The following is a 57,671-nucleotide window of genomic DNA, read 5'->3' on the forward strand; positions in this document are numbered from 1 at the left end:
TGCCCCGCTCCGGATGGAATCCTTTGCAGGACAGGAACAGCTTGTCGACATGGTAGCTCTCCAGCGAACGCTCGGCCAGCGGTCCTACCCAGGACATGGAGCGCCGCGCCAGCGCACCGCCTGTGGAAATCACCTCGATCCTTTCTTTGGCGCTCAACTCGTGCGCGACCTTCAGAGAATTGGTCAGTACGGTGAGCGGCATATCCGGCAGACTTGCCGCCATATACCAAGCCGTCGTGCTGGCGTCGAGCACGATCCGGTCGCGGGGTTCGATCCGCTTCACCGCTTCGCGGGCAATCCGCCGCTTCTCCTCGGCCTGCATGACCTCACGTTCAAAATAAGGCGTCTCCGGCTGATGATCGCGCAGACTGACCGCCCCGCCGTGGGAGCGGAGCAGCCTGCCCGCCCCCTCCAGCCGGTCAAGATCGCGCCGGATCGTCTCCTCGGTCACCTCGCACAGTTCGCTCAGTTCCGACACCCGCATACTGCCGCGCTCGTTGACGAGCCGGATGATTTTTTCGTATCTTTCCGCCGCTAGCATGAATTCCCCTCCTAACTTGATGCCGCCTCGCGCTTAACGAACGAAGGCGGCCGGCACGCCGCCGTCGATCGTCAGCATGCTGCCGGTCGTTTTGGCCGAACGCGACGAGGCGAAAAAGGCGACGCCCTCCGCGATGTCGCGCGGATAAATGTTGACGAGCAGCGTCGTCCGTTTCCGGTAATACTCCTCCAGTTGATCCGGCTCGATGCCGTAGGCCGCGGCCCGTTCATTACGCCAGTTCGAGTTCCAGATGGCCGAGCCCTGGAGAATCGCATCGGGCAAAATCGTGTTCACCCGGATCCCCAGCTCTCCGCCTTCGGCGGCAATGCAGCGGGCCAAATGCGCCTCCAGCGCTTTTGCCGAGCTGTAAGCGGTGGCGTTTTTCCCTGCGTAAACCGAGTTCTTGGAGCCGATGAACACCATGCTTCCGCCGGTATTTTGCTCCTTCATCAGCTTGAACGCCTCGCGGGCTACGAGAAAATACCCTGTTCCCAGCACGGACATATTGAGGTTCCATTCCCGCAGCGAAGTCTCGCCGAACGGGCTGGAGGTGGCGAGCCCGGCATTGTTCACGATAATGTCTACGCCGCCGTACATCAGCGCCGTTTCGGTGTACGCCGCCGCGACCTGCTCTTCGCCGGTCACATCCATCTTTACGGCCAGCGCGCGGTTTTCGCCGTATTTTTCGTTGATCTCAGCGGCAACCTTTTGGGCGCCTTCGAGATTAAGGTCCGCCAGCACGACGTGAGCGCCTTCCGCCGTCAGCCGTCGCGCTGTTTCGCTGCCGATGCCGCCCGCCCCTCCGGTGATCAAAGCGACCTTGCGGGAGAATTCCGCTTCGGCGGGGGCCAGCGATAATTTATACAGCTCCAGCGGCCAATACTCGACTTGGTACGATTCGTTTTCGCTGAGCGAAACAAAGCTTCCGAGCGCTGTCGCTCCTTTCATCACCGCGATCGCCCGATGGTACAACGCCCCGCTGAGCTTAGCGTTGCTCCAGCTTTTGCCGGTGTTGATCATTCCGATTCCCGGAATGAGAATAACCCGCGGCGCGGCCTCGAACATGATGTCCCCTTCATTTTTATTGCGCTCAAAATAAGCCTTGTAGCTTTCCTTATAGGCGGTGATGCCCTCCGTCAATTTCGTTTTGAGGCCTGCGATGCCAAGATCGGGATCCTTAGCGTCCGGGGCCCAATCAATAAGCAGCGGGACGACTTTGGTGTGAACGAGATGATCCGGACAAGCAGCCCCGATTTGGGACAGCTGCGCGGATTCCCGTCCGCCAACAAATTCCAGCACATCTTCATCGTCGTCAAAATTTAGAATCATCGGCTTTTCGCCGCTGACCAAACCTCTGACAAGCGGCATCACCGCAGCCGCAGTATTCCGGCGCTGCACAGCGGTAAGCGCTTCCGTTTTGATCCCGCCAAATAATCCGCCCTGCTCCGCTTTGGCCCGAATCCGGGCTTCGATGTACTTTTCCGCTTCGTTGATGATGGAGATCGTCTTGGCATAACACGCTTCCTGCGTATCTCCCCAGGTGACCAGTCCGTGCTTTTCCATTAGCACCAGCTCCGCGTCGGGATTGGCCAGTACGCCTTCAGCGATCAATTTGGACAAGGTAAAACCGGGACGGATATAGGGAACCCACACAAACCGGTTGCCGTAGATTTCCCGGGCAATGTCCCGGCCGTTATCCGCGCAGCATAAGCTGATAATCGCGTCGGGATGGGTATGGTCGACATGCTTGAAGGGTAAAAAGGCATGCAGCAGCGTCTCGATCGACGCACGGGGATGTTTGGCGTCGATCATGCAGTTGGCAAGATAAGCCACCATATCTTCATCGGACATCTCCTCGCGCTCAAACAGCGGCCCAATATCCTCCAGACGCAGTCCGGTAAAATTTCCGGCTTTCATGCTGGCCAGATCGGAGCCGCTCCCCTTCACCCACATGACCTCGATTTCGCGGCCGCGGAAGTCGGTCTCGGTCGTTTTGCTTGACGTATTGCCGCCTCCCCAGTTGCATACCCTGCGGTCGGCTCCCAGCAAATTGGAGCGGTAAACCAACCCTTCAAGCTCAGACGATAATGCGGATGAAATCGATGAGTCCCATAAATTCTGTACCATGTTTTACCTCCATTTTTGATTATTCATTTTTTTCTTTATTTTTGTTTGTTTTAATTTTAATATATTTGTTTATGTTTGAGTATACGTTTTCATAAAAAAATGCAAAAAAAACCAGCCATCGCGATTGAGGCGAATATGGCTGGTTTTAGTTGTTATCCGTTTAGTAATTGGTGCTGCTTAAACCTTCTGCGGCGCGCGGCATTACCAAGCGTAAGCGCGCGGCGCTTCCCCGCCGGGACCCGGGAAAATCTCGTCCAATCTTTGCAGGGCGGCTTCGTTCAGCTTAATGTCGATGACGCGCAGCGTATTTTGGAATTGCTCCAGCGTGCGCGGACCAATGATCGGAGCGGTCATTGCCGGATGCACCAGCGTCCAAGCCAGTGCTACATTAGCTTCACTTTCGCCCAGCTCTTTGCAGAAATCCGAGAAGGCATCCAGCTGCGAACTGAACTGCTCATAACGGTTGTTATGTGCCGAACGCGAGCCGGCTTGCGGATTCTTGGCATTGCCGCCGAGCAGGCCGCCTTCGAGCGGGCTCCAGGCAACGACGCCGATGCCATGCTCTTCCGCCGCAGGCAGCACTTCCAGCTCAGGAAGGCGGCACATCAAGCTGTATTTATGCTGCTCGGACACCAGGCCCAGCACGCGCTGATTTTTCGCTTCGTATTGCGCCTTCACCAAATCCCGGCCCGCAAAATTGCTGGAGCCGACATACCCGATTTTCCCCTGGTTCAGATGAATGCGGAAAGCTTCCCACAATTCGTCCCAGGACACGTTGCGGTCAACATGATGCATTTGGTACAGCTCGATATGATCCGTCTGCAGCCGGCGCAGCGAACCTTCCAGATGACGGCGGATTTTATAAGCCGACAAGCCGCCTTCTCCGTTTGGGCCGTCCAGCGGATCGCTCATGTCTCCGTATACTTTGGTGGCGAGCACCACGTTCTCCCGGCGTCCTCCGCCTTGCGCGAACCAACGGCCGATGATTTCTTCGGTTTTCCCGGAATTTTGTCCCCAGCCGTAGATATTGGCGGTATCAAAAAAGTTGACGCCCGCATCCACCGCCGCGTCCATGATGCGGAAGGATTCCCGTTCGTCCGTGTTGACGCCGAAGTTCATCGTACCAAGGCATAATCGGCTTACCTTTAAGCCGGAGCGTCCCAAGTATGTATATTCCATTCCAAAAAACCTCCTCAAAATGGGTAATAAAAACTGTAATCTCACCGATTTCATTTTACCACGGCAGCACGCCGCCTTCCACACTCTGCAATTCCAGGTTAAAGGGGGCTTCGGTTTCACGGCCAAAACGGTCCTGTACAATATTCCAAATTCGGACTGCCGATTGTTCCGGTGTCAAAGGCGCTTCGGCATCCTGTTCCCCCCGCATGAAGGTCTGCACCCAGCCCGGATGCAGGACGAGAACTTGACCGCCCCGGCTTTTGATCCCGTTGTAAACCAGATTCGACTGCATGTTCAGCGCCGCCTTCGACATCGCATAGGCATACCAGCTATCTCTGAAGCATTGGCCGATGCTTCCCGCCTCGGAAGAAATGTTGACGATCAGCTTATGGCGGCTGTTCAGAATCAGATCGATTAACGCGTGGGTCACCCTGAGACTCCCAATCACGTTGACGTTGTATACCTCCAGCATTTGCGCAAAGTTCAGTTCGTCCAAAATTGTAGCCCGGATATCGCCCAAAATCGCCGCGTTATTGATCAGCAAATCCAGAGAATCCGTGTGTTCGCGCACCATTTGCTCCGTATGTTCCACACTCTCGTCGCGGCCGATGTCCAGTTCCGTTATTGTCAGCCTGTCGCCGTATTGCGATTTTAAGCCTGCAAGCGAATTCTCCGCCTTGCTGTATTGTCCGGCAAAAACCCGCCAGCCTTCCTCCAGCAGCCTGCGGACGAGCTCCAGGCCGATTCCGTGATCCGCGCCCGTGACCATCGCCGTTAATTCCATCCCGTCATTCTCCTTGTATCGTAGGGAGAAGCGGCCGCCTCAGGAGCAAGCGCTTCCCGTTTACTTACTATTGTAAGCGGAAACATGCTGAAGCCCAAGATAAAAAAGTGCACCGCCCCATGGGCGGCACACTTGTCGATTTTGCTTCTACTGCCTTATTTGCTGCCAAGCCTGATTACTCGACCACGACGCCTTTTTTCAAAATAACGTTGCCGTAAAGCGCCGTTTCTCCCGTCGTAACTATGGCGTAAGCTTGTTTGGCCCGCTCGTAAAAAGCAAACCGCTCCACCTCTTCGAACGGCTCGCCCGCGCTATGATAGCGGCTGACGATCGACCGGTAGGTGTCCCAAATCGGCGTTTTTACCGGATCGCCGGGCATCACGGCCATTAAGGATACCGGATGCTCCACGTAGGTGTCGAGCGGGAGCAGCGGCAGAACCGCCTGCAAAAGCTCGGGAATTCCGTGGCCGTCGCAGCGGACCAAACGCCGGGCATGGCTGGCTGCCGGGAAGTTTCCGTCGGCAAATACGATCTCGTCGGAATGCCCCATTTCCATGAGGATTTTCAGCAAATCCGGTGAAATCAGGCTTGAAATTCCTTTTAACATACAAATTCCTCCACCAATGGATTCGGGCTTGATAAATTGAACCAAAGACTGAATACGTATAACGGCAACCGTGTGAAATATTCTTTCGATCGCTGTTGTTCCCGGATTTCTTTGATTTAATAAAATTCAAATGGAGTAAAAATCCGGTCACAAAGGCGACCTCAAGCCTATGCTTCCGACGTAGCTTTCTTTCAGAAAGCTTTTAGCTTCTGCCAGAACATTTCACCCTTTTGCCAAGTTACTTTATTATTGGTTCAACTTATATAGATTTAAAATCAGTTCACAGTCAATTTCGAGAAGCCTCAAGTTGGCCGGCCCGCGGGACATGTTTCTTTACAGCGGTCAAGCCTTGACTGCCGCCGTAAGCCGAAGATAGTTCCCGTAGGCGTCCGCCCAGGCTTTCACGTTCTCGGGCTCGTAGGCGTTTACGGCAAAAGACGATTTCACCAGCTCAAGCCCTTCCTGCATATCCCGGATATGCTCGCCCGTTCTGAACTGAACGAGCAGGTTGCCAATAGCGCTCGCTTCCACCGGGCCCGCCCAAACGGAGCGTCCGATGGCGTTTGCCGTAAACTGGCACAGCAGCTCGTTTTGGATGCCGCCGCCGACCATATGCAGCCCGGTAAAAGACGTCCCGGTCAGCTCTTCGGCCTGCTCCAGCACTTGCCGGTAGCGCAGAGCGAGACTTTCCAAAATGCAGCGGGCCATTTCCCCCTCCGAGCGCGGCTCCGGTTGGCCGGTCTCCCGGCAATAGCTGCGGATTTCCTCCGGCATGTCGGCCGGATTCATGAATCTGAGATCGTCGGGGTCGATCAGCGAACGCAGCGGCTCGGCCGCTTCCGCCAACCGCACCAGCTTCGCGAAGGAAAAATCCGCTCCGCTCTGCTCCCATTTGCGCTTGCATTCCTGAAGGATCCACAGGCCCATAATGTTTTTGAGCAAGTGGTAGGAGCCGTCCACCCCGCCTTCGTTGGAGAACTGGCGCTCCATAACCTCGGGCCGCAGTAAGGGAGCCGGCATTTGCGTGCCGAGCAGCGACCAGGTGCCGCTGACGAGGTAGGCATATTCCTGGGAGGCAGCCGGTACGGCGGCGGCGGCCGATTCCGTGTCATGCGAAGCGACCGCGATCACCTTCATCGGCGGTACGCCAAGCTCCGCGCAAACGTCGTCGGTAAGCTCGCCGATGACGGCGCCGGGATGCACGGGCGTAAGCAGCAGCGAATCCGGCAATCCAAGCTCCCGCATCAAAGGCAGGTTCCAGGCATTTTTGCCGGAGTCAAACAGCTGCGTGGTTGTCACCATCGAGAACTCGCAGGCTTTTTCGCCCGTCAAAAAGTAATTCAGCAAATCGGGCGTCAGCAGCAGTGTTTCCGCGATTTCAAGCTTGGGCGAGCCCGCCTTTTTCATCGCGTACAATTGATACAGCGTATTAAACGGCATAAACTGCAGGCCGCTTTCGCGGAAAAGCCGTTCAGGGCCGATCAGCCCGGACACCTCCTCCACCATTCCTTCCGTATGATGGTCCCGGTAGTGGTAAGGGATGCCGAGCAGTTCGCCGTTCCGGTCCAGCAGGCCGAAATCGACACCCCATGTGTCGATCCCGCAGCTTTCCGGCCGGTAGCCGGCCTGGAACGCTTTGCGGATACCGGTTTTGATTTCCTGAAGAAGCATAGCCGTATCCCAGTGCAAATGCTTGCCGATCCGCACCGGTATATTGGGAAACCGGTGGATTTCCGTGATGTTCAAAATGCGAACGGCTGCGTCGCCGGAACTGACACCATGACTGATACTGTGGCCCCCTTCATGGCCGTCGCTGGAACTGTCGCCGATTACACCACCGCTTTTTGTTGCGGGCGCCTCTACAATCTCGCCAATCAATGCCCGGCCGCTGCTCGCCCCGAGGTCAAAAGCCAAAACGCAAGGAACTCGGTTCATGATGCATTCACCGCCCGATCATTTCATTTTTTGCAGCAGTTTGATGCGGTAATCTTCGCTCTCCAGCGCGGCAATTTCCGCCACTTCCTGCTCGCTGAGCGGAACCGGTTCGCCTGCGGCGCGGGCGCTCAAATAAATTTTGGCGCTCTCCTCGACCACCTGGGTCCGATAGTAAGCCTCCCGCAGATTGCGGCCCGTCGTAACCAGGCCGTGGTTGCCGAGCAGAATCGAGGTGGCTTCATTCACCTTGGCCGCCACTGCATTGGCCAGCAGATCCGTCGTTGGAATCAGATACGGAATGAAAGCCGTTCTGCCGACAAGGGCCGCTTGGTCCGGGAACATGATCGGCAGCTCGTTTTCAATCAGCGTAAAAGCGATGCAGTGCGACGGATGCGTATGAACCATCGCCCCCATGCCGGGCTTCTCGCGGTATCCGTACAGATGCATCAGCACCTCCGAGGATGGCCGAAGTCCGTTGTCGGTAATTTCTCCGGTGGGGATATCCACCTCCACCCATTGCTCCGGCTCGATATCCTCCAAGGCAAAACCGCTTGGAGACAAGTACATCTTGTCGCCTGCCCGGGCGCTGATATTTCCTCCAGGTCCCACTACCAGCCCGCTGTCCACAATTTTCCGCGCATATTTGCACAACTCTTGCCGAGTTTCCATATTTTGCATGACTCTATCTCCTTTCCGTTACGTTTATTACACATTGCCGTGGCATTGCGTTCCTTACGCCGTTATCAAAAACTTTCCGACGCTGCATTGTTTTGTTCGCTTGCCTGCAAACTCCGCCTCTATGGCTCCATGCTGTCTATCTTGTTTTTACACATTAATGTCCAAGTGTTGATCCAAGTTTATCGTGCCTCGAGCGCCTAGCCGCTAGAAGATCAGAAAGATTAAAAAAGATTGGAAGGATCAGAAGGATCGAAAAAGCTGGAAAGTCCAAGAGTTACTAAAAACTGCGAAAATACATCTTTTTCTTCGCACAACGCCGTTATGATCTGCAATTCCTGTAAAAGTACATCTTTTCACGCCTCAATAACTCGTATAGGCGTCCTTACCCGCTAAATCCCTGCACTTTTGCAGGTTTCTCGATCAATACGGCGTTTTTCACCGAAAAAACCTGTATTTTTGCAGGAATTGGACTCGGACTTTACAGCTTGGCCCGTAACCATTTGCTAATTCCGGAGCAGACACAAAAGTAGAACATCCAAAAGTTGTTCAGGCAAAAATGTTGCACATTATGCATGATTTTCACTGTGTGAGGCGGTGATAGGGCCTTTTGTTGCATAAAGTGCAACATTTGAGCAGAAATTGAGCCAACAATGGCTATTTCAGCCAATATTGCTGCACTAAATGCAACATTACCGTCTCTTCACCCGGTCTTTGCTCCAATTTGTTGCACCAACTACAACATTTCAGCAGTACCGCTTGTTTTTTGCACTTTACCTGAGCTTCCCTGCTGCAAAGCGTTCACCAACGGCTTTTGCACTGCCCACTACCATGCGAAGGTATTACGGCCGGGGATCCCCTTTGGGAGTACGCCGCCCGAATTGCGGAAGCAATTCCGGGCAGACGACGGACAACAGAGCCCTGGCCGCATTACCGAAGCATTTTACTTATACATCGCCCCAAAATTCGCGCACGCCCGGAAATCCGCGCTTTCGGCGCTTTCGGTGCCGAAGAGGCCCCAGGCGCGAGGACGGAACACTTTTTCCTTAGGCACGTTGTGCATGGCAACCGGAATGCGCAGGATCGAAGCGAGCGTGATCAAATCGGCGCCGATGTGGCCGTAGCTGATCGCGCCGTGATTCGCGCCCCAGTTGTCCATCACGTCATAGACGCTCGTGAACGCGCCGCTGCCGGTTAAAATTGGCGCAAACCAGGTCGTCGGCCAGGTTGGGTCGGTCCGTTTGTCAAGGATGTCGTGTACGTTCTCCGGCAGCTCGACCGAGTAACCTTCGGCGATTTGCAGCACCGGTCCAAGGCCCTGCACCAGGTTGAGGCGCACCATCGTCATCGGCATATTGCCCCGGGTCAAGTAGTCTGTGGAGAAGCCGCCGCCGCGGAAATACTCCAGCGAAGCCGGACGCCACTGCGTGCCTTTCAGCATTTTGCCAACCTCTTCGCCACCGATTTCCCAGTACGGCTTGATCGCCGGCTTCCCGTCTTTCGACTGCTCCCCGGTGCCGTCCAATGCAGCCGATCCCGAGTTGATCAGATGCAAAATGCCGCCCGCCGCGCTGCCTTCCAGCTTGTAGCCGGCTACACGCTCAACCGATGCCGGGCTCCAATACGTTCTGACGTCGGCAAAAATTTGCGCGGTATTGGTCAGCAAATGTCCGAACAGCATGCCAACCCCGTTCAAGCTGTCGTTTTCCGTAGCGACTATATATGGGGCGCGTCTGCCGTTCCAGTCAAACGAGGAATTGAGCAGCGTCTCCATAAAATCGCCGTTCGGGAAATGGTCCGTCCACTGCCGCTGCCCTTGAAAACCGGACGCGATCGCGTGGTGCCCCTGCGCTTCCTCTTCAAAACCAAGCTCGGCCAGACGCGGATTGCCGATCATCAGATCGCGTGCGATCAGCGTCATTTTCACGCTGGTTTCCCAGTCCCGGTCTTTGCGCGCCCGGTCCGTCTGCAGGTGAGCCGGATTGTTGTCGGGCCCTTCCTTGCAGTTTTCCTTCACCCACGCCAAAGCCAGCTCATATTCCTCCGGATCGAAAATTTCCTCTTCAATCCGGCGCGTAAACTCCGTCATATCGATATATTCGTTGCGCATGCCAAGATACTCTTGGAAAAAGCGCGCGTCCACCATCGAGCCGGCGATCCCCATCGATACGGAACCCATCGACAGGTAAGCCTGATTCCGCATCTGCGCCGCCGCGAGGCCGGCACGGGCAAAACGCAACAGCTTTTCCTGTACGTCGGCAGGAATCTCCTGGTCGCCTTCGTCTTTCACGTCTTCGCCGTAAATGCCGAAGGCCGGCAGTCCTTTTTGCGCATGCGCGGACAGTACCGCTGCCAAATAAACCGCTCCCGGACGGCCGGTGCCGTTAAAGCCCCAAACCGCCTTCGGAATGGACGGATCGGTATCCATCGTTTCCGTTCCGTAACACCAGCACGGCGTTACCGTGATCGTCAGGCCAACCTCGGCTTGCTTGAACTTTTTGGCCGCCGCTGCCGCTTCTGCCACACCGCCGATGCAAGTGTCCGCGATGATGCATTCCACCGGCTCCCCGTTCGGGTAACGCAGCTCGGCGGTCAGCAGCTCGGCCACCGACTTGGCCAAATTCATCGTTTGCTCCTCCAAGGATTCGCGAACGCCTCTTCTTCTGCCGTCAATCGTTGGACGAATGCCGATTTTCGGGAATCCGTCACGCCATCTGTAATCGTTTTCAACCATGTTTATATACCCTCCTTGAATCTTGAATTATCCTTATTGTAAAATTGGCGAGCCCGCCTTGATAACCCACTATTCTGCCATATGCCTGCAGCGATCCGCCAAAAAAGTGAACCTGTCAAAGGGAGCGGGCGGCGGTAACCGAAACCGGAGCCGTCGAATCGTAGCAGCCAAATCCGAATGCAGCCTTTTGAAGAAGCCTCTGTGCAAACCTGCGCTTTTTCACCCCCGCCAACTTGCGATATAATGAAGTCATCATCATGCCGGGAGGGGCCGCTTGTGCCGAAGATCGAAATTCCGCATAGCAAAGAAGACCGTTTTCGCTTTCAAAAGATTCCCGAGCTCCTGTATGCAGGACAAGTCGTCGACGAGTCTTTTTTCTACGCTCCGCCGCAAATTCACGATTTCTGCGAAATCATTTATATCGTCGAGGGTTCCGGGGAGTTCCAAATCGGCGGCAAAACGTACCGTCTGCATCAGGGCGACGTGGCGATTTACAATCCAGGCGTTCAACACGAGGAGCGTTCCTCCAGTCCGGACCCGTTTAGGGTCATTTACTGCGGCGTCGGCAACCTGCATATCGAAGGCGTTCCGCAGGGCATGCTGCTTCCCCCGACGGTGGAGCCGGTCATTTCCTGCGAGAAATACGCCTTCAAGGTCGAGAGCTACCTGTCCGAAATGCTGCAGGAATGCGATTCCCAAGTCCTCGGCTACGAGACGCTGGCCAGCAATTTGCTGATGTCGCTGATTACGCTCATTTACCGGATCGTCGACGTGAAGCATCAATTTCTTTCATTGAAGGGAAAGAACGAAATTACGATCCGCACCAAGGAGTTTATCGATAAAAACTATACGCAGAGCATCAGCTTAAAGGAAATCGCCGATACTCTCTACGTCAGCCAGCATTATTTGTCCCATTTGTTCAAAAAAGAGCTTGGCGATTCGCCCGTCAACTATCTGATCACCCGCCGGATTGAGGAAGCGAAGCGGCTGCTTGCCGACAGCAGGGCGCCGGTCCACGAGGTGGCCGCCTCCGTCGGATACGGAAACGAGAAATATTTCTCGATGCTTTTCAAAAAAGTAACCGGCCAAACCCCCACCGCGTACCGGGACGGGGAGAAGCGAAAAAAAGAAGCATCCCCCCGCTGACCCTTGCCTAAGGCTGCTCTTCCATAAACGGAAAGAGCAGCTTTTGATTTTCGCGGCCGTACATGTTTGCCTTGGTGACGATCACAGACCCCGTATCCACGGCAGCGTCCACGCGCCTTCCGGCGATGACCGCTTTAGCGGATTTGACGGCCAAATAGCCCATATTGAAGGGCCTTTGGACGACCGTCGCCTGCAGCAGCCCCTCCTCCAAAAACACAACTTCGCGCCTGGAGCTGTCAAAACCGACCAGCCTTACTCTCCCGCTTGCCTGCATATCGCGGATGGCCTCCGCCGCCCCGACGGCCGTCGGTTCGTTCAGCGCCACGAGTCCACGCAAGTCCGGCTCTTCCTCCAGCATTTCGCGGGCCAGATCGTAGGCTTTTTGCACGAGCGCCCCGCTGTATCGCGTCTCCATTACGGAAAATCCGGTCCGGCGTTTCAGCGTATCCCTGACTCCCCGCTCCCGCTCCAAGGCGGTTTCCGAGCCTTGCACCGTATTGATGATACCAACCGCGCCTTCTCCATCAAGCGCCTCTTCGATCATCGCTCCCGCTTTTTGCCCGGCGGCATAATTGTCCGTTCCGATGAAGCTGGCGGAAATTCCGTCCGCCGCAAGGCCCGAATCGACGGTCACCAGCTTGATTCCGGCGGCGGTCAGTTCACGGGCAGCGGGGACAAGCTCACTCCGGTCCGTTGCCGCCAATATGACGGCATCCGGTTTGGCCGACAACGCTTCGCGTAAAATAGCGGCCTGGCCCGCGATATCGCTTTCCGTCTTCGTGCCTTTGACGACAAGCTTCACACCGTACTCCTCGGCGGCAACGGCCGCGCCTTGTCCCGCCGCGACCCAAAACTCCACACTGGAATCGAGCGATTTCGGCACGTACCAGACAACAGGGGTTTTCGGTACCGTAAGCTGCCCCATATAACGAATTCCCCAAGCCGCCAAAGCCAAAAGAACCGCAGAATTAAACAGAATCAGCATTCGTTTCCCCACGGGAATCGCCCCCTTCGTCCCGCAGCTCCGGGATGATCAGCCGCACCGTCGTTCCTTCTCCCAGCTCGCTTTCGATCTTCAGGCTGTAACCCCGGCCAAAATGAAGCCGTATGCGGTGGTTTACGTTATGCAGTCCCAGCCCTCCGGATAAACCGGAACCGGAAGAAACAACGTCAAGCGCCTCCGTGGGGCGGGCCAATTTTGCCGTGAGGTCGCGCAGCTTCTCCGGGGTCATGCCCAGTCCGTCGTCGCTGACGGAAAGCTCGATCCCGCCGTCCGTCCGGCGGCCGCGAATGGCGATGTTCCCGGGTTCGCCTTTGCTGCGAATACCGTGATAAACCGCGTTTTCCACAAGCGGTTGAAGTACGATTTTAATCGTCAAGCACTCCAGAATGTCCGGATCAACCTCCACGGAGCATGTGAACTGACCGCGGTACCGGATCGATTGGATCGTGACGTAATTTTGCGCATGCGCCAGCTCGCTGCGGATGGGCACCAACTCTTCGCCGCTGCCAATGCTGGACCTCAAAAGCTTGGATAAAGCGGAGGTCATCATCACGACGTCGCCCGATTTTTCCATTTCCGCCATCCAGATAATCGAATCCAGCGTGTTGTACAAAAAATGCGGCTGAATTTGCGCCTGAAGCGCCTTAAGCTCGCTCGTTCGCTTCTGCTCCTGTTCGCGCACCAACTGGCTGATCAGCTGCTTGATGCGAGCGGCCATCAGGTTGAAAGTTCTCGCCAGCCTGCCGATTTCGTCGATGCTGGTAATGTCGACCCTGACGTCAAAATCGCCGGTCTCCATCTTTTTCATCTGCGCGCCGAGATTTTTGATCGGCTTGGTCAGCTTCAGCGACAGAAACAGGGACAGCGCCAAAGCCAAGACCAGGGAAACGCCGCCCCATAACACGGAGGTTCTCCGAATTTGCCCTTTGTTCCCGACGAGTTCTTCCGGGTCGCTAACGCCGACGATTTTCCAGCCGAAAACGGAGCTTTGGACCGTGTACATTTTTTCCTTCCCGCCGCTGTCCGCTTCGAACACCGTATCCTGCGATCTCAAAATCGCTTCGATCGGCTCCGACTTGAGGCCGGAGTACACCAATTGCTGCTGCGGATGGTACACCAGGCTGCCGTCCGGCGCGAGTATAAAAACGTACCCCTTGCTCCCCATCTGCAGCGACCGCCCAAGATCGTTGATGACGCTGTAATTCAAGTCCACCAGCAGCACACCGCTTGTTTCGCCGCCGTTTTCCGGCTTAATTTGCCTGCCGATGGATATCACCCACCGATACTCCCCGTTAAACAAATGCTGCACCCGGGAAGAGGAGGCGGTCTCCCGCCCTCCGGCGGCTTTAGCCGCTTTATACCAATCCTGGCCGATCAGCTCAGGATAGCTTTTGAGATACCCGGGGCTGCGATCCGAAACGACGGCTCCGTTGCTCCCGACGAACAAAATGGCGGCGATATCGCTCCGCGACCCGGCGATCGCCCGGAAGAAATCTCCCGTCCGAGCCGCAAGTTCCCGTCCCTCCGGATCTTTCGGATCGCTGCGGCCCATGAGCGCCTGCAAATCTCCGTTTTTTACCGCCATTTCGGAGATCCCGGTCATGTTGCCTACGTAAGTCCCGATATTGGTGTTGACCTGCTCAATGAGCTTGGACGTATAACCCGTGGAATTTTGCTTCACCGCCTCCGAGGACAGTAGAAAAGTGTTCAGCGTCAGGACAACGGTTGTGCAGAGAATCAGGCAGGCAAAAGCGACGGCGATTTCCGTGCGAATGCTCCTAAAGCGAAATCCGATCCGCTTCATCCAATTGGCTCCTTTGCGGCGGCGCGGTATTCCTTGGGTGTCGTTCCGGTCATTCTTTTGAAAATAACGCTGAAATACTGCGGGTCCGCATACCCGACCTTGCCGGCGATATCGTAGGTTTTAAGGCGGGTTATGGCGAGCAGTTCCCTGGCCTTGTCAATTCTGTGCCGCGTAACGTATTCCACGAAGGTAAGACCGGTATGCTGTTTGAAAAGAGTGCTGAAATAGCTGGGGCTGAGATACACGTGCCCGCAAACCTGGGTTAGTCCCAGCTCGGGGTCATTGTAATGTTGACGAATATAGTCGATGGCATCCTTCATTTGCGTTTCGCTGACGCCGGCCCGCCGCTCGGATAAAAAAGCGAGGACGTCGCGGCAGCGCTGGTCCAGCCAGCCGATCAGATCGCCCAGGGTTTGCATGGGAGGAATGCGCGAGAAGGGATCCTCGCCGAACAGTTCTACATCGTCAAACCCGGCCTCCGCGACCAGGTTGATGAGGACAACCAGTAAACGATGAGCTAAAGCGTAGCATCTTCTAGGGCTGGGTGCGGTGCGGCGAAGCTGTGCAAAACCTTCCTCCAGCTCCAGGGTGACGAGGTCCGACCGTCCGGTTTTGAGCGCCGGAATCAGCCTTTTCTCAAAGTCGGCGAAGCCGAACCTTCCACCGGGCTGGCCGTACTCCACATCCTTGATCGACAGCACTCTTCCGCGGCCGTGAAGAAAACGGTATTCCAGCGCCGAGGCGGCCTCCTGGAATGATTGGGGCAGCTCGCTCCGGCGCAGGCAGGGACGGCCGATGCCGATCGACACGGAGCTTTTCAGATATTTCTCCACGGCGAATTTGGCTTGCTCGGCCGCGGTTTGCGCCGACAAGTCCAGCTCATTTCCCTCGCCTGACAGCAGCAGGCCGATTTTGTCGTCGCGGGTTCGGAACACGCAGCCCCCGTGCTCTTTGGCGAAAATTTCCTCGAAGATGTTAAAAACCGAAAAACGGCGCAGTTCACGGTCGTCCATGGCAAGCGGCGATCCCCCGGCGCGCTCCGATTCTTCCGGATCGGCTACAAGCGCCACGTAATCAGGTCCCGCCAAGCGGAGCTGGAAATATTGCAGCTTGCTTTCGATTTCCTTTTCGCTCATACGAGTCGTCGCCATTTTTTCCAGGAACTTCTCGCGCAGCAGCGGGAGGCTTTCGTTCAGGCGCCGGCGCAGCAAGCTTACATCTTCCCGTTTGGACCGCTCCTCGTCCAGCTCCCGCTTCATTTGCTGCAGAAACTCCGTCAGCTCGCGAAGATTCACCGGCTTCAGCAAATAGTCATTCACCTTCAGCTTGATCGCCTGCTTGGCGTAATCAAAATGCTCGTAACCCGTGATAATGACGATACGGACCTCCCTGTAGCGGGAAACGACATTTTCCGCCAGGGCCAGCCCGTCCATAAAAGGCATGCAGATATCGGTAAGGATCACGTCGGGGCGCAGCTGATCCATCGCTTCGAGCGCATCCCGGCCATTGCCGAAATCGCCCGCCAGCTCAAAGCCGCAGGCGCTCCAATCGGTTTTTGTCTTGATGCCTTCCCTCACTTCATCTTCGTCATCCACGACGATCAATTTGTACAAACCGCTCCCCTCCTCTGTCTAAATGAAGCGAAGCGGCGCACGGACAATAGACGTTTTATTTGCAGGAGACCTGCTATCCATTGTCCGTTATAGCCGCGCCGCTCCGCCATTCTCCATTTCGACAGCGCTTACAATTTTCCTGTACTATCCCAGTTTATTCGTAGAGCAGCGGTTTAATATCATCCGCATCAATGTTTGTTTTGTCGTACCAATGGAAGCCCGTATCGATCGTCGGTTCCAGCGCTTCGCCGCGGATGGCCATGACGGCGGCTTTGACGGTCCAATAACCGATGCCGATCGGATCCTGGGTTACCGCGCCGGCCATCGTGCCGCTACGGATCGCATCCGTTTGCAGCTTGCCGGAGTCGAAGCCAACAATCGTAATCTTGCCGTTTTTCCCGAGTTCGTTCACCGCGTTCACGACACCGATCGCCGAGCCTTCGTTGGAACCGAAAATGCCTTTCAGATCGGGATGCCCTTGCATAACCGCTTTGGCCAGATCGGTGGATTTCAATTGGTCTCCGCCGCCGTACTGCACGTCGACGATTTTGATGTTCGGGTATTTCTCCTTGATCTGGTTCATAAATCCGTCGCGGCGGTCAACACCGGTGCGGCTCGTTTGGTCGTGGACGATCAGGGCGATTTCCCCTTCTCCGCCGATCAGTTCGGCCATTTTGTCCGCGGCCAGTGCGGCGGCGGCTTTATTGTCGGTGGCGGCCGTCGTTACCGGGATTTCGCTGTCGACGCCGGAGTCGAAGCCGATGACCGGGATGCCCGCGGCCTTGGCTTTTTCGAGCAGCGGCACGGCCGCCTGGCTATCCAGCGCCGCAAGGCCGATGGCGCTTGGTTTCTTGTCGAGCGCGGCCTGCAGCATCTCGATTTGCTTGTCGACCTGGGATTCGTTTTCCGGCCCTTCAAACGTAATTTCCACGCCGAATTCCTTGGCGCCTTTCTCCGCCCCCTGCTTCACCGCCTGCCAGAACTGATGCTGGAAGCCTTTGGAGATGAGCGGGATGTAAATTTTCTCGTTGTCCGTGCCCGAGCTTTCCGTATTCGCTACGTTGTCTCCGCCGGCATTTTGATTTTGATCGCTCCCGCCGTTTGCGCTATTGGAGCCGGAGTTGTTGCCGCCGCTGCTGTTATTGCCCTCCCCGCAAGCGCTCAGAGCCATCACCATCATCAGCATAAAAATCAAAGCGAGCATCCATTTGTTTTTTCTCATTTCAATCTCCCCTTCAGATTGGTATTGGTAACTCTAATTTAGAATCGAGAACTCTATTTGCATTTACGGCTCTCCGCCATCCCAACAAATGTTGCATAAAGTGCAATATTTGACCGAGCGGCCGACAGCAGCCTGTTTTGTTGCAGAAAGTGCAACATTTCATCCGTTCCGCCTGCCTGTTGCCCGAATTGTTGCATTAAGTGCAACATTCTGGCGCCGACCGGCTCAAAAATGGACTTTGGAGCGAGATTTGTTGTAAAAAGTGCAACTTTTCATCCTCACTACACGCCCATAGCCCCGAAATGTTGCATAAAGTGCAATATTTGACCGAGCGGCCGACAGCAGCCTGTTTTGTTGCAGAAAGTGCAACTTTTCATCCGTTCCGCCTGCCTGTTGCCCGAATTGTTGCATTAAGTGCAACATTCTGGCGCCGATCGGCTCACAAATGGACTTTGGAGCGAGATTTGTTGTAAAAAGGGCAACTTTTCATCCTCACTACACGCCCATAGCCCTGAAATGTTGCCTAAAGTGCAATATTTGACCGAGCGGCCGACAGCAGCCTGTTTTGTTGCAGAAAGTGCAACTTTTCATCCGTTCCGCCTGCCTGTTGCCCGAATTGTTGCATTAAGTGCAACATTCTGGCGCCGACCGGCTCAAAAATAGGCTTTGGAGCGAGATTTGTTGTAAAAAGTGCAACTTTTCATCTTCACCACCCGCCCATAGCCCTGAAATGTTGCATAATGTGCAAAATTCCCCAATTGGCGATCATGAAGAGCTCGGTGTCTTAGCAGTCATAGCTAATTTAGTTATAATGTCGCCCTTTGGTTTTGCGGTTTTGCGGTTTTGCGGTTTTGCGGTTTTGCGGTTTTGCGGTTTTGCGGTTTTGCGGTTTTGCGGTTTTGCGGTTTTGCGGTTTTGCGGTTTTGCGGTTTTGCGGTTTTGCGGTTTTGCGGTTTTGCGGTTTTGCGGTTTTGCGGTTTTGCGGTTTTGCGGTTTTGCGGTTTTGCGGTTTTGCGGTTTTGCGGTTTTGCGGTTTTGCGGTTTTGCGGTTTTGCGGTTTTGCGGTTTTGCGGTTTTGCGGTTTTGCGGTTTTGCGGTTTTGCGGTTTTGCGGTTTTGCGGTTTTGCGGTTTTGCGGTTTTGCGGTTTTGCGGTTTTGCGGTTTTGCGGTTTTGCGGTTTTGCGGTTTTGCGGTTTTGCGGTTTTGCGGTTTTGCGGTTTTGCGGTTTTGCGGTTTTGCGGTTTTGCGGTTTTGCGGTTTTGCGGTTTTGCGGTTTTGCGGTTTTGCGGTTTTGCGGTTTTGCGGTTTTGCGGTTTTGCGGTTTTGCGGTTTTGCGGTTTTGCGGTTTTGCGGTTTTGCGGTTTTGCGGTTTTGCGGTTTTGCGGTTTTGCGGTTTTGCGGTTTTGCGGTTTTGCGGTTTTGCGGTTTTGCGGTTTTGCGGTTTTGCGGTTTTGCGGTTTTGCGGTTTTGCGGTTTTGCGGTTTTGCGGTTTTGCGGTTTTGCGGTTTTGCGGTTTTGCGGTTTTGCGGTTTTGCGGTTTTGCGGTTTTGCGGTTTTGCGGTTTTGCGGTTTTGCGGTTTTGCGGTTTTGCGGTTTTGCGGTTTTGCGGTTTTGCGGTTTTGCGGTTTTGCGGTTTTGCGGTTTTGCGGTTTTGCGGTTTTGCGGTTTTGCGGTTTTGCGGTTTTGCGGTTTTGCGGTTTTGCGGTTTTGCGGTTTTGTAGACTTGCCATCTTGCGAACTTGCCGTCTTGCGAATCCCGACCTGGCGATTCACAGACCCATTTTTTACATCCTGTTGCTTTCTAACTTTTACTTTTCTAACTTTTGCTTTCCAAACTTTTGCTTTCCAAACTTTTGCTTTCCAAACTTTTGCAGCAGCAATCTGCTAATTCTGGACTTTGGACCCTCTGCGCACGCTCATCGCGCCTACTGCTTCTTGCGCCGCCGCAAAATGTCCGCGTACACCGCCAGAATAACTACTCCGCCGACGATCACCGTCTGCCACTCCTGAGGGACGGACAAAATCCGCAAGCCGTTGGTCAACACGCTCATGATGAGCGCCCCGATCACCGTGCCAAGGATCGAACCCTGTCCGCCGCTAAGCGAGGTACCGCCGATTACGACGGCCGCAATCGCTTCCAATTCGTAACCCGCGCCCAGAGAGGGCTGCGCGGAGTTGAGCCGTGAGGCCATGAGCACCCCGGCGATCCCGGCAAAAACACCAGTAATCACGTAGATGACAATCTTCCAAAACGTCACTTTCACTCCCGACAGCCGGGTTGCTTCCTCATTGCTGCCAAGCGCGAAATTATACCGGCCTATGATCGTTTTGGAGAGTACAATTCCCGCCAGTACCGCAAGCCCGAAAAAGATAAACACCGCCAGCGGAACGCCGAGTATCGTCGCCATCGAGATTTTGGAAAAGCCCGGCGTGTCGTTGAAATAAATCGGCTTGGTGCCGGAAACGACCAGCGACAATCCCTTCGTCACCATCATCATGCCAAGCGTGGCGATAAACGGCGGTATGCTCATTTTCGCCACCAGCCAGCCGCTAATGAACCCGCACAGCGCTCCCGCCAAAATCCCGCCGACAATCCCAAACGGGATCGGCAGGTGCCAGAAGCTAATGACCACCCCCACCATGACGGAAGAAAAGGTCATCACCGTCCCTACCGACAAGTCGATCCCGCCGGTGATAATGACAAAGGTGGAGCCTAGCGCGAGTACGCCGATCACGGCCGTGGACAGCATGATGCCGATGATGTTGTCAAAGCGGAAAAAGTTTTCGGATGCCAGCGAAAAAACGATGACCAGCAGGATCAAGCTCGCAAAAGCGAGCACCTTCTGGGTAGCGCCCGCCTGCAGCAGCGCCGGTCTGCCCTTTGCGGCCGATTTTTCAAGTACAGTCACAACTTCGACCTCCTAAAAGTTTTGTGAGGCTAGGCTTCTTTGATTTACACCGCTACAAAACTGGCTTCGGAAGGATCAGCTTAAGTTTTGTAAAGCTAAGCCTCTTTGAATTTACATCGCAGCAAAACCAGCATCGGAAGCATACGCTCAGTTTTGCGATACGTTCAGTTTTGCGGAACATGGGCTCGCAGCATTTTCTTACGCGCAGCTCCCTCACCGGAAGCCGGCTTCTTCTTCCCATCATCCCCGCATCGTAGCCAGCTTCATGATCGCTTCCTGGGTGGCCTCCTCCCCGCGGAGTTCACCTGTAACCCGGCCCTCGCACATCACCAGTACGCGATGGCTCATTCGCAGCACCTCCGGAAGTTCGGAGGAGATCATGATGATCGATTTGCCCTGCCGGACAAGTTCGTCAAGCAGCTTGTAGATTTCGCTTTTGGCGCCAACGTCGATGCCCCGCGTCGGTTCGTCGATGATCAAAATGTCGCAATCGCGGGTGAGCCATTTGCCGATGACGACTTTTTGCTGGTTCCCGCCGGACAAAAATTTCACCACCTGGTTGACGCCCGGCGTCTTGATGTTGAGCGACGAGACGTGGACTTCCGCGTTTTTACGGATTTCCTCCGCCTTCACCCAGCCGAAGCGTTTCCGGTAATTTCCCATGGAAGCCATCGCAAGATTGCTTTTGACGTCCAAGTCCACCAACAAGCCGTAACGCTTGCGGTCCTCGGACAAATAGCCGATGCCGTGTTTTACGGCGTCCGCCGGATTCTTCAAGCGAATCTGCCGTCCGCGGACCAAAATTTCGCCTGCATCGAACGGATCGGCGCCGAAAATCGCCCGGGCCACCTCCGTCCGTCCCGCTCCCATCAGTCCCGCAAACCCGAGGATTTCCCCTCGCTTCAGATAAAAGCTCACATCCTTCAGCGCCGAACCGCGGCGAAGCTTCCTGACCTCAAGCACCTTTTCTTCGCCGACGTCCCCAACGTCGGGTCTCGAGGTTGCGTAAATCTGCCGCCCGACCATCATGGAGATAATCTCGTCGATCTCCGCCTTTTCGGTTTCGACCGTGTCCACATAACAGCCGTCCCGCATGACGGTGATCCGGTCGCTGATCCGTTTTAATTCGTCCATCCGGTGCGAAATGTACACGATGCCGGCGCCTCTGTCGCGCAGTTGCCGTATCGTTCGGAACAATTCGTCGATTTCCGCATCGGTCAGCGCAGCCGTGGGCTCATCCATAATCAGCACCTCGGATCGATAGGAAAGCGCTTTCGAAATTTCCACCATTTGCTGCATGGCGACGGTTAATCCGGCGACTTTGGCCTTGGGATCCAGCTTGACGTTCAATTCCGCAAAAAGCGCGCCAGCCTGCTCGTTCAGCTTCTTCTCGTCCAGCAGCAGGCTGGGCCATTTTCGCGGCTCACGTCCGATGTAGATGTTTTGCGCCACCGTTAAATCCGGCATCAGTTGAAGCTCCTGATGAATGATGCTGATTCCGAGCTGCCGCGCCGTTCTTGTATCCGGTATGGATACATTTTTGCCTTTGTACACAATCGTGCCTGCGTCCTTCTGGTACACCCCGGTCAAAATTTTCATCAACGTCGATTTGCCCGCCCCGTTTTCGCCGACCAGCGCGTGAACTTCCCCGCTCCTCAGTTCAAATCGGCACTCATTCAGCGCCCGAACGCCGGGAAACTGCTTATCGATGCCCTCCATCGAGACCAGAATGTTGTCCATCCGCCTCACCTCGATCTTTTGGTTTCATGATCAGTGTATAGGCCGGGCCGCCCGATTAGAGTGGAATAATCTACTGGAAAAAGTTTAAAATTTTATGATAATTCCGTGCCTTTTATATCGGAAATGACGCTTCTCATCCATTTGTCGATTCGGAGTGCCCCAATCCAGACAAAACAGCGCAAGTAACGGGGCTTACAGCCCCAGATACTTGCGCTGTGAATAAACGATCCTCACATCCACTAAAACGTAACGGCCAACTCGGCGGAAATCGTGTCGCGGCTGTTGCCCCCGACCTGAATGGCGATCTTGCAAGGCACCGCCGCAAATCGCAGTTCCCGATTCCAGATCCCAAGTTCCTCCCGGCTCAGGAGAAATTCGACGGTGCGGCGTTCGCCCGGGTTCAGCTCGATTTTGCTGAACCCTTTCAGTTCGGCGATCCGGCGGGTGATACCCGCTTCCCGAGCCCGTATGTACAGCTGGACCGTTTCCGCCCCGCTGCAGCTTCCCGTATTTTCGACCTCGACGCGGACGGTCACCTGCTCCCCGCTTTCCAGCTCCGCTACCGATATGCTCCCCCGGGACAAAGAAAGCCGGGCATAGGCAAACTCCGTGTAGCTAAGCCCATAGCCGAACGGGTACAGCGGCGCGGAAGGCATGTCGACGTAATTTCTTGTTCGCCCGGGATCCTTTTGATTGTAATACACGGGGAGTTGGGCTGCGGAACGCGGTAGCGATACCGGCAGCTTGCCGCTCGGAGTCGCCTTTCCGAACAGGATCTCCGCGATAGCATGGCCGCCTTCCGTACCGGGATACCACGCACAAAGGACGGCACCGCACCCATCGATGATGCCGGTGAGCTCGTGCGGCCGGCCTTGGATGAGGACGGCGACGACGGGCGTGCCGGTAGCGGCGACGGCCTCGACAAGCTCCCGCTGCACCCCGCCGAGCGACAGGTCGGCCAGGTCGACGCCTTCGCCGCAGTCCATCTCGGACGGGCTGCCCTCCTTTACGATCGCCGCGCCGTTGTCTTCGAAGTCGCCCCCGAATTCGCGGGCGCTGCTCCCGCCGAGCACGAGCACCGCTACGTCCGCGTCCTTCGCGGCTTCCACCGCCTCGGCGATCCCCGCTTTGGACCGGTCGCGGATGCCGCAGCCCAAGACATGAACGACTTCGGCGCCTTCCGGTGCGCATGAACGGATGCCCTGCAGCACCGTCGTTCCGGTCCCCTCGCGCTGGACGCTCGTATAGTCGCCCAGTTGGTTGTACAAGCGGTCGGCGTTCGGGCCAATGACCGCAATCCGCCGCGGCCGGCCGACGATCGGCAGCAATCGGCCCTCGTTTTTGAGCAGCACAACCGATTCGCGGGCCACCTGCAGGTTCAAGGCCCGGAATTCCGGGCTGCCGACGACAGAGATCGCCCGAAGCTCCGGCACGTAAGGCCGGTCGAACAGACCAAGCCGGAATTTAAGCCGCAGCACGCGCTCGGTTGCCCGGTCGATGTCCGCCTCTTGTACCAGCCCTTGGCGGACCGCTTCCTCCAGCGTCGAAAAGGCGGTATCCCATAGACTGAGATCGACGCCCGACGCCAAAGCAAGCGCCGCCGCGGACTCGTGACTGCCGGCAAGCGCCAACAGCCGATCCACGGCGCAGCCGTCCGCCATGACGATGCCGGAGAATCCCCATTCCTCGCGCAGGATGCCGGTCAGCAAATCGCGATTGGCATGACATGGCACACCGTCAATTTCGTTGTATGCCGCCATAAAACCCGCGGCTCCGGCGAGCGCTCCCGCCCGGGCGGCCGGGAGATGGATCTCCCGCAGCTCCCTCGGCCCGATGGCGGCCGGACCGGCGTTGCGTCCGCCCTGCGCCGCTCCCTGCGCGCATAAATGCTTCAGGACGACCCCGACGCGGTCCGGCGCGTCCAACTTCCTCGGGTCGTCGCCCTGCATTCCGCGAACCGCCGCTTCCGCGAAGCGGGCGGCCAAATAAGGATCCTCGCTAAAGCATTCCTCGGAACGCCCCCAACGCGGTTCCTGCAAAATATCCAGCGCCGAGACCAGCCCGACGTGCGCGCCGCGGCTGCGAATTTCCGCCGCCACATGGGCGTACGCCCGCGTCATCAGTTGCGGATTCCAGGTCGCTCCGGCGCCGAGATTGACCGGCAGCAGAGTCCCGTCCAGCGCCTGATGGCCGTGCGGACATTCTTCCGTCAGCAGGACGGGAATTCCCAGCCGGGTATGCTCCAGCACGTACCGCTGGAGCAGATTCGCCACCTTCGCGCTATTCGCCGCGGTGATTCCGTTCCCGTAATTCACGCCCGACCAAGGATCGCTGCGGAACAAGCCGTACAGCGCCCCCATCCCGCCGCCTTTGGCAACCTCATCCTTAAAAGCGTCGGTCAGCTCGAACCCGTCGTCTTCCCGGACGTAGGCGTCCCAACCGTACATCCGCTGATTGAGTTGGCCCACTTTTTCCCGGAGCGTCATCCGGGCCAACAAATCTGCCACCCGCTCCTCCAATGGAGCAGACGGCAACCTGTAAGTTTCCATCCGTGTTCCCCCTGTTTGTCGGCTGATGGCTCAAGGCCATCCGGCCTCCTCCTATTCCTTTCCCGTCTCCTTGCCTGCCGGCGTTTCCTCGCCCGCGGACGCATCCTTGCAGACGCGCAGGCCTCGGTATTCCTTCGGCGTCATGCCCGTATACGATTTGAACACGGACACGAAATATTTGTATTCCTTGTAACCGACCTTGTCCGCAATCTCGAACACCTTGTCATGTGTCGTAGCAAGCAGGTTTTTGGCCTGTTCCATCCGCATCTCGTTCATGTATTCCGTAAAACCTTTCCCCGTGCTCTGCTTGAAAATATAGCTGAAATAACTCGGCGTGATTTTCAGCCAAGAGGCGACCTCGGAGGCTTTGAGGTCCGTGCGGTTGCGATCGATGATGAATCTTTTCGCTTTTTCGACGATCCAATAAGACTTATCGATTCCGCTTTGGTCAACCAGCCGCTGAAGTTCCTTCATGTCCTCCAGGACCACCGTTTCGAGTCCGGCGTAGGAGTTGTAGAAATTCGGGTCCGGCTGCCCCCGGTGGCCGTAATCCAGTCCGGTCATGCCGCTCTTGCGCAAGCGCTGTCGCAGCAGCGCGAACAATTCCTCGTACAGGTTCCAAGCTTCCGGCAGCAGATAACGCGATTCCCGGCAAAAACGGAACATGTCCTCCGCCAACCGGCGTACTTCCTCCCGATCCTGCTTAAACAACGCAGATACGAGTCCCTGCACCGTTTCCGTAATATCGAAGCCCGGCAGCGTCCGGCCGGACATCGCCGCATCTCCGTAATCGGCCGTCAGGACCCGGCGGCCGTCCAGCACATGAAGCGCCAGCAGGCGCACCGCTTCGGCGCAGCGGTCGGCGGTTTCTCCCAGTTCCTCGTAAACGGAAGAAGCGCCGCAGTAAATCCGGCCTCCCGCTCCAGGATTGAGCGACGCCACCGCCATCGCCAGCGATTCGTTCCAAGCGTTCGGCTCAACTCGATCCTTCGATGTCAGTAAGGTCATAAGCAGGTTTTCATGATCAAATACGGATACCGCCCGAAGCGCAGCTCCCTCCAGATGGCGGTGCAGCCCGAGCAGCCAGGCTTCTTGGATCGCTTCGTACCGAGCCGCTTCCATATCGGCAAATCGTTCGTGAAAGTCGGCTAGCTGGGTTGCTATGATGCGGAACTGGACGCCGTCCAGCGAGGGCGGCGGTTCTTTGCCGTACGCCGAGCCGTGCCGGGCCATTCCCGAAAGCCACAGCCCGGTTTCCCGAGTTGTCTCTTCCTTGTCGCCGGTTCGTATGCCGGCAACAATTTTTTTCACGACAGAGGTCAATTCCTCGATGTCGACCGGCTTGAGCAAATAGTCTCCCACGCCAAGCCGGATCGCCCTTCGCGCATATTCGAAATCCTCGTATCCGCTGATCATGACGACCTGAACCGCGGGATGCCGCTGCCGCAACTGCTTGGCCAGCTCCAGCCCGTCCATGCCGTCCATACGGATATCCGAAAGCACCAACTCTACGCCATGTTCCTCGATAACCCGCAAAGCTTCTTTCCCGTCATACGCTTCCCCTACGACTTCCACGCCCAACGTTGCCCAATCGATCGTATAACGCAGCCCCTCGCAGATGACCGCTTCGTCATCCACGATCAGCATTTTCACGCGTTTGCCTTCGCCGGCGGGCTCAGCTTTCGTTCGAAGATCAGGATTCATGGGGCTCACCTCCCGGATGGCCGGCCTCGGCATAGGGGAAACGAAGCTGTACCCACGTGCCTTCGGCCGAAGTGTCGACGATCTCCAAACCGTAATCCTGCCCGAAAAAAATCGATAGTCTTTCGTGAATGTTGTGCATGGCTCCCTCCCTGATTCCGCTCGTTCCCGAACGTTCCAGGTCGCTCCGGATGGCCTCCGCCCTTCCGGGATCCATTCCTTTGCCGTTGTCGACGACGTCCACCAGGACCTTGCCCTCACGGGCATAACAGCGGACGTTCACTTCGCCGAACGGTTTGCCTCGATCCAAACCGTGCTTGATGAAATTCTCCACCAGCGGTTGGATTGTTGCCTTCAGCGTAACCGCTTCCTCGATGCCCGCCTCGGAATAGAGGGTATATTTCAGCTTCTTCTCCCCGAGCCGCCGCTGCTGCAGGTACAAATAGGACTGGGCAAATTCCAGTTCTTTGCGCAGCGTGGTCTGGTAGCTTCCTTGGTTTACGCTGGAACGGAAAAATTTCGACAACATTTCGATCAGTTGGCTCGACTTTGACGCCTTTTCCAAACGCGCCGTCCATCGGATCATATCGAGCGTGTTGTACAGAAAATGCGGATCCATCTGGTTTTGCATCAGTTTGAGTTCGGATTCCCGCTCCCTTAGCTCCAGCTTGTATTTGTGTTCGATCAATTGCTGGATCGTCGATACCATTTCATTGAACTTCCGGTTCAACTCGGAAATCTCGTCGTTGGAATTGACCGGCACCCGTGCGTTGAAATCGCCGTAGGTGACTTTGCTGGTTTCCTTTTTGAGGCGCAAAATCGGACGGATGATCGTATAGTGAAATCCGATCAACGCGGTCAACCCGAGCAGCAGAATCGCCGTCAAGATGACCAGCATGGTCATCTTGATCCCGCGGAATTCCTCGGAAACCTTCGCCTCGGGAATCATGGCAATCACTTTCCAGTCCGTGTTCTCCATCCGTTTGTAAAGGGTCAAATAACGTTGGCCTTCCACCTCGTACGTAAGGTCTCCCCGTCCGTGGGACAACTTGTCCAGAAGCCGCGCGTCCGGCCGGAACGCGTCCGGCAATTGATCCCGCGATCCCAAAATCACCTGGCCTTCCGCACCAACGATAAACACGCTCCCCGCTCCATCCTTGAATATCCCTTTTCCCAGCAGGCTCACGATACTCGCTTCGTCCAAGCGAATGATCAGCCTCCCGACCGGTTTGGTGATCTGGCTGTAGGAGTTAAGAACGCGGAACATCGACAGGACGCGGACCTCGCCGTTCCAGTCGCTATGCAGCGCATAACCTTCGGTCCAGGTAATCCCGCCCTTGCGCGCTTTGGCAGCCTGCTCCCATTTTTGCTCATCGCCGCTGAACGGCTCGCCCATTTCGATGAAGCTGCCGTTGAAGCCGGAAATTTCGATCGCCCGGATGTAGCCTTTCGACATCAGTTGGAACGTCAGAAAATCTTCGATGTTGCGCTTGAGGACCGCTTGCTGCTCGCTGCCAAGCGGAGGCGACGTACGCAGGAAGCTTCTCATATCCGGACTCAAAATCAAATAATTGGCAATATCCTCGACCATTTTGGTCTGCTCGCCGAGCTGGCCTACGACGTTGTCGAGATTTCGCTTGGTCGAATTGATGAACTGATCCCGCAGCACCTGATTAAATTGATATTGCACGACCACGCCAACGCCAAACGTCGGCAGGATGACGAAGAGCAGGAAGATGACAAACGCCTTCCGTTTTAAGCCAAATCTGCCGAGTATCCTTGCGCAGCTCGTCATCGCGCTCGCCTCCGTTGGTCGTGATGTTAGGTCGTAAATTACAATTGAAATTCAAAAGGTCTGGTTGTCGGTACCGAGAACGCTGCCTCCTTCTTAGCCTTTGACCGCTCCCGCCGTCATGCCTGTAACCAGCTGTTTCTGCAAGAGCAGATAAAAAATGATGATCGGAATGAGAGCTATCGTCAGCGCCGCCATTTGCAGGGTGAGACTCGCCGTTTCGATGCCGACGAAGTTAGCCAGGCCAAGCGGCAGCGTCTTGAGGGCGGACGAACTGATCAAGACCAAAGCGAACAAATATTCATTCCAGTTGTATATGAAGTTGAGGATGATGACGGTCGCCATCGCAGGCCTGGTAATCGGGAGAATGATCGACCAGAATATCCGAAAAATTCCCGCCCCGTCCATTACGCCCGATTCCTCCAAATCTTTGGGGAACCCCCGCATGAAACCCTCCAGAATAATGATCGTCAGAGACAGGTGGAACGCCGTGTACGGCAAGATCAGCGATAAATGCGTATCAAGCAGATGCAGTTTTTGCATGATCAGAAAAATCGGAATCAACGTCGCGTGAATCGGCACAAGCATGCCGAGGAGGAACACTCCATAGGTTAACCCGCGAAGTTTGAATTGAAAACGCGATAAAAAATAGGACGCCAAGGCCCCGAAAAATACAGTCACGATCAATGACGCAAACGTAACGAAAAGGCTGTTCAGAAAATAAACGTTCATGTTCGCAACCTTCCACGCCTCCGCGTAGTTGGAGAACTGTAAAGTTTCCGGAAGCGAAAACGGACTGGCCGCATATTCCTGTTCTTTTTTAAAAGAGTTTACCACCATCCAAAACAGCGGAACTATATTCATAATAGCGAATAGGCTTAGAAAAGTGTACGCAAATATTCGGAAGCCTACGGACTTCTTATTCATGGTTGCTCCCTCCTTCCTCAAGCATCTTTTTCTCGGCCTAACCGGTTAATCAACGAAATGACGATCAAGCTGAACAGTAAAATCAGGATCGATACCGCACTGCCGTAACCGTAACGCATATTCATGAAGGCACTGTTGTACATATGGATCGTCATGACTTCGGTTTGATGCGCCGGCCCGCCGCCCGTCAATATCTGGATCAGGTCGAATACGCGGAAGGAATTGCTGATGCTGTAAACAATCCCAACCATAAGCGTGCTGCGAATCATCGGTATCGTAATGCGAAAGGTGCGTTTGAGCCCGGTCGCCCCGTCGAGTTCGGCGGCTTCATTTACCTCATCGGGGATATTTTGCAGCGCGGCCAGGAAAATGACCATATACAACCCGCAGTTTTGCCAAATGTACGCGATGCTGATCGACAGCATCGACCACCGGTCGTCGCCGAGCCAATTCTGCTTCCAGCCGTCGAGGCCGATGATGCCCAGCAAATTGTTCAGCATACCATACTCCGTGTTGTAAACCATGCCCCAGATCAGGGACACCATGACGGATGAAATGACGACCGGCATGAAGCCGACCGTCCGAAAAAATCCGGAACCTTTCAACCCGCGGTTCAGCAGAAGCGCAAGCAACAAACCAAGCGGAATTTGGCCGATCAGGCCGGTCACCATGATGATGACGTTATTTTTGACGGACAGCCAAAAAGTGTCGTCGCCCAAGATTTTCACGAAATTATCGAGGCCCACGAACTTCATCGAACCGATGCCGTTCCAATCCATCAGCGAATAATACAGCGACAAACCGATCGGAACGATGGCAATGCCCACATAAATGACCAGCGCCGGAAATAACCCGAGAAAAATCGCCAGCTTCGTTCCTCGTAACGTTTGCATCTGAGGTTCCCTCCTTTATGTCGAATTTAGGTTTCAAGCCCGATGAATGAAGAAAACCCGGGAATCGGGTTTTCTATCACGCATCGATTTTGAATGGCGCAAGATATGGATTTACGGTGACCCATGGATGCGGTTTAGTTCATGTTATCCATGGCATCCTGAACTTCTTTGGCCAATTTTTCCGGCGTGGTCCGGCCCACCATCAGCGCTTGAAGGCCGTTTTGCAGAACGTCGACCACTTGCGTAGGAATAAGGCTGTCGAACACAGGGGCCGTTCCGTTGCCGGTCAACGCCAGCATTTCTTTCAGATAAGGGCTTGCGTCTTCGGGAATGTCCACTTTCGCCGGAACGACAACGCCGTTGCTGATCAATTCCTTATAAAGGTCCTCATTCACGAAAAACTTCATGAACTCTTCGGCGGCCTGCTTCTTCTTCTCGTCGAGCCCGCTCTTGATGGCGATGCCGTACTGCACGATTCCCGCGCTCTTTTTCGGGTCGCCTTTGCCGCCTTCCACGCTTGGGAACAGGGCAATGCCGAACTTGTCCCCTTCTTCGTTGTTGATCCGCACTCTACCGTCAACGGTCGCGGAGGAAATATGCATGGCCGCTTTGCCTTGAATGAAATAATCCTGCCCCTGGACGGAGTCCATGTTATTGGCGTCCGTGTTGAAGGCTCCCAATTTCGTCAGCTCGTCGATCACCGAAAGCGCCTTGACGAACTCCGGATCGGTAAATTTCGCTTTGCCTTCCAGCACGGCCGGCAGGAAGTCGCTGCCCGTGAATCGGTCGCCGATGATCGAAATGTAGGACGACTGCAGCGGCCATTGTTCCTTGTTGCCAAGCGAAATCGGGGTGATCCCCGCCGCTTTCAGTTTTTTCACCGCATCGATGAATTTATCATAGGTATCGGGGAACTGGTCGTAACCCGCTTGGGCGAACATTTCTTTGTTGTAGTAAATAATATCCACGAAATTTTGTTTGGTTGGGATCGCATACTGCTGGCCGTCCACGTTGAAACCCGAGAGAGCGCTTTCCGGCAAAATCGAACCCCAGTTGTCCATCATATCGTTGATCGGTTGAAGCAGATTACCGGCCACGAGCGGGGCCAAATCAGCGCCTGGCCAAACGACGTTGATGTCCGACAAATTGTTGGCGGCGGCCAGGGTGCGCAGCTTGGTTTTGTATTGGGCGGACGGCACGCCGTCCTGCTTGATCACGATGTTCGGATGCTGCTTTTCGAATTCGGCGATCCGCGCTTTGTAAACTTCGTTATCCACGTTTGGCGAAGTCCAAGGATGCATCATGTTCAAGGTAATTGTTTCCGCTTCGCCTGCGCCGCCGGCATTAGCGTTGTTACCGCCCGCCGCGTTTTCCTTACCGCAGGCCGCCGTGAACAGGGTCAGCACCGCAACCAAACCGAGCAGTACCGCTTTTTTGCTTCTCTGAGTTTTGCTCATAATCAACCCTCTTCTCTTGTTATTTGGAACAAGTCCACAAACATAACAGGATATGAACGATTTCATTTCCGAACCTGTTATATTACTTATTATAAAAGCAGTATTCGTTCGACTATATCCCACAAATCTTCGATTATATCCGAAATATTTAGATGATTTTTATGAAATATGCGAAAATTTCAGAAACCATGTCATATAACATTACATAAAATTTGTATTTAGGCTTGTCCTTGCGAAAACAATTTTTCATTTTCTTTCAGTAAGCGCTTGCAAGATTGACTCTTAGAATAACCGCCTTACGCGGTCATTTTAAGGCAAGCACTCAGGCTTGCTGTTCGTTCAGGATGTGATCAACGAGCTCCTCAACCGGCACCGTCGCCAGCGCGATCGCCGTGTCGGTCACCCCGTAGTAAATATACAGCAGTCCGTCTTTCACAACGTTCCCCGTCGGGAAAATCACGTTCGGAATCTGGTAGCCGAATTTCTCGTAATACGTTTCCGGCTCCATGATAAAATTTCTCGTGCGGGCGATGATTTTCTCCGGATTTTCCAGATCCAGCAGCATGGCGCCGACGCGGTACACCACCTCATTGTCCACCCCATGGTACAACACGAGCCATCCGCGATCCGTCCGTACCGGCGGCGTCGATCCTCCGATTTTGCGCGACTCCCACGCCATGTTTTCCGCTTTGGCCAGCAGCTTCGGATTCTCCCAATGGATCAAATCATCCGAGCGGGTGATCCATATCGCCGCTTTTTCCGTCCCGTACGCTTCCCCCACATATTCCTCCGGCCGACGCAGCATCACGTATTTTCCGCCTATTTTCTCCGGGAACAGGATGTTGTCGCGATCGTTGATCTCAAGCGGCGTCGTGTCGGCCACGAACTCCCAGTCGATTAGATTCTTGGAAGAGAGGATCGATGAACGCGTCAACCAGTGGCCTTCCTGTTCGCCCCATCCGTCCGGGTAGTCGGGGATCGAGCGCTCCGGCACGCCCCGGCCCGTCGGGTAATAATTCATCGCGCACGGCCGCAGCGCATAGTTCAGGTAGAACGTTTCGTCGATCTTCACAATCCGCGGGTCCTGCACGCTGCCGTATGGGAACCCGAGCATGTCCGGCGTGACGACCGGCTCGTCCTTCACGTGGGTGAAATGCACGCCGTCTTCGCTTTCCAGCAGCCCCAGGTAGTTTTTACACGGCGTCAGCGAGCCCGCCGTCCGTTCAATCATGTAAAACTTGCCGTTATCGATGACCACCGCCGGATTGAATACGGTTACTTTTCTCCATTCGAAACCTCCCGGTACCACGATCGGATTTTCCGGATGCCTCGTAATCTTCATCTATGCTCCTCCTCATGTGAAACCCTATGATAAACATTCTTTGATCTTTATTGCTATTATAGTCCTGGCCTTCCGGAGGAAATATCCCATAAACTTTCGAAAACATCTGATTAATCCCGATGGTTTTTCGCGGGGACGGCGGACTGCAGCGATCTTTCGGAGAATTCCCGAAATCTTCCGAGAACTCCGGAGAGACCTGTTTCGAGTCAATAAGTCTCTAGTCTCACTGGTCCGTTAAATGGGAGCAGTTTTACACCCGATCTTACCACCCGACCTTGCCACCCTCCGATTGTTGTATCTCATACACTATTTAGGCACATAAATGCTTAAAAACCCCAGATTGTTGCACTTCGTACAACAATCTGGGGTTAATTGGGGGTGATTTAAACCAGTTGAAGCCATTTTATTGTACTTTATACAACAATTCGGCCCGAAAATCCTGGGATAGACTAAATTGTTGTACAAAATACAACACCATCCGGTCTTCCTCAAGCTGTCTGTCAGCTTTCGTCTCCCTTTCGATCAATTCGAGCAAGGAAGGACAGTCTACCGCAGTTTGTTCAGATGATTGAATCGTTCGACTTCACTGGAATTACAAATTTTTTGATTTTAAAAAAAGCCGTCTCGAAAGGGGCGGATCCGCTTCCAGGACAGCCTTTCATGGTCTTGTCCAAACCGCCGCGCTCACGCGTCATAATCAACGACGTAATTTTGCAGCTCCGTATTGTAGTAGCCGATGCTGTATTCGGCCAGCTTCCCCTGCGCATCCCGCGAATACCGCGACCGCTTCAGCACGGGCACCCCGCCGGATAAGCGCAAAAACCGATTCGCCTTATCCGGCGGAAGGGATACCGCGAATTCGTCCCGAAGTTTGTCCAGGGACACTCCCTGCTCCTCCAGCAACTCGTAAAGCGAACAATCGCGAAAATCATCCAGCTCCGGTTCCTTCATGGTTGGCGCCACGTAATGCTCATAAAAAATATAAGGCTTGCCATCAAGGAAATACGCGCGCTCCAGCTTCAGGCACCGCTCCCCGAACAATTCGTGAAGCCCGGATCCCGTCTCGTTCCGCACCGTTTCGACGCTGAGCCACTCTTTGCGGATTTGATGGCTTTCCTCCACCAGAATCTCCGTAAAGTGCTTCCACTTGGACCACTTGGAGGCGGCCTTGTTCCGGATGACCTTGGTGCCCTTGCCGCTGCCCTTCTCCAAGAAACCTTCCTGCACTAGCTCCTGAATCGCGCCGCGGACGGTTACCTTACTGACGGCGAATTCCTGTTCGAGCTGGGGTTCGGAAGGAATGTTCGTTCCCAGCGGGTAAACGCCGTACAGAATGCGTTCCTTCAGGATGATTTTAATTTGCAAATACAACGGTCTATCTTTGCGGGACAAACTCACGGCCCTTTTCCCTACCTTTCCACATCGCCTACGGCGGGCTGCTCCATCGCCCGGAGGATTTCCGCCTCCGTCGCCATCGGGGTGTCACCCGGTACGGTATGCGCCAGCATTCCCGCAGCCGCCGCAAACCGGACGGTTCGATCCGGGGTGAACCCCTCCAGCTCGCCATGGATAATCCCGCTGGCGAAAGCGTCTCCTGCCCCTATTCTATCATAGACGGAAAACGTCAAGCGATCGGAGAAGACGAGCTTACCGTTCTTGTGCAAAAACCCGCACAGCGAATGGGTATTGTCGCCACGGACCCGGCGGTGCGTCCCGGCAATCACGGAGATGCCGTACGCTTTGGCCACGGCCGGAATCAGCTCCGCAAGCTGTTCCTCCCGTTCCCGCCGGACCGTGGCCATCCCCAGCGTGAGCATGGCGTCCTTTTCGTTCATCATCACGATGTCCGCCAGCCGCAACATCGCTTCGTAATGCGGCTGGGCTGCGGCATAGCCGTCTTCTCCCCACAGCGACGGTCGGTAATTGCAGTCGAAAATCACCTGGCCGCCCCGCCGCTTGACCGCTTCGGCGAACGATTTCATCTGCGCGCGTACGCCATCGTTCATCGCCAGCGTAATCCCGCAGAAATGGACCGCATCGATCGATGCGGCGATTTCCGCGAAATCGTAAGCCCCTTCGGGCGCGACGTTAAAACTGCTTTCCAGCCGATTCGAGTAAGTAACGCGGCTAGGTCGTGCTCCGAAGCCATTCTCCAAAAAATACATGCCGACGTATTTGCCGCCCCTTGCGACTCGGGCGGTATCGATGCCCAGCTTGCGCAGGTAAGCGATCGCGGCGTCGCCCAGCGGATTGTCCGGCAAACGCGTGACCAGCGTGCCGGCATTACCGTAGCGGCTTAACGCGGACACGACATTGACGCCGGTGCCCGAAAACGTATATTTCAGCGTATCTCCCTGCGCCAATGTTTCATAGCCCGGCACCTGCAGGCGCATCATGACTTCGCCGAAGGCCGCTACGCGCTTAGGCATAATGGTCTGCCAGCTTCTTCATGATTCCGGTCAACAGCAGCACGTCCTCGGTCCGCGTTTTGCCTGTCGCCTGGTCGATGATCGAAGTATATACGTGCGGAATCACCTGCGGAACGCCGGCTTCCAGAGCGATCCGCAAGATCGCCTCGAAATTGTCCAAGTCGATGCCGCCGGTCGGCTCCAGGGCAAAATCCGCCTCGGCGCAAGCTGCCGCTACGGCGCGAAGCTCGTCTTCGCGGCTGAGCCCCTGCATCGGAAAGAACTTCAACGCGTTGCCGCCCATATCGCGCACCAGCGCGATCGCCGCTTCCACCGGAACGACCGCCTGTTTCTCCTGCGCGGCGCTGAGCGGTCCGGTGGATATGTTCACGTAACCGGCTCGGCCCGTCGGTGAAACCAGGCTGTTGATCCAGCTGTCCTGCGCGCCGAGATTGGCCCGTGTCGCTCCGACGGCCGGAAACACCTGATTAATGTGGCTGCCGGGATAATGCCCGGCAATTTCCGCGACGGCCGCCGCTTGGCGGTTATCGCCGGCGCCGAGGCCGATCGACACCGCGTTGTCGATTTCCCGGCCATAAGCTCTCATCGCCGTCACAGCTTCCTCTACCGTGGCGTAGTCCTTGGAAAGGACCCCAACAAGCACGCAGCCCTCCGCCGCTTCGAACACTTCTTTGGCGTTGGGAATATCTTTGGCCAGCACATTGAGGGCCACCCGTTTTTTATAAAATCTTTTTGCGATCTGCGACATCCTAACGTCCCCCTGCCAATTCGCTTATTTTTGCGGCAATCACCTGGATATCGTCGCCCAGCAGCGGACGAGGATCGATATCGAAATACCCTTGCCTTACCCCGTAATCCCGGGTATAAATCGCAATCTCGCCGGTTTGCAGGGCATACGCCATTTCCTTTGCGGTGATTCCGGCCTGCTGCGGATCGACCTGCACCCGCGCCCGATAGATTGCCCGACCGGCTTCGTCCTGCACGATCGAAACCCGGATCCCCGGGAGATCGCTGAGCGGCATCAACGTCTGCAAAGCCGCTTTTTCCCGTTCGCTATTGTCTGGTTTGACGGCGTATTCGTCCAGGGCCTGCAGCAATCCGAAGGATGTCTCCTTGCCCACCTTCATGCTCCGTCCGATGCCGTGCAGCTGCACCTTCACCCATTCCACGCACTCGCGTTTTCCGGCGACGATCCCGGAAGTGGGGCCTTCGATTGCCTTGGAGCCGCTATAAATCGCCAGATCGGAAACCTTTACGTATTTTTGCAGGTCCTCTTCCGCCGCCGCATCCACAATCATGGGTACATTGTTCCGTTTCGCTACTTCCCATGCTTCTTCGACGGAGATCATGTTCTTCTGTACCGCGTGGTGCGATTTCACATATAGGATCGCCGCCGTTTTGTCCCCGATCGCGTCCTCGATATGCTCCACCCGGCCTTCGTTGGCGTAGCCAACTTCAACCAGTTTGCCGCCGCCGAGGTAAACCATCGTTTCCACCGGAGCGCCGTATTGCACGTTGTGCCCCTTCAGGATGATGATTTCGTTTCGAGGAATTTCCTCCTGATGCAAACGCAAACTTTGACGCCGGTTGCCTCGGGTTACGACGGCCCCTACCGACAAGGCAATGCCGCTCGACGCCGAACCCACGATGACCGCCGCCTCGGAACCGATGTGCTTCGCCGCATAGTCCCCCGCCTTATCGACCAGGTCGGCGATTTCGACGTAGCTTTGGCCGCCTTGCTTCATCGCCTCCATCACAGTGTCGGTCGGCGCGGACACGCCGAGGATGCTCATCCGTCCGCTGGCGTTGATGACGCGCTTAAGCCCGTATTTCGCATTCAATGAATTTTCCATGGACAATCACTCCTTTTGCTTCGATCCGGCGGTCCGAGACACACCGCTCTCCCTCCGAATCGATCAGCACAGTCTTTTCTTCCTTGACGGCAAACAACGTTAAATGGGCTGGATCCCCAACCCGGATGCGCCCCAATTCGGCTCTTCCCAGCCACTGCGCAGCGCGCGTGGTAACCGCCGCGATGATCTCCTCGAGCGGATAACCGAGGTAAAGGAATTTGCTTAGCACGTTCGCCATGCTGTATACCGGGCCGTTCAAACGGTTGCCCCGGTAAATGTCCGTGCTGATCGTATCCGGATCGATCCCGTGACGCTTGGCCGCCTCGGCCGTCCGGAAGGAAAAGCTCGCCGTGCCGTGCCCCACATCGAGATGAACGCCCCGGCCGATGGCTTCGGCCAATACGGGGAGCGGTTCTCCCGAAGCGTCGAAAAGATTGTTCGCTTTGCCGTTGAGGTAATGGGTAATGATATCTTTTCGCTGCAGGAGCGGAATCACCTCCCGGATATCGGGCGGCGCCGACCCGATGTGCACCATCAGGGGCAGCCCCGTTTCGAGCGAAAGCTCCCGCGCGGCGCGAAGCGGCTTCACGCCGTTCTCCCGGACCACGCTTTGGCTGATTCGTGCTTTCAAGCCGACGATGGAATCGCCGTAAGAGGCAAGCGCTTGTATCACCCGGTCGCGGTCGATCCAGGCCAATTGCGACAATTCGTCGATGCGTTTCAGCCCGATCCGCGAGATGTTCAAAAACGCCAGAAGGTTGGTATCGGCCTGCCCGCCGCTTGCCACGAGATCCCCGATCCGGTCCGCGCCGCAACTGCCTGCGTCCACGATCGTCGTGACGCCTTGCTTCACCCCGATCTCGTCGATTTCATCTCCGTACGGATCGAATTCCGGAAAAGCGTGGACGTGCATATCGATCCAGCCGCTGGATACGTAAAGGGAGGATCCGTCCCGTTCCCGATTGCCGCGAGCCTGACCGGCTTCGGTAATTTCGGCGATTTTCCCTTCCTCGATGACGATGTCGATTTCTTCCCCGTTCACCCTTTTCACATTGCGCAGCACGTATCTTTCGTTCACTATACTCGCCTCTTTTAATATATCGTGATCATGTTTGAAATTGGGTTTAGCATAACACAAGAATGCCATTTGATAAATATAACGTTATAATGTTTGGTAGAAAGACAAGCGCAAGGTCCGTTATACGCGCCAACCCTTAATGTAATTTTAGCCTTCCGAGAGTCCGGGAAATATCCCATAGAATTACGATAATATCCGAAAAAAGCAAAAAAGGCCGTTCGCAAAAGCGAAAACGGCCCTAAATAGGGGAATGCGTCCCTCCTCCAGCTAATTTTTCCGAAGGGGTGTGCGCATCCGTTGCGTCTTAAGTTTGCCGAGTTCCAACTTCAGGAGACGCCGTGCCGCCCATGGTTTGAGGGAAGGCAGGCCAAAATATTCTCGATCCGAAAAGCCCGGGGTTCGTTAGAAGTCAAGCAGGTCGCCCGCACCAGATTGCCGCGAACGGCATGAACCTCGATGCGCCGCTGCGTGATTTTGCCGGCACGGTCCATGTAGATAATTTCCACGATTTGCCCGATGTATTTTTTCACCAGCACCATCTCCAAACAAGAACGTTTGTTTGTATTATATGCAAACATACGTTCTTTATTCAACAAGAAAAAAATCCCTGTTCGGGCAAGGAGGGAATGTCATGATTTCGTAACAAATCTTTCTATTTTTTCATTATAATATAAGCTGTTCCATTCATGAAAAAGGCCACCCTCACGAAAGGAGGAGTGGCCGAAGGCGATTAAAAATTGGTGCTGTAAGATATTCCGAAGGATGCCGCGTTGTAGGCTTTGCCGTGTACGGTTCCGGTTCCGGTTCGGATCGCGGTCCGCCGGGCGATGGGGTCGGCACCGCTAACCCCCTTCAATACGGAATACAAACGCTCGTAATCGGGTAATCTTCCGGGCTGGCCGTCATGTCTCCACGCCAGTTCCATATCCATGATCTCGGCAATTATGGAATCTTCTCCGTTGAAGCTCCAGGATTGTACCGCTTGATCAAACAAAAATGCAAGACCTTGGGTGCTGATAATGCCGAATTTTGAAGCGTACGTGGTTGCCCGGTCAAAATATTCCTGGGCATGTTTCTTTTGAAGCGTCTGATTAGCGCTTTTGGCCCCCATATTTTCGAATGGGGTTCTCCATTCGGCTACCACAGTACTGCCGCTGGAAATGCTGGCTCCCCATTCGATTTGTTTCGCTTTCGAATATTTTTGTACCACATCCTTGAGCGTTGCGGCTTTGGAGCCAAAAACAGCATTGAACTCCGATTCGTAATTCTTGATGTATTCCTGCAGCAGCGTCTGCAGGGTGCCCTGACCGAAATTGTACTGAATAATGCCGAACGAAATGCCCTGACCATCAAAATTGCCGGTTACGGTGGAGTAACCTTTGTCTCCTTCAAAAAAACCCGTGTTCTGCAACAGCTTGTCCTTCACGCTATCCGTAAGTGCCATGCTCCATCTCTCCTTTTTTTTGGGAATACTCTTAAAGTGAGAGAATGCAGCTAAAAATCAACCTGCAAAGCGAATCTCCAACAGAAATTAGATTAAAGGGGCGACGCATGATGAAGAGAAAACTGATTTTGCTTTCCGCTATATTGGGAGCTGCGGCTATTTTATTTGTATTATCAGATTGGCGGCAGCCGTTCTCTAAAAGCATCCCGGTATCGATGGGACATCTCGCCCGAGCTAACGCGCCTGAGCCGCAAGCGGAATTTCTTCGCATAAAACTCGAAAGCGGAGAAATCTTGCAAGTGAACCTGAACGACATCCCTTCATATAAAGCTTACCTTGATGCTCAAATCGACAAGGCAACCGAAATCAAAAGAACGCAGTACGAACCAATCCCCCTACCCAAGCCGGAAAAGTACATTTTGCTGAAATACAACTGCGGCAACAAACAATGTTCCACCCTTTTGGTCAAAATCGGCGAAGCCGCTACAACGAGCCTGGAGCTTCCCTCCGGAATATTCGAGGATTACAAAATTTCGCCGGACCTCCGAAAATGGCTGGTGCGCTACGCTTATAACGAGGGGGGAACGGTGATTCGGAACATCGTCAAAGCGGTCGACCTCGAAAAAATGAGGGTAATCCCCTTTTCCTCCGCTTCATTGGACAAAGCGTTCTCGGAAGTCCCGACGTGGCCGATTCGGAATTACGGGTGGATTGACAGCAACCAGTTTAATATTACGGTTCCGGACGCGCCTGATTCCGATTTTGCAACCTTACAAAAATGGTTTGACTCGCAAGCGCCCAAAACGAAAGAAGTCCGCATTACACTAAATTAAGCAAAAGCGAGAAACGATGCCGGAGATTCCCCTAAGCAACCGGTCAATACCAGGCAGCAGGTTAATGAAAAAATGCAAAATCGCAAAGGTTGTCTTTTCCTCCCCTTCTCACACTTTATATATCAACAGCTGTTAATTAGCCAAAGAAGCTAAGGCCAAGCTTCAATAAACCTTGGGAGGTAACGGCAATGGCATGGGGCGATCCGGTAAGTAATTTAACAGGTTTGACGGAATTTGATCCGCTTGATCCGGTGGATGTGTTGGCTCGGCTAATCTATTCCGAAGCCCGCGGCGAATCACAGACGGGAAAAGCGGGGGTTGTATGGGCCGTAAGTAATCGGGTGTCTAAAAATTTGTCCGAATTCGGCGGTGATACCTACAAAGGAGTCTGCCTGAAATCAGGAGCTTTCGAAGGAATGACGACGGCTTCGGCCCGTCAGCCCGACACAAGCTCCAGCGCCTGGGACGATTGCGTCAGCGAGGCGCTGGGCGCAACCCGCAGCCCGAATCCGATCGGAAAGTGCCTGTGGTTCGTGACGAATACCTTATACGGGAACAATGTCATCAAAAGCGGCGGCTCGGAATATTGGAATTTCGGTACAGGCAACCGGAAGATCGTGGAGAAGGTCGTTATCGGCAATCACACCTTCTTCCGGGTCGAAGGGTATTAATTTCGAACCAAAAAAGCAGCCCTTGGTACAGGGCTGCTTTTTTGTTATTCCGAGGTTTCGCTAAAGTCAATGGAATCGACGCGCAATGATTGATCCTGCGCCTTATACTTCGCCTCCACAGTCCCCAGGAATATTCCCGGAGATGCTTGCGCGGAAACTTCCGCAATGACATGATTATCCTGCAACCTGTATTGGATCACATTTCCAAGCGTAACATCATTAAACCACAGTCCCGCATCGGACTCGGCGTATTCCTTTTTAAACGTCTTCCCGTCGATAGCCAATGCATAAATTTGTTTACCGTCTTCTTGAATATGCGAAGTTTTCACCCGATTCTTGACGGCGCTTAGCGGATCCTCCACGGAGAATTCGCTGAAATCGCGATTAAGGACATGAATTTCCGATGCCCGAGTCCCCGTTCCGTACCCTTTCGTAAGCACAACGACGACTTCGTCCTCGGGATCGTTATCGAGATTGCCCGTCAGAATTTCCGGGTAGTAGCTGGGGTTAACTACGTTTTGCCACTCCAATTTTTTTTCCTGCCCCCCGATCCTCAAGGTTAATCCACTTAACATATCGCCTGCCGCGCTTGTGTCCGCCAGAATGCCGACGGTCTTGTCCGGGCTCTCGGAAAGCAGCATCAGCTTATGAGGCTCCGAAGGTTGGGGCTGGGAAGCGGACGCAGGCTGATTCTGGCTGGCGCATCCTGACGCAAAAATACAGAGCATCAGGATGCTTAAAAGTCTTTTCACCGAATTTCCTCCCATTCGTTAAATAAGGCTTTGGCGTTAACCGATTAATCCTATTTTACCAAAAGTTGTATTTTTAAATCCTCTCATTTTTGTTTTTAAGACATGTGTCTTCTGTAACTTAAAGTAAAAACCTGAAAAGGACGCCAGCTTTCACCAGCGTCCAATCATAATGGGGATGCATTGTTTTCATAGAGCGAAATCATCCTCGGTTTCAAGCTCGCCGGGGAAGAGATCTACCTTGTTCTGCCGATGCTCCTCGATGAGGTTTCGGCAAAAGTCATGAAAATCCGGAATTTGCGTCAAATCGTATCCCATGATTTTTTTGATGAGGATTTCGGCAATTTGCTGTCCGACATCGTCCCTGTCTATAGGATCGGATTTATGGCGAGCTTTATTTATCGCCGGCATAAATGATTGAATAATTTCGTTTACGGCCTTATGGTCGCCGCTTTGCGCGCGAGTCACCAGATCATACAATTCATTTTCCATCTCCATGACCTTCTTCGCTCGGATCTTTGTTAATGACATCGATAAGCCGGGAAATTGTTTCGGTCAAATTCTCCAGCTTCTTTTCAAATCGAATCAGCAAGTAACCGGTAAGCACGATCGGAAATCCGACTTGGCTGATCGCCGTGAGCAAATAAGTCAGAGGTTCTGCGCTGTTCATAATGTCACCCCCTCCCTTTTATGGCGAACCGGAGTTTCTTTAGCGCCAGGCTGCGGGACTTGCTGACGGCTTGCTGCGAAACGCCCATCATGCGCGATATTTCGTTATCCTTATAACATAAAACGTAGGAGAACGTAATAATCCATTGCTGTTTTGGAGTCAGCGACGAAAAGGCTATGGCCAATTCCCTATTATTAATGGAAGCCTGGAAAGCTCCCGGATTCGTAATGATAGGCTCCGAAAACGGCAGGGCTTGTCCGCTGAGCATACGTTCGCCCAAGGTAGTACGATCCTCGTCGGAAATCGGCCGGTCGAAGATAAGCTGATTCCTTGTCTTATTTTTACGATTATGCCGCAATTGATCCACCGCGCAAAATTGGATGGTAGAAGCGAGATATTTCGTGAATCGGATTTGAAAGAAATGTTTGCGGAAATTTTCGTTTAATTGGCGTAAGCTGTACTCGCTGCCGTCAACCGCCGACAGCAGCAATTCGATATTCTCATTGTTCTGAAAAAAACTCTCAACGACACGATCAGAAAAAATAGAACGGTTTCTTTTACTGTAATCCTCAAACCTTCTTGTTTCTCTTTCCGAAAGACTCATCCATACCACCTCCAAATTTATCGATATACTATAAAGTGTAATCAATGGAATAAAAAAACAACATAAGGAATGTATGTTCTTTTCATAGTATTCTTTTTCCGTAATAAAACACACGGTTCACGTAGAAGCGCCACTTTATTTGGAAGGAAAAGGCATTTACGATCTTGGTAATAAGTAGGCGTACTTTCAAATATTTAGCAAAGGAGGGGCTAATGTGCATTTTGGTCTTGTAAGCCGGGATAGATCGGTCCAAAGTTGGAATCGCTTACTTATTGCGAGGAATGGGGACAAGTCGATCGGAAAAATTGCATTGGAGGGTAATGATGAAAAAATTTCGGGCATGGTTATGTATCGTGGCAATGTTGGCTGTCACTTTTGGATCGCCGCTCGGTTCGTCCGCGGTTCAAGCCGCCGGCGGGCCGAACTTGGCATTGGGGAAAGCCGGCGCGGCCAGCGGGTATAACGACGTCTATATAGCTTCAAACGCCTTCGACAATAATCAAAGCACGTACTGGGAAGGCACGAACAACGCCTTCCCGCAGTGGATTCAAGCGGATCTGGGCAGCGCGACCGGCATCGACCAAGTCGTCCTGAAGCTGCCGGCAGGCTGGGAGACGCGCACCCAGACACTATCGGTGCAGGGAAGCCTGAACGGCTCCGACTTTTCGACGATCGCCGAATCGGCCGGTTACACTTTTGAACCGGGAACCGGAAACACGGTCGCGATCGATTTCGCCACGGCCTCCGCCCGTTATGTGCGAATTCTCGTAACGAACAATACGGCTTGGCCAGCGGCCCAGCTCTCCGAGTTCGAAGTGTACGGCAGTTCCGAGGAACCCGGCGGGGAAACTCATGCCATTCCCGGTAAAATCGAAGCCGAAGCCTTCAGCTCCATGAACGGCATCCAGATGGAAAACACCTCCGATACCGGCGGCGGACAAAATGTCGGCTGGATTCAAGTCGGCGATTGGCTTGATTACACGGTGAATGTCCAGACCGCAGGCAATTACACGATCGAATACCGCGTTGCCAGCAATTCTTCGTCGGGGCAGATTCAATTGCGCTCCGGCACGACGACGCTCGCCACGACAGCAGTGCCAAACACCGGGGGCTGGCAAAATTGGCAAACCGTTACCGCGAACGTCACGCTGAACGCAGGAGCGCAGACGCTGCGCGTTTACGCCAGCGGGTTCGATTTCAACCTCAACTGGTTCAACTTTGTACCGGCCGGATCGGCGGACATTCAGGCTCCAACGGCTCCGGGCGGACTCGCCTTGACCCAGCCCGATGCGGGGACGATCCGCCTGGCCTGGACCGCTTCGGCCGACAATGTCGGCGTAACCGATTATGACGTCTATGCCAACGGGCAGCTCCGCGGGAGCGTCGGAGGTTCGACGCTGAGCTTTACGGACAGCCAGCCGGCCGCCGCCACCGTCGCCTATTATGTCGTCGCCAAGGATGCCGCAGGCAATACATCCGCGCCCAGCAATACGGTAACGCGGACCGGCTCCGACGGAGGAGGCAACGGCACGAATCTGGCGTCGGGCAAGCCGATATTGGCTTCCTCGTCCACCTTTACTTTTGTAGCCGCCAATGCCAACGACGATAATTTATCGACCTACTGGGAAGGAAATGGTCATCCCAGCACGCTGACCGTAGATTTGGGCGCCAACGCCAACCTGTCGCAGGTCGTGCTCAAGCTGAACCCATCGAGCCAATGGGGAACGCGCACGCAAACGATTCAGGTGTTGGGACGGGGACAAAGCGCCGGATCGTTTACGAACCTCGTTTCTGCGGCGCAGTACACCTTTAACCCGGCTACGCAAAACACCGTGACGATTCCCGTAAGCGGTACGGCGAGCAGCGTGCAGCTTCGCTTCACGACCAATACCGGCGCGCCTGGCGGACAAATCGCCGAATTCCAAGTATTCGGCATGCCGGCCGCCAATCCGGATCTCACCGTCACTTCGGCTTCATGGTCCCCGGTTTCCCCGGTGGAAACCGATGCCGTAACCTTGAGCGCCACTGTTAGAAATGGCGGTACGGCTGCTTCTTCGGCAACGAACGTGGGTTTCTACCTGAACGGTACATTAGCCGGGACGGCTCCGGTAGGTGCTTTGGCCGCAGGAACTGAAGCAACGGTTTCGGTGAACATCGGCGCAAAAACCGCAGCGTCCTACACGGTTAACGTTAAAGTAGATGAAAGCAATGCGGTCATCGAGCTGAACGAAGCGAACAACAGTTACACGCATTCGACTCCGCTCGTCGTGGCGCCGGTGGCCAGCTCCGACCTGGTCGGCACGGTAACCTGGACGCCTGGTAATCCGGTGGCGGGCGATGCGGTATCTTTTAACGTAAACTTGAAAAATCAAGGGACGATCGCTTCCGCGGGCGGCTCCCACGGCACCACGGTAGTGCTCAAAAATGCCGCCGGCGCTACGGTGCAGACGCTGAGCGGTTCGTATAACGGGACATTGGCTGCAGGTTCCAGTACGAATGTAGCCATTCCGGGAACTTGGACAGCGGCGGACGGCAGTTATAGCGTACAAGTGACCGTAGCCGCAGATGCCAACGAATTGGCGGTCAAACGAGACAACAATACCGCTTCGACCATGCTCACGGTGTATGCCCTACGCGGCGCAAGCATGCCATACTTCCGCTACGACACCGATGAGGCGACCCGTGGCGGCGGCGCGGCGCTCATGAGCGCGCCAACCTTTGATCAGGCCTTGATTGCTTCTGAGGCTTCCGGTCAAAAATATGTCACCTTGCCTTCGAACGGCTCCTATGCTCAGTGGACAGTGAAACAGGGTCAAGGCGGCGACGGCGTGACGATGCGGTTCACCATGCCTGACTCTTCGGGCGGGATGGGGCAAAACGGCTCGCTGGACGTCTACGTCAACGGTGCCAAGGTGAAAAATGTCCCGCTGACCTCCTATTACAGCTGGCAGTATTTCTCCGGCGATCAACCGGCGGATGCCCCCGGCTCGGGACGCCCGCTGTTTCGGTTCGACGAGGTCCACTGGAAGCTGGATACTCCGCTAAAACCGGGCGATACGATTCGCATTCAAAAGGGCGGCGACAACATCGAGTACGGCGTCGACTTCCTTGAGATCGAGCAGGTTCCGGCAGAAGTGCAGCGTCCGGCGAATGCGGTTGCCGTCACCGACTTCGGGGCCGTCGCAAACGATGGGCAAGACGATTTGGCCGCATTCCGATCGGCGGTCAACGCAGCGGTTGCCGAAGGAAAAACGTTATACATTCCCGCAGGAACTTTCCATTTGGGTGGGATGTGGGAGATCGGTTCGGCCACCAGCATGATTAATAACCTGAAGATTACGGGCGCCGGAATCTGGTATACGAACCTGCAGTTTACGAATCCCAATAAGGCCGGCGGCGGGATCTCGCTTCGCATTTCGGGCCAGCTTGATTTCAGTAACATCTACATGAACTCGAATTTGCGGTCGCGGTACAACCAGGAAGCGATTTATAAAGCCTTTATGGACAATTTCGGCACCAATTCGAAAATCCACGACGTGTGGGTGGAGCATTTCGAGTGCGGCTTCTGGGTCGGGGATTACGCCCATACGCCGGCCATAAACGCGAGCGGCTTGATCATCGAAAACAGCCGCATCCGCAACAACCTGGCCGACGGCGTGAACTTCGCCCAAGGCACCAGTAATTCCATCGTCCGCAACAGCAGTCTGCGCAATAACGGCGACGATGCGCTGGCGATCTGGACCAGCAACGTGAACGGCGCGCGGGAAGGCGTGAACAACGAATTTTCGTACAACACGATTGAAAACAACTGGCGCGCGGGGGGGATCGGCATTTTCGGCGGCAGCGGCCACAAAGCCACCCACAACCTGATCATCGACACCGTTGGCGGCTCCGGGATCCGCATGAACACCGTATTCCCGGGCTACCATTTCCAAAACAACACCGGCATCGTCTTCTCCGACACCACGATCATCAACAGCGGAACCAGTAAAGATCTGTACAACGGAGAGCGCGGAGCGATCGACCTGGAGGCATCGGGCGACAGCATTCGAAACGTGACGTTCAACAACATTGATATCTTGGGCAGCCAGCGCGATGCAGTCCAGTTCGGCTACGGCGGCGGCTTCCAAAGCATCGTGTTCAACAACATCACCATCGACGGCACCGGCCTGGACGGAGTGACGACCTCCCGTTTCTCCGGACCGCATCTCGGCGCCGCGATCTACACCTACACGAACAACGGCTCCGCCACCTTCAACAACCTGGTGACCCGCAACGTCGCTTACCAAGGTCTCTATTACATTCAAAACGGGTTTAATTTGGCGATAAATTGAAGGCTCGAAAAACTCCAAAAGCACCGATCCTCCGGGATCGGTGCTTTTACATTCGAGCTCTGAACCTTCTCCGGTTCCGCCTCTCCGGCAACTCCGGGTCTTCATTCCTCCGCATCGCTGAAGCTAAACGGAATCGACGCGGAGCGCTTGATCTTGCATCTGATAGCTCACTTCCACAGTTCCCATAAGTATCCCCAGCGAGGCTTGGGCTGACACTTCCGCGATAAGCCGATGATCCTGCAATCTATATCGGATCATATTCCCAAACGCCACATCCGAGAGCCAAAATCCCGATTCGGAGTTGGCATATTCCTTAGAGAACGTCTTGCCGCCAACGGTAAATTTATAGATCTGCGCAACTTCTTCTTGATTATGTTCCGTTTTCACCCGATTTTTAACGGCGCTTAACGGGTCCTCCACGGAGATTTCACTGAAATCCCGATTCAGGACATGAATTTCCGACTCCCGGATACCCGTTCCGTACCCTTTCGTAAGCACGACGACGACTTCATCCTCGGGGTCGTTATCGAGATTACCCGTCGCAATTTCCGGATAGTAGCTGGGATTGGACGCATTTTGCCACTCGTATTTTTGCTCCTGCCGCCCGATTCTCAATGTAAGACCCTGCAGCATGTCACCGGACACGCCCGTATCCGCCAGGACAACGACAGTCTTGTCCACGCTCTCGGAGATTTGAGTCGGTTTATGAGATTGCAGAGGTTCTGCGGAAGACGGGGGCTTTTGATTCTGGTTGGAGCAACCCGCCGCAAAAATACAAATCATCAGGATAGCATACCGTTTTCTCACCAAATATCCCCCTATCTGCTCTCAGGCTACTCGGAAAATGGCATATTTCGTCGTCTATCGGATATGTTCATTTTACCAAAAGCTGTATATTCGAATCCTCTCATTTTTGTTTTAAAAACTGCTATCTTCTGTAACTAAAAAAAGGCAGAACCCGATGGACGGGCGCTGCCTTGTATACATTCAGACTTAGCGAAGATCAGGTAACGCCTGAATAATGTCGGAGTATAGATTGACTTTCGTTTTAACGGTCGCTTCTTTATTGGCATCATCCTGATAGGAAGCCGTAGCGGTACCGTCGCCGTTTTCATAGAAAAGCACTTTTCCTTGCTGATAAAGCTCCATCACGTTAGGAGGCACAGTGCCAGCTGTATGTGCGGCATCCCGCTCGTCGATTTGCCCGATTGCAACAGCTTTGCCGTCTTTGATCTGGACAAAGGTGTAAATATGATCGGCAAGCAGGTAGTAGGTATCCGCTCTGCCGGACGGAAACGCGTATTCGTGACGCCCGTTTGCAGCGCCGAGGATTGTAAAATTCGCCGTGATCGGCAGAGAAATGGCCGCTCTGCGTGCGCTAAGCAGGTCCTTTTGGTTAATGAGGCTCATGTCAAATCTATAATCCGCCGTGTCAAGAAAAACGATTTTGCGAATCGTATCATACTGGACCCGATAGTTATCCAACATTTCCGCTACAAAACGGATTGGAATGAAGGCGCGGCCGTCTTTGTTGAAAGCGGGTTTATCCATTAGATACCGTCGGTCGTCCTTATAGGCTTCGGTGCTGCCCACGGTCATTTTCAGGTTAACGCCGGTCTTGCTCGTTATGGTCATGTCTCCGGCTGACGGATTCCAGTCGTACGAAAAACCCAAGGCCGTCAGAGATCGAATGGGGAAAAACTGCAGGTTGTTCTCCATGATCGGATGTACGTCCATGGATACGAATTTGCCGTTTACATTGACTTCAATGGGCCTGTTTAATGGATCTGCTTTCGCGTTATTGGCTTGCGCCGCATAAGAGGATGCCGCAGGCCAACACGCTGCAAGCATAGCTAATGCTAAAAGAAATACCGCCATTCGTTTTTTCATCGTTCTTCTCCGCCTCTAACCGTTTTATTTTCCTTAACTCATTATGCCGTATGTTGGCGCTTTGGTATATGAAAAAGTGGCCGAGAACTGCCGAGAAAAACAAAAAAAGCCCTGAAAACAGGGCTTTTTAACTATTTGTCCTTCGTCGAGCCCGGGCGGTTATTGCCTAGCTCGAACAAGCCGGTGGCCGACAATCCGGCCAATCCCCCGGCCCATAGGCGCAAAACAAGCTCCAAATCCGTAAAGGGATAGGCTGCGGCCCCGATCAATACGCCGATGACCAGGCCGATGACGGGAACAAGATTTTTGGGAACGTCTAGGGTTGTTTTCACGAGTTGAACCAGGGCCAGCACAAATACGGACAACACGGAGGCAAAAGCCAGTACGCCGGTTAAAACTTCATTTTGCATAGGAATTCGCCTTCTTTCTTATTCCGCCGGGATTCCCGCCGAACGCCGCAGATCATTGGCCAAATTGTTGAAGTGCTTGGCACGGTCCGCGTCGCCGTCCGTCTTCGCTTTGAACCATGCAGGAGAGAGCCAGCGGAAGATGATTTCCTGGGCATTGCTTTTGGGCAGTTTAGCGAGAGGCTGTGCGGCCGAACCCGCTGTCAGCGGGATGCCGGCAGCAAGTCTCAGGTTGTTGGCCAGGTTATGAAAATGCGTCATGCCGACCCGGTCGCCTTGCTTTTGCTCCGCGAACCAGACCGGGGATACGTAGTTGTCGATAAGGGATTGAGCATTGGAAGATGGGAGTGGCGTAAAATCCGGGTTAGGACCGTGAGGGGCTGTGTTTTGCATTTCGGCGGCGATGTCGGAGAGCAGATTACCCAGCGTTTTGCCACCGGCAGCCAGCGCCTGTTCGCAATCTTGTCTTCGGGCCGGATCCAACTGCTTGTGGGACGGAATGAACGCAAGCGGGTTTTTGTGCCACTTGTCGCAGCAGAGCGCCAAATACCAGACATACCTTTTATACGCCTCGGCAAAGCTGATGCTTCCGCCGTAGCAAAGCTCGATCCCGATCGCCGCGTCGTTCGCGTCATATCCGAACCGGTCGTTATCGGTCATTACATCGTACAAGACATGCCACGCCTTCTCGGCGGGGTCGGAGCCGGTACCGGTCGGGATGATCTCCAGTATTTTCGTATCGTCGATAAACACATGCGCCGAAGCGGAACGACCGGTAAGCGTATTGAAGTAATTATAGTGATTATCCGCGTCCGCCCCCGGATTGCCCGTATCATGAGCCACGAAAAAGGCTGGTGTTCCGGTCAATAACCGCGTGCCCGGCCGTACATTCGGACGTTTGGCAATATACCGGCGTTCAATGATGTATTTGCTCGTATCCAAATCTATCACCCCCTTGCTATATTCTATTCCTCGAGCCGGTCAATTCGCTTGTGCGCCTGTTTGGTAGACTCCTCTACGCGCGTCAACCGCTCGGAAAACGCCTCAAACCGCTGACCCTGAATCTTCTGCTCAACCTTCATATCATCCACGCCGCGCTTGATATATTCAACGTCCGCGCGCTGCACGGCTTCGGCCTCGGCCGAAACCTCAAGCTCCTGCCGCATCGCCCGGGCTCGCCCCGCCCACCCGAGCGCCATCCCGCTCAGCGCCGCAATCACCGACGTCACTGCCGTAATCGCCGTAATATCCATTACCCTCACCCTCTTTCGGATTACTAGGAATTTGGAAAAAAAAGATCCCCCGGGGAGCGGGGGATGGGAATAAAGTTTAGATTTGTATATTAGATTTGTATATAAGTTAAGTTTGTTGCACAGTATCGTCCTGTAGTTCGTTACTCGACAATCAATTCTTCTCGCCCTTGCTCCGTCAAATATGCGTCAATACCTACTTTGAGATCAGGCCGCTTGCCGATTACATACGAATAATCTTGAGCCCCCACAATTACACGCATTCCCATATAAGCAGCCATTACATTGCACCTCCCAGAATAAGATCATCAAGGGCTTGTTGCATCAAGACTTGTGAGGTCTTCACACTCTCAAATTCTTCTTTAGGAACAGACACGTAAACAATAGGCTCTTTTGGCGGCTCATCAGAAAACAAAACAAAATTTCCATCAATCAAATTCTGTTCTTCAATCAAATACAAGTCCGAATTTTCATCAATTATTTGCTGTCGTTCCACCTCGGAAGCGTATTGAATTTTAGTTACCACTGATTGTCCCTCCCTAAATTACTATACTTGTATATAAGATGGTTGGTACATAGATATTGACATATTGATTATATATCCATAATTAGAATTGTTCGTCCCCATCCAACCTGTAAAACTAATAGCATCATTTACTTCAAAGTACAAGTCCTCTATAAATGCTTGAAGCGTGTTACTACTCACCATTCGCTGTGTTCCGTAATAACTTCCATTTCTGTTTACTGTGCCACTCATAGTTGCTGACGAAGCATTCTGCAATGTAAAACTTACCCGATAGATTCCCGCTTTTAAAATTTTGATTCTATATGGAGATTGCGTTCCAATGTTTAAAGTATAGGGAACATTCGAAGACAAGGCCACTCCCGGACTAGGCTGACTCCATAATGCCATAGAACCCGGCTCAACTTGCGGCGGTAGTACAAAGCCGCCAGCATAAAAACCATTAGGAATAGTTACGTTAGTCCCTATCTTAGACTGTATGTTGCTAGACCCGCGATTCGTAATTGCTCCCACTACTATTCCATTGTCTGTCCCGATGGTTTTAGGACTTAGCACATCATCTGCGGTCGCTGTTCCGTACTCACCTCCTTCACCCTGTAAGATAAAAGCCGAACCGTTATATCGCACTGTGTAAATGCTATTTGCTTTTAAATTTCCGCTTGCAAGTGCCGATCCGTTGGATTTAAGGATTGACTTCGCATCGAGTCCATTGACGTTAATAGTAACTGCTCCGGTGTTTTGAATAGCATTTTTAAATGCAACAGCCATACCCTCAACATATGATGTTGGTACAGGATTAAGCGTAACTACTTTCGCATTTGCTGTACCTGTGTCTGCGGCGTAAGGTACGTGATTCACTCTATCCACTAATTGCGCAACAACAGAATCGTTCACTGTCTTTAGCGCACTCTCTGTCACTGCTACGTTCTCCCTGGTACCATCAATAGAATTGGATAGCTGAACAATGCCAGATTGGGTTAGCGACGCATCGGGAATATCCATACTCCCCACCGCCTCATCAATCTTATCCCAGTTATCATTCAGCATCGCCTGGATATTAAACGTATCGTTCCCATCGATTGCCGGGTCTTTTTTGAGCAAGTTGAGATTGGGTGTGTTAGTGGCCAACGAGATCACCTCCTGCAAATTTGGATAACGGGATTTCTTCGAGTTGGTTCAGGGTCAACACACCGTCGATATCCCGGATCAGCAAATAATTGAATTCAAACTCCAAAACTAAATGAGCCGGCTTCAGTTCTTCAATAATGGCCTTCAGGTCATCAAGGTTGGGCGGAATGCCGATCGTGTCGACGAAATGTACCGTGAAGCTCCATTCAGCGGGTTGAAAACTAACGTCTACTTTTCCGCCGTGATAAGCCTCCGCCACGTTCTTCACCAATCGTCCCGAGAACTTGCCGCTGCCGCGCAGCTTGGATTCGACGACGGCGCGGCGTTGGTCGAGCGGTTTGCTCAGGTCCGTCGTGATGCCGAGCTCGGTTTCCCAGCGGTCCAGCCCCCATGTGGCAGTGCGGACAAAATACTGCTGCAGCGTTTCGTCCAGCGCCTCGAACAGCTGATCCATCTCCGCGCCTTTGGCGTTCATGTCCGACTGAACGACCCGGGAGCTTTCGTAATAGCCCGGCAGGTAGGAGAACATCTCCTTCCCGCGCGGGCTTGTCAGCAAAACCTCACTCATATGAATCCACCGTCCCCAACACCGCAACCTGTCCCGGATAAATCTCCAGATTCGTATCCGCATTTCCGTTTACCGTCAGGTCGGCATAATCGATGATCGGCGGAATGTCGAGCAGAATCGCCGCAATCCGGGTAAACCTGACCAACGGGTCGGCAAAAGCCAACTGCTTCAAATACGCTCGCACACCGTTTTCGATATTCGCCTTGACCTCGTCCATCGTCACTCCGCTGGCGAGTGTCAGCTTCACGCGGATGTCAACCGGTACCTCTTCGGCAGGCATCACTGTCACGATAGGACCGGCAGGCGCTGTGCCTTCGCCCTGTCCATCACGAGTCGGATCGATATACGCCTGCGCCGCCGCTACGATCTCCTCGTTGGCTGCGCGTTTATCCGAGTCCAGCAAATAAATGCCTACCGTTCCCGGCCCGTTCCACAGCGGCTCCACCTGAACCCCGCCCACGCCCGGGACTTCGCCGCCCCATTTCATGTACTGGGCCTTATTGCCGCTCGTTCCCTGATTCCGCACTTGGGAATAAAACCGCTCCAGCAGCTGCTCGTCCGATTCGATATCGGCACCGCCCCGGGTTTCTTCCGGGTTCGTCACCGCCGAGACGCCGCTGACCGGGGTCGCCATAACCACGATGACGCCTGCCGGTACAACGCCCGCCTTGCCCGGAACAAGCGCCCGGATAGGAGCCGTTCCCTCCCCGTTTTCGTCCAGCGTGACCGCCACCGTCGTCTCATACTCCACCGACGCTTCCGCCGTGAACTCGTCCGCCGGCGTCGCCACTAAGGTCCCGGCAGGAACCGTTTTTCCCGGCGTTCCGGTGAACTTGACGCTTCCCGTCGCCGCCACGGCCGGACGCCGGGTGACCCCGTGCTCCTCCGCCCGCAAATCGAGATATTCCCCGTACGTCGTGCTCGCAAAGCCGCGGCTCAACACCTGCTGCGCCCACGCCGCCGCTTCCGACAGCATGAAAGCCGCCGGTGCCTCGGCGTCCCATATAAAAGAACCCTCGGATTTGTCAATATCCGAAGGCACCCGCTCCAGCATCCGCTGCATGATTTGCGCTTCCGTCTGATCCTGCAAATAAAGCGGCATCTCCGCCATTATGTCACGCTCCCCTCTACCATCGCTTCTTCCTCCCGTACATTTTTCACCCGGCATCTAAAAGAACAACCGTCCTCCTGCCAGGCAAAAGAGAAGCTGTTCACACTCGCCGTGCGGGGATCCATCATCAACGTTTCCGTGGCAATCCGCTGGATTTCGCTCTCCTGGACGCCGCGGCTGTAGCCTTTTCCAATAAGCTCGTCAAATTCCTGCCCGTATCCCCGGGAGTAAATCAAGTGCCGATACCGCGGCGTACGGATCGCTTTTTCGCACCACATCACCCAGGCGTCGGTTTCGTCGGCCCGGGCTATTTTAAGCGCAGGCGTCATCACGAACTCCCCGGCCTCAAAATCAAACCTCCAGCTGCGCCCAAAAGATATCTCGCCCCCAGGCTCAACCGCCGCCGCTTGATCTGTCCAGGCATCCCCCGCCGCTTCCGGAAAAAGATTAGCCATTGCCTTTCACCACCTTACAAATGACGATCGCGTCGTTCCCACCGTTCACCGGCAGCGCCAGCACCCGGTCCCCCGGCTGATATTTCAGGGTCAGCGAGACCTTTTCGGTTTCGGAAGGATCGTAGGTGAAGCTGCCCTTTCCCGAAACAGTACCGCCCTCGCCATCTTTAAGCCCTGTCACGCTTCCAATGAGCTTCAAAGCAGGCAGCCTCAGCGTCCCCGGAAACTCCGCGACCAAATAATCTTTGATTTCATGCTTGAAGCTGTCGAGCTTCAGCCCCGTTTCCGTAATGCTCCCCAATTCCGCCGTTACGCCGGTCAAGGCCTCCGCCGCTTTCCGGGCGGCATTTTCACGCAGCGAAACGGCCAGCGCCGTATAAGGATCATTGTTCAAGAAAATACCTCCTTTTCACGTCGTCCATTGCAGCTAGCTCCAAAGTCATATGCCCCGGATCGCCCAGCTCGTGAACGACCGAGGTAGCGATCAGGCTCAGCCCGTTGAAGCTCACCTTGTCCCCGGCCCGAATCGTATTGAGGTCAAGGCAGGTGACCGTGTACGTCTGGCCTTGGCCCGTCAGCATGGACTCGGCGAATTTTTTGGCCGAGCTGGTGGTTTTGACGTTTTCGTCCTGGACGATCCGCTGGAGCACGCCGTATTTGGCCGTTTCTCCCGTCGCCATGGCGAGCACCTTGGAGGGGGCGTTTTCCGCTTGGTCCTCGGTGCCGATCACCTTGACTCTCGTCACGGTCCCTTCCAGCGTGCGGTTTTGCGTCGCTTCCTCCAGCTGTTCGAGCATCCAGACCTTGGCGTTGCTGCCGATTTCAAAAAACATAAGCCCGGCAGGCGTCATTCTCGGAACATACATCGCCCCTCCCGCCTTCACGGTCTCCTTCAGGTCGGCCATGATCATGCCGTAAAGCGTCTGCGGACGATACACCGCTTTTTTTAGCTGTATTTTCGTGTCCGGCACCGCATCCAGCTTGATGCTCCAATCCGCCGCGTATTTTTTGAGGCGTTGGCTGGCTGTCCCTCCCGCCGGAAAAAGATACTCGTCCTCCGATTTCGCGAGATAGATCGTCCGGTCGTACACGGTCACGGACAGATGCTTCGACTCTTTCATCGTACTGGCGCACTCCCACACCACGCCGGGATGGAGCAGATAAACCATTTCGCCGCTTTTGCTGTCGTAGGGCACCCCGCTGATCCGAATTTCCTGCCCCGGTTCAATGCCGGGAAAAGAAGGCGGAACGCTGAGCTGAATCGTACCCTGGTACGAAATTTGATCCAGCGAATCCTTAAGCGAAAGCCCCTCAACCAGCCCGCGCAAATAGTACTTGTTCTGCAGCACCACTTCATAACTCACTGCGGCATCACCAGCTTTTGTCCGGGCTGAAGCCTGTTCGGGTCATTGCCGATCGTTTTCTTGTTCGCATTGTAAATGAGCTGCCACTTCGAGCTGTCGCCAAGCTCCAGCTTGGCGATTTTGGAAAGGGAGTCGCCCGACTTTACGACGTACGTTTTGGCGGGTTTCTTCGTGTCGGGACGGCTCGTTTGACCGGAAGCGGAAGAAGCGCTCGTGCCGACCGCCGTGTAGACCTTCGCCTCCCGCCAGGTGCGGGCCGTCAGATCGAAATAAACGTCCCCCGGCTCTCCACCTTTGAAGCTGCTGTTATGCGCCGAGATCAGGACAAGGACGTTCACAGCCGTGCCCGCAATAATCAACCGAACCGGCGATTTGCTGTTCATCATCGTGGTGAGCAGATTCATCGCCTCCTGCGGATCGGGAAGTTCCGAGTAATTGCAAAACCCTTCATTGTAGGCGGCCGGAAAAAAAGAAGAGAAGGCGATTTCCTTCACCTTCTCTCCTGCCGGGAAATCGTATTCCCCCAGCGACATGATATTGACCGTTTCAAACGCTTTGCTTCGGGTGATCGTGATTTCCTCCGGATTCACCGGCAGAGTGAATTTGGTCTTCCCGTCGTCCAACGTAATATTCATTTCGCCCATGGCTTCACCTCCGTCTAATTCATATTCAGCATGGCGAGCCGCATCTCATTGGCGATTTTCCGGCCCGTCACCTTGCCGATTTCTTCGTAATTGATCTCGTCTTTATTGACGGTGAGGTTGATGGAGCCTTTGGGCAGGGAGACGTTGATGTTTGTCTGCTTGGAATTGTTCGGAATCGCTTCTTTGAAGGTTTGAAAGTTCTTCGAAGAATCCGAAAACTGGATAGGCTTGAAGACTTCAGGGTATTTATTTAACGGACTTCGCAAAGCGTTGTTGTTAAATGAGTTAGTTCCGGTGGACATGCTTGAACTACCAGCATCAACATTTTTGCCTAATAAGGTATTCCAGGTGTACTTCATACCATCCCAAGTCTTTTCCCAATAATTCCGGTCAGTTATCTTGTTATATTGTTCCTTTCCAAGCTCCGACCAGATTTCAAAATATCCCATGTCCTTAGCAGGCTTACCATTAATCTCGGTCATCGGCGCATTCATTGAATCCCAAATTTTGCTTGGAGCGCTTCGCATGGCTTGCGATATTCCTGTTTTGTCCATATATTTTTGCGTGTCATATATGGTAAAACCTAGTCCGGCGACTCCGGCCAGTCTACTTAAGAATGGGAGCGCTTTTGTCACTGTCGTAAGAGCTTTGCTTCCGTAGGATGATATGCGAGCTATTGTTCCGCCTGCAGCCTCCGCGGATACAGTTGATGATGCGCCTCCTGCAGCAGAAGCAGTTGTTCCTCCGAGTTTCAATTTCTTTAATAACCCTTTGCCTAAGTCGGGACCTTTTTTAACAATTAAATCCACAGCGACTTTAGTTAACAAACTTTCAATGAAAGACTTGAACCATCCACCGGAATCTCCCTTATTCCCACCAGCAGATTCTGCCGTCGCTCCTCCAAGTTTTCCGGCAATTTGATTAGGATTAAGTTCTCCTAAAAAAGCCTGGAAAAAAGCTTGTCCAGCTCTTGTCCCCGCCTCTGC

At 54.2% G+C, this 57,671-nt stretch carries 52 protein-coding genes (2 of these 52 cut by a window edge); 4 read left to right on the forward strand and 48 right to left on the reverse strand.

Features of this window, described 5'->3' with window-relative positions:
* From ACI48K_RS09620 to ACI48K_RS09655, 8 genes are all read right to left on the reverse strand, one after another.
* Positions 1-541: the 5' portion of a DeoR/GlpR family DNA-binding transcription regulator gene (locus ACI48K_RS09620; RefSeq protein WP_475027383.1), read on the reverse strand. Its footprint begins 221 nt before the window's first position; 541 of the gene's 762 nt are visible here — the first part of the coding sequence; its start codon is at positions 539-541; its stop codon lies off the left edge, out of view.
* A gap of 33 nt (positions 542-574) precedes the next feature.
* Positions 575-2,668 carry a bifunctional aldolase/short-chain dehydrogenase gene (locus tag ACI48K_RS09625; RefSeq protein ID WP_475027384.1) on the reverse strand — a complete coding sequence of 698 codons (2,094 nt, stop codon included), beginning with the start codon at positions 2,666-2,668 and terminating at the stop codon, positions 575-577.
* A 201-nt stretch (positions 2,669-2,869) separates the two neighbouring features.
* Entirely contained in the window at positions 2,870-3,847 is a 978-nt protein-coding gene (locus tag ACI48K_RS09630; RefSeq protein WP_475027385.1) for an aldo/keto reductase, read from the reverse strand.
* 55 nt (positions 3,848-3,902) lie between these two features.
* Positions 3,903-4,631 (reverse strand): SDR family NAD(P)-dependent oxidoreductase, encoded by a 729-nt coding sequence (locus ACI48K_RS09635; RefSeq protein ID WP_475027386.1) that lies wholly within the window; start codon positions 4,629-4,631, stop codon positions 3,903-3,905.
* A 175-nt stretch (positions 4,632-4,806) separates the two neighbouring features.
* Positions 4,807-5,238, reverse strand: a complete 432-nt coding sequence (gene fucU / locus ACI48K_RS09640) for an L-fucose mutarotase (RefSeq protein ID WP_475027387.1) — start codon at positions 5,236-5,238, stop codon at positions 4,807-4,809.
* 342 nt (positions 5,239-5,580) lie between these two features.
* The gene (locus ACI48K_RS09645) at positions 5,581-7,173 is read right to left on the reverse strand and encodes a rhamnulokinase (protein WP_475027388.1); all 1,593 of its coding nucleotides are present in this window, start codon (positions 7,171-7,173) and stop codon (positions 5,581-5,583) included.
* Positions 7,174-7,191: 18 nt separating this feature from the next.
* The gene (locus ACI48K_RS09650; protein WP_475027389.1) at positions 7,192-7,851 is read right to left on the reverse strand and encodes a class II aldolase/adducin family protein; all 660 of its coding nucleotides are present in this window, start codon (positions 7,849-7,851) and stop codon (positions 7,192-7,194) included.
* A gap of 940 nt (positions 7,852-8,791) precedes the next feature.
* Complete coding sequence (locus ACI48K_RS09655; protein ID WP_475027390.1) at positions 8,792-10,582, reverse strand: L-fucose isomerase; 1,791 nt, start codon at positions 10,580-10,582, stop codon at positions 8,792-8,794.
* Between the two features lie 276 nt (positions 10,583-10,858).
* Here ACI48K_RS09655 and ACI48K_RS09660 point away from each other — a divergent pair, with 276 nt between their 5' ends.
* Positions 10,859-11,728 (forward strand): AraC family transcriptional regulator, encoded by an 870-nt coding sequence (locus ACI48K_RS09660; protein WP_475027391.1) that lies wholly within the window; start codon positions 10,859-10,861, stop codon positions 11,726-11,728.
* Positions 11,729-11,735: 7 nt separating this feature from the next.
* Here ACI48K_RS09660 and ACI48K_RS09665 read toward each other — a convergent pair whose 3' ends face one another.
* The 21 genes from ACI48K_RS09665 to ACI48K_RS09765 all read right to left on the reverse strand — a co-directional run bounded on the left by ACI48K_RS09665 (position 11,736) and on the right by ACI48K_RS09765 (position 39,484).
* Positions 11,736-12,725, reverse strand: coding sequence for a substrate-binding domain-containing protein (locus tag ACI48K_RS09665; protein WP_475027392.1), 990 nt, complete (start codon positions 12,723-12,725; stop codon positions 11,736-11,738).
* The gene (locus ACI48K_RS09670; RefSeq protein ID WP_475027393.1) at positions 12,697-14,535 is read right to left on the reverse strand and encodes a cache domain-containing sensor histidine kinase; all 1,839 of its coding nucleotides are present in this window, start codon (positions 14,533-14,535) and stop codon (positions 12,697-12,699) included. The genes ACI48K_RS09665 and ACI48K_RS09670 overlap by 29 nt, the downstream gene beginning before the upstream one ends.
* On the reverse strand, positions 14,532-16,148 hold the full coding sequence (locus ACI48K_RS09675; RefSeq protein WP_475027394.1) for a response regulator: 1,617 nt from the start codon (positions 16,146-16,148) through the stop codon (positions 14,532-14,534). The genes ACI48K_RS09670 and ACI48K_RS09675 overlap by 4 nt, the downstream gene beginning before the upstream one ends.
* A 154-nt stretch (positions 16,149-16,302) precedes the next feature.
* Positions 16,303-17,370 carry a substrate-binding domain-containing protein gene (locus tag ACI48K_RS09680; protein WP_475027395.1) on the reverse strand — a complete coding sequence of 356 codons (1,068 nt, stop codon included), beginning with the start codon at positions 17,368-17,370 and terminating at the stop codon, positions 16,303-16,305.
* A gap of 806 nt (positions 17,371-18,176) precedes the next feature.
* The gene (locus tag ACI48K_RS09685; RefSeq protein ID WP_475027396.1) at positions 18,177-19,100 is read right to left on the reverse strand and encodes a hypothetical protein; all 924 of its coding nucleotides are present in this window, start codon (positions 19,098-19,100) and stop codon (positions 18,177-18,179) included.
* Between the two features lie 195 nt (positions 19,101-19,295).
* Entirely contained in the window at positions 19,296-20,279 is a 984-nt protein-coding gene (locus ACI48K_RS09690; RefSeq protein WP_475027397.1) for an ABC transporter permease, read from the reverse strand.
* Between the two features lie 240 nt (positions 20,280-20,519).
* Positions 20,520-22,019: a sugar ABC transporter ATP-binding protein gene (locus tag ACI48K_RS09695; RefSeq protein WP_475027398.1), complete on the reverse strand. Its 1,500-nt coding sequence runs from the start codon at positions 22,017-22,019 to the stop codon at positions 20,520-20,522.
* Between the two features lie 239 nt (positions 22,020-22,258).
* The gene (locus ACI48K_RS09700; RefSeq protein WP_475027399.1) at positions 22,259-24,568 is read right to left on the reverse strand and encodes a glycoside hydrolase family 3 C-terminal domain-containing protein; all 2,310 of its coding nucleotides are present in this window, start codon (positions 24,566-24,568) and stop codon (positions 22,259-22,261) included.
* A 51-nt stretch (positions 24,569-24,619) separates the two neighbouring features.
* Complete coding sequence (locus tag ACI48K_RS09705; protein ID WP_475027400.1) at positions 24,620-26,272, reverse strand: response regulator transcription factor; 1,653 nt, start codon at positions 26,270-26,272, stop codon at positions 24,620-24,622.
* Positions 26,262-28,064, reverse strand: coding sequence for a cache domain-containing sensor histidine kinase (locus tag ACI48K_RS09710; protein ID WP_475027401.1), 1,803 nt, complete (start codon positions 28,062-28,064; stop codon positions 26,262-26,264). The genes ACI48K_RS09705 and ACI48K_RS09710 overlap by 11 nt, the downstream gene beginning before the upstream one ends.
* A gap of 93 nt (positions 28,065-28,157) precedes the next feature.
* A complete protein-coding gene (locus ACI48K_RS09715) occupies positions 28,158-28,988 on the reverse strand; it encodes a carbohydrate ABC transporter permease (RefSeq protein WP_475027402.1) in 831 nt (276 codons plus the stop codon).
* A gap of 17 nt (positions 28,989-29,005) precedes the next feature.
* Entirely contained in the window at positions 29,006-29,881 is an 876-nt protein-coding gene (locus tag ACI48K_RS09720) for a carbohydrate ABC transporter permease (protein WP_475027403.1), read from the reverse strand.
* Between the two features lie 134 nt (positions 29,882-30,015).
* Positions 30,016-31,338, reverse strand: a complete 1,323-nt coding sequence (locus ACI48K_RS09725; protein ID WP_475027404.1) for an extracellular solute-binding protein — start codon at positions 31,336-31,338, stop codon at positions 30,016-30,018.
* 322 nt (positions 31,339-31,660) lie between these two features.
* Entirely contained in the window at positions 31,661-32,680 is a 1,020-nt protein-coding gene (locus ACI48K_RS09730; RefSeq protein ID WP_475027405.1) for a glycoside hydrolase family 130 protein, read from the reverse strand.
* A gap of 684 nt (positions 32,681-33,364) precedes the next feature.
* Positions 33,365-34,078, reverse strand: coding sequence for a GntR family transcriptional regulator (locus tag ACI48K_RS09735; protein ID WP_475027406.1), 714 nt, complete (start codon positions 34,076-34,078; stop codon positions 33,365-33,367).
* An 11-nt stretch (positions 34,079-34,089) separates the two neighbouring features.
* Positions 34,090-35,109 carry a sugar kinase gene (locus tag ACI48K_RS09740; RefSeq protein WP_475027407.1) on the reverse strand — a complete coding sequence of 340 codons (1,020 nt, stop codon included), beginning with the start codon at positions 35,107-35,109 and terminating at the stop codon, positions 34,090-34,092.
* Entirely contained in the window at positions 35,102-35,857 is a 756-nt protein-coding gene (gene dagF / locus ACI48K_RS09745; protein ID WP_475027408.1) for a 2-dehydro-3-deoxy-phosphogluconate aldolase, read from the reverse strand. The genes ACI48K_RS09740 and dagF overlap by 8 nt, the downstream gene beginning before the upstream one ends.
* 1 nt (position 35,858) lies before the next feature.
* Positions 35,859-36,962: a DgaE family pyridoxal phosphate-dependent ammonia lyase gene (locus ACI48K_RS09750; protein ID WP_475027409.1), complete on the reverse strand. Its 1,104-nt coding sequence runs from the start codon at positions 36,960-36,962 to the stop codon at positions 35,859-35,861.
* A complete protein-coding gene (locus ACI48K_RS09755) occupies positions 36,928-38,040 on the reverse strand; it encodes an amidohydrolase/deacetylase family metallohydrolase (protein WP_475027410.1) in 1,113 nt (370 codons plus the stop codon). Before ACI48K_RS09755 ends, ACI48K_RS09750 begins: the two co-directional genes overlap by 35 nt.
* 326 nt (positions 38,041-38,366) lie before the next feature.
* Complete coding sequence (locus tag ACI48K_RS09760; protein ID WP_475027589.1) at positions 38,367-38,573, reverse strand: hypothetical protein; 207 nt, start codon at positions 38,571-38,573, stop codon at positions 38,367-38,369.
* Positions 38,574-38,770: 197 nt separating this feature from the next.
* Positions 38,771-39,484, reverse strand: a complete 714-nt coding sequence (locus ACI48K_RS09765; protein ID WP_475027411.1) for a lysozyme family protein — start codon at positions 39,482-39,484, stop codon at positions 38,771-38,773.
* 107 nt (positions 39,485-39,591) lie between these two features.
* Here ACI48K_RS09765 and ACI48K_RS09770 point away from each other — a divergent pair, with 107 nt between their 5' ends.
* Together ACI48K_RS09770 and ACI48K_RS09775 are read left to right on the forward strand one after the other, a co-directional pair.
* Positions 39,592-40,317: a hypothetical protein gene (locus ACI48K_RS09770; RefSeq protein WP_475027412.1), complete on the forward strand. Its 726-nt coding sequence runs from the start codon at positions 39,592-39,594 to the stop codon at positions 40,315-40,317.
* A gap of 188 nt (positions 40,318-40,505) precedes the next feature.
* On the forward strand, positions 40,506-40,988 hold the full coding sequence (locus tag ACI48K_RS09775) for a cell wall hydrolase (RefSeq protein ID WP_475027413.1): 483 nt from the start codon (positions 40,506-40,508) through the stop codon (positions 40,986-40,988).
* Between the two features lie 44 nt (positions 40,989-41,032).
* Here the strand turns inward: ACI48K_RS09775 and ACI48K_RS09780 are convergent, their stop codons facing one another.
* From ACI48K_RS09780 to ACI48K_RS09795, 4 genes are all read right to left on the reverse strand, one after another.
* Positions 41,033-41,740: a hypothetical protein gene (locus ACI48K_RS09780; RefSeq protein ID WP_475027414.1), complete on the reverse strand. Its 708-nt coding sequence runs from the start codon at positions 41,738-41,740 to the stop codon at positions 41,033-41,035.
* A 186-nt stretch (positions 41,741-41,926) separates the two neighbouring features.
* Positions 41,927-42,229, reverse strand: a complete 303-nt coding sequence (locus ACI48K_RS09785) for a helix-turn-helix domain-containing protein (RefSeq protein ID WP_475027415.1) — start codon at positions 42,227-42,229, stop codon at positions 41,927-41,929.
* On the reverse strand, positions 42,219-42,407 hold the full coding sequence (locus ACI48K_RS09790) for a YvrJ family protein (protein ID WP_475027416.1): 189 nt from the start codon (positions 42,405-42,407) through the stop codon (positions 42,219-42,221). The genes ACI48K_RS09785 and ACI48K_RS09790 overlap by 11 nt, the downstream gene beginning before the upstream one ends.
* Positions 42,408-42,411: 4 nt before the next feature.
* Entirely contained in the window at positions 42,412-43,011 is a 600-nt protein-coding gene (locus ACI48K_RS09795) for a sigma-70 family RNA polymerase sigma factor (RefSeq protein ID WP_475027417.1), read from the reverse strand.
* 323 nt (positions 43,012-43,334) lie between these two features.
* Here ACI48K_RS09795 and ACI48K_RS09800 point away from each other — a divergent pair, with 323 nt between their 5' ends.
* Positions 43,335-47,345 carry a carbohydrate-binding protein gene (locus tag ACI48K_RS09800; RefSeq protein ID WP_475027418.1) on the forward strand — a complete coding sequence of 1,337 codons (4,011 nt, stop codon included), beginning with the start codon at positions 43,335-43,337 and terminating at the stop codon, positions 47,343-47,345.
* A gap of 123 nt (positions 47,346-47,468) precedes the next feature.
* Here ACI48K_RS09800 and ACI48K_RS09805 read toward each other — a convergent pair whose 3' ends face one another.
* The 15 genes from ACI48K_RS09805 to ACI48K_RS09875 form a co-directional block, all read right to left on the reverse strand.
* Complete coding sequence (locus ACI48K_RS09805) at positions 47,469-48,152, reverse strand: hypothetical protein (RefSeq protein ID WP_475027419.1); 684 nt, start codon at positions 48,150-48,152, stop codon at positions 47,469-47,471.
* Positions 48,153-48,338: 186 nt separating this feature from the next.
* The gene (locus ACI48K_RS09810) at positions 48,339-49,235 is read right to left on the reverse strand and encodes a copper amine oxidase N-terminal domain-containing protein (RefSeq protein ID WP_475027420.1); all 897 of its coding nucleotides are present in this window, start codon (positions 49,233-49,235) and stop codon (positions 48,339-48,341) included.
* Between the two features lie 131 nt (positions 49,236-49,366).
* Complete coding sequence (locus ACI48K_RS09815) at positions 49,367-49,645, reverse strand: holin (RefSeq protein ID WP_475027421.1); 279 nt, start codon at positions 49,643-49,645, stop codon at positions 49,367-49,369.
* 18 nt (positions 49,646-49,663) lie between these two features.
* On the reverse strand, positions 49,664-50,593 hold the full coding sequence (locus ACI48K_RS09820) for a peptidoglycan recognition protein family protein (RefSeq protein WP_475027422.1): 930 nt from the start codon (positions 50,591-50,593) through the stop codon (positions 49,664-49,666).
* A gap of 14 nt (positions 50,594-50,607) precedes the next feature.
* Positions 50,608-50,895, reverse strand: coding sequence for a hypothetical protein (locus tag ACI48K_RS09825; RefSeq protein ID WP_475027423.1), 288 nt, complete (start codon positions 50,893-50,895; stop codon positions 50,608-50,610).
* Between the two features lie 140 nt (positions 50,896-51,035).
* Positions 51,036-51,173, reverse strand: a complete 138-nt coding sequence (locus ACI48K_RS09830) for a hypothetical protein (RefSeq protein ID WP_475027424.1) — start codon at positions 51,171-51,173, stop codon at positions 51,036-51,038.
* Entirely contained in the window at positions 51,173-51,418 is a 246-nt protein-coding gene (locus ACI48K_RS09835) for a hypothetical protein (RefSeq protein ID WP_475027425.1), read from the reverse strand. Before ACI48K_RS09835 ends, ACI48K_RS09830 begins: the two co-directional genes overlap by 1 nt.
* A gap of 21 nt (positions 51,419-51,439) precedes the next feature.
* On the reverse strand, positions 51,440-52,543 hold the full coding sequence (locus ACI48K_RS09840; protein WP_475027426.1) for a phage tail protein: 1,104 nt from the start codon (positions 52,541-52,543) through the stop codon (positions 51,440-51,442).
* The gene (locus ACI48K_RS09845) at positions 52,533-53,111 is read right to left on the reverse strand and encodes a YmfQ family protein (RefSeq protein ID WP_475027427.1); all 579 of its coding nucleotides are present in this window, start codon (positions 53,109-53,111) and stop codon (positions 52,533-52,535) included. The genes ACI48K_RS09840 and ACI48K_RS09845 overlap by 11 nt, the downstream gene beginning before the upstream one ends.
* A complete protein-coding gene (locus ACI48K_RS09850; protein WP_475027428.1) occupies positions 53,104-54,222 on the reverse strand; it encodes a baseplate J/gp47 family protein in 1,119 nt (372 codons plus the stop codon). The genes ACI48K_RS09845 and ACI48K_RS09850 overlap by 8 nt, the downstream gene beginning before the upstream one ends.
* Positions 54,222-54,677, reverse strand: a complete 456-nt coding sequence (locus tag ACI48K_RS09855) for a DUF2634 domain-containing protein (protein WP_475027429.1) — start codon at positions 54,675-54,677, stop codon at positions 54,222-54,224. Before ACI48K_RS09855 ends, ACI48K_RS09850 begins: the two co-directional genes overlap by 1 nt.
* On the reverse strand, positions 54,670-55,071 hold the full coding sequence (locus ACI48K_RS09860) for a hypothetical protein (RefSeq protein WP_475027430.1): 402 nt from the start codon (positions 55,069-55,071) through the stop codon (positions 54,670-54,672). Before ACI48K_RS09860 ends, ACI48K_RS09855 begins: the two co-directional genes overlap by 8 nt.
* The gene (locus ACI48K_RS09865) at positions 55,061-56,041 is read right to left on the reverse strand and encodes an XkdQ/YqbQ family protein (RefSeq protein WP_475027431.1); all 981 of its coding nucleotides are present in this window, start codon (positions 56,039-56,041) and stop codon (positions 55,061-55,063) included. The genes ACI48K_RS09860 and ACI48K_RS09865 overlap by 11 nt, the downstream gene beginning before the upstream one ends.
* The gene (locus tag ACI48K_RS09870; RefSeq protein ID WP_475027590.1) at positions 56,038-56,676 is read right to left on the reverse strand and encodes a LysM peptidoglycan-binding domain-containing protein; all 639 of its coding nucleotides are present in this window, start codon (positions 56,674-56,676) and stop codon (positions 56,038-56,040) included. The genes ACI48K_RS09865 and ACI48K_RS09870 overlap by 4 nt, the downstream gene beginning before the upstream one ends.
* A 23-nt stretch (positions 56,677-56,699) precedes the next feature.
* Positions 56,700-57,671, reverse strand: the 3' portion of a protein-coding gene (locus ACI48K_RS09875) for a hypothetical protein (protein WP_475027432.1). It continues 648 nt past the right edge of the window; 972 of the gene's 1,620 nt are visible here — the last part of the coding sequence; its start codon lies beyond the right edge, outside the window; it ends in the stop codon at positions 56,700-56,702.

This window comes from Paenibacillus terrisolis (assembly GCF_056171975.1).

Bases quoted from the DNA above. Each gene is read 5' to 3' on its own strand.
- ACI48K_RS09830 (WP_475027424.1), bottom strand. From the start codon at position 51,173: ATGGCTGCTTATATGGGAATGCGTGTAATTGTGGGGGCTCAAGATTAT.
- ACI48K_RS09815 (WP_475027421.1), bottom strand. From the start codon at position 49,645: ATGCAAAATGAAGTTTTAACCGGCGTACTGGCTTTTGCCTCCGTGTTG.
- ACI48K_RS09770 (WP_475027412.1), top strand. From the start codon at position 39,592: ATGATGAAGAGAAAACTGATTTTGCTTTCCGCTATATTGGGAGCTGCG.
- ACI48K_RS09695 (WP_475027398.1), bottom strand. From the start codon at position 22,019: ATGGACAACATTCTGGTCTCGATGGAGGGCATCGATAAGCAGTTTCCC.
- ACI48K_RS09685 (WP_475027396.1), bottom strand. From the start codon at position 19,100: ATGGCAAGTCTACAAAACCGCAAAACCGCAAAACCGCAAAACCGCAAA.
- ACI48K_RS09845 (WP_475027427.1), bottom strand. From the start codon at position 53,111: ATGAGTGAGGTTTTGCTGACAAGCCCGCGCGGGAAGGAGATGTTCTCC.
- ACI48K_RS09800 (WP_475027418.1), top strand. From the start codon at position 43,335: ATGAAAAAATTTCGGGCATGGTTATGTATCGTGGCAATGTTGGCTGTC.
- ACI48K_RS09810 (WP_475027420.1), bottom strand. From the start codon at position 49,235: ATGAAAAAACGAATGGCGGTATTTCTTTTAGCATTAGCTATGCTTGCA.
- ACI48K_RS09750 (WP_475027409.1), bottom strand. From the start codon at position 36,962: ATGGAAAATTCATTGAATGCGAAATACGGGCTTAAGCGCGTCATCAAC.
- ACI48K_RS09725 (WP_475027404.1), bottom strand. From the start codon at position 31,338: ATGAGCAAAACTCAGAGAAGCAAAAAAGCGGTACTGCTCGGTTTGGTT.
- ACI48K_RS09730 (WP_475027405.1), bottom strand. From the start codon at position 32,680: ATGAAGATTACGAGGCATCCGGAAAATCCGATCGTGGTACCGGGAGGT.
- dagF (WP_475027408.1), bottom strand. From the start codon at position 35,857: ATGTCGCAGATCGCAAAAAGATTTTATAAAAAACGGGTGGCCCTCAAT.
- ACI48K_RS09795 (WP_475027417.1), bottom strand. From the start codon at position 43,011: ATGAGTCTTTCGGAAAGAGAAACAAGAAGGTTTGAGGATTACAGTAAA.
- ACI48K_RS09715 (WP_475027402.1), bottom strand. From the start codon at position 28,988: ATGAATAAGAAGTCCGTAGGCTTCCGAATATTTGCGTACACTTTTCTA.
- ACI48K_RS09825 (WP_475027423.1), bottom strand. From the start codon at position 50,895: ATGGATATTACGGCGATTACGGCAGTGACGTCGGTGATTGCGGCGCTG.
- ACI48K_RS09720 (WP_475027403.1), bottom strand. From the start codon at position 29,881: ATGCAAACGTTACGAGGAACGAAGCTGGCGATTTTTCTCGGGTTATTT.
- ACI48K_RS09670 (WP_475027393.1), bottom strand. From the start codon at position 14,535: ATGAAGCGGATCGGATTTCGCTTTAGGAGCATTCGCACGGAAATCGCC.
- ACI48K_RS09705 (WP_475027400.1), bottom strand. From the start codon at position 26,272: ATGAATCCTGATCTTCGAACGAAAGCTGAGCCCGCCGGCGAAGGCAAA.
- ACI48K_RS09790 (WP_475027416.1), bottom strand. From the start codon at position 42,407: ATGAACAGCGCAGAACCTCTGACTTATTTGCTCACGGCGATCAGCCAA.
- ACI48K_RS09635 (WP_475027386.1), bottom strand. From the start codon at position 4,631: ATGGAATTAACGGCGATGGTCACGGGCGCGGATCACGGAATCGGCCTG.
- ACI48K_RS09855 (WP_475027429.1), bottom strand. From the start codon at position 54,677: ATGGCTAATCTTTTTCCGGAAGCGGCGGGGGATGCCTGGACAGATCAA.
- ACI48K_RS09850 (WP_475027428.1), bottom strand. From the start codon at position 54,222: ATGGCGGAGATGCCGCTTTATTTGCAGGATCAGACGGAAGCGCAAATC.
- ACI48K_RS09625 (WP_475027384.1), bottom strand. From the start codon at position 2,668: ATGGTACAGAATTTATGGGACTCATCGATTTCATCCGCATTATCGTCT.
- ACI48K_RS09870 (WP_475027590.1), bottom strand. From the start codon at position 56,676: ATGAATATTACGTTGGACGACGGGAAGACCAAATTCACTCTGCCGGTG.
- ACI48K_RS09700 (WP_475027399.1), bottom strand. From the start codon at position 24,568: ATGGAAACTTACAGGTTGCCGTCTGCTCCATTGGAGGAGCGGGTGGCA.
- ACI48K_RS09650 (WP_475027389.1), bottom strand. From the start codon at position 7,851: ATGCAAAATATGGAAACTCGGCAAGAGTTGTGCAAATATGCGCGGAAA.
- ACI48K_RS09655 (WP_475027390.1), bottom strand. From the start codon at position 10,582: ATGGTTGAAAACGATTACAGATGGCGTGACGGATTCCCGAAAATCGGC.
- ACI48K_RS09680 (WP_475027395.1), bottom strand. From the start codon at position 17,370: ATGAGAAAAAACAAATGGATGCTCGCTTTGATTTTTATGCTGATGATG.
- ACI48K_RS09785 (WP_475027415.1), bottom strand. From the start codon at position 42,229: ATGGAAAATGAATTGTATGATCTGGTGACTCGCGCGCAAAGCGGCGAC.
- ACI48K_RS09775 (WP_475027413.1), top strand. From the start codon at position 40,506: ATGGCATGGGGCGATCCGGTAAGTAATTTAACAGGTTTGACGGAATTT.
- ACI48K_RS09740 (WP_475027407.1), bottom strand. From the start codon at position 35,109: ATGCCTAAGCGCGTAGCGGCCTTCGGCGAAGTCATGATGCGCCTGCAG.
- fucU (WP_475027387.1), bottom strand. From the start codon at position 5,238: ATGTTAAAAGGAATTTCAAGCCTGATTTCACCGGATTTGCTGAAAATC.
- ACI48K_RS09765 (WP_475027411.1), bottom strand. From the start codon at position 39,484: ATGGCACTTACGGATAGCGTGAAGGACAAGCTGTTGCAGAACACGGGT.
- ACI48K_RS09645 (WP_475027388.1), bottom strand. From the start codon at position 7,173: ATGAACCGAGTTCCTTGCGTTTTGGCTTTTGACCTCGGGGCGAGCAGC.
- ACI48K_RS09710 (WP_475027401.1), bottom strand. From the start codon at position 28,064: ATGACGAGCTGCGCAAGGATACTCGGCAGATTTGGCTTAAAACGGAAG.
- ACI48K_RS09630 (WP_475027385.1), bottom strand. From the start codon at position 3,847: ATGGAATATACATACTTGGGACGCTCCGGCTTAAAGGTAAGCCGATTA.